41 protein-coding genes and 1 riboswitch (2 of these 42 running past the window's edge) are annotated in these 57,671 nt (G+C 29.4%); of the genes, 11 read left to right on the forward strand and 30 right to left on the reverse strand.

Translation table 11 applies throughout. The annotated features are described in order from the left end of the window. Both ACJDTP_RS02200 and ACJDTP_RS02205 read right to left on the reverse strand, forming a co-directional pair. A protein-coding gene (locus ACJDTP_RS02200; protein WP_406760368.1) for an N-acetylmuramoyl-L-alanine amidase family protein crosses the window boundary here: on the reverse strand, positions 1-894 show its 5' portion. 408 nt of this gene lie to the left of the window's left edge; only the first 894 of its 1,302 coding nucleotides appear in the window; it begins with the start codon at positions 892-894; its stop codon lies off the left edge, out of view. A gap of 448 nt (positions 895-1,342) precedes the next feature. Beyond that, positions 1,343-3,070, reverse strand: a complete 1,728-nt coding sequence (locus ACJDTP_RS02205) for an N-acetylmuramoyl-L-alanine amidase family protein (RefSeq protein ID WP_406760369.1) — start codon at positions 3,068-3,070, stop codon at positions 1,343-1,345. Positions 3,071-3,301: 231 nt separating this feature from the next. On the opposite strand from ACJDTP_RS02205, the gene ACJDTP_RS02210 reads away from it, so the two are divergent. From ACJDTP_RS02210 to ACJDTP_RS02230, 5 genes are all read left to right on the forward strand, one after another. After that, the gene (locus tag ACJDTP_RS02210) at positions 3,302-3,568 is read left to right on the forward strand and encodes a hypothetical protein (protein WP_406760370.1); all 267 of its coding nucleotides are present in this window, start codon (positions 3,302-3,304) and stop codon (positions 3,566-3,568) included. A gap of 12 nt (positions 3,569-3,580) precedes the next feature. Then, on the forward strand, positions 3,581-3,802 hold the full coding sequence (locus ACJDTP_RS02215) for a hypothetical protein (protein ID WP_406760371.1): 222 nt from the start codon (positions 3,581-3,583) through the stop codon (positions 3,800-3,802). Positions 3,803-3,900: 98 nt separating this feature from the next. Beyond that, positions 3,901-4,152 carry a hypothetical protein gene (locus tag ACJDTP_RS02220; RefSeq protein WP_077838296.1) on the forward strand — a complete coding sequence of 84 codons (252 nt, stop codon included), beginning with the start codon at positions 3,901-3,903 and terminating at the stop codon, positions 4,150-4,152. A gap of 45 nt (positions 4,153-4,197) precedes the next feature. After that, a complete protein-coding gene (locus ACJDTP_RS02225) occupies positions 4,198-4,341 on the forward strand; it encodes a hypothetical protein (protein ID WP_173715054.1) in 144 nt (47 codons plus the stop codon). A gap of 124 nt (positions 4,342-4,465) precedes the next feature. Then, positions 4,466-4,732 carry a hypothetical protein gene (locus tag ACJDTP_RS02230; RefSeq protein ID WP_077845128.1) on the forward strand — a complete coding sequence of 89 codons (267 nt, stop codon included), beginning with the start codon at positions 4,466-4,468 and terminating at the stop codon, positions 4,730-4,732. Positions 4,733-5,107: 375 nt separating this feature from the next. On the opposite strand, the gene ACJDTP_RS02235 is transcribed toward ACJDTP_RS02230, so the two are convergent. The 6 genes from ACJDTP_RS02235 to dapA all read right to left on the reverse strand — a co-directional run bounded on the left by ACJDTP_RS02235 (position 5,108) and on the right by dapA (position 22,767). Beyond that, positions 5,108-5,968: a YitT family protein gene (locus tag ACJDTP_RS02235; protein ID WP_012060924.1), complete on the reverse strand. Its 861-nt coding sequence runs from the start codon at positions 5,966-5,968 to the stop codon at positions 5,108-5,110. A 217-nt stretch (positions 5,969-6,185) separates the two neighbouring features. After that, positions 6,186-8,303, reverse strand: coding sequence for a methyl-accepting chemotaxis protein (locus ACJDTP_RS02240; protein ID WP_406760372.1), 2,118 nt, complete (start codon positions 8,301-8,303; stop codon positions 6,186-6,188). Between the two features lie 874 nt (positions 8,304-9,177). Beyond that, positions 9,178-18,423 (reverse strand): GH36-type glycosyl hydrolase domain-containing protein, encoded by a 9,246-nt coding sequence (locus ACJDTP_RS02245; protein ID WP_406760373.1) that lies wholly within the window; start codon positions 18,421-18,423, stop codon positions 9,178-9,180. Positions 18,424-18,846: 423 nt separating this feature from the next. Continuing rightward, positions 18,847-20,133: a M18 family aminopeptidase gene (locus tag ACJDTP_RS02250; protein ID WP_406760374.1), complete on the reverse strand. Its 1,287-nt coding sequence runs from the start codon at positions 20,131-20,133 to the stop codon at positions 18,847-18,849. Positions 20,134-20,281: 148 nt separating this feature from the next. Beyond that, the gene (locus ACJDTP_RS02255; protein WP_406760375.1) at positions 20,282-21,352 is read right to left on the reverse strand and encodes a phage replisome organizer N-terminal domain-containing protein; all 1,071 of its coding nucleotides are present in this window, start codon (positions 21,350-21,352) and stop codon (positions 20,282-20,284) included. Positions 21,353-21,882: 530 nt separating this feature from the next. Continuing rightward, entirely contained in the window at positions 21,883-22,767 is an 885-nt protein-coding gene (gene dapA / locus ACJDTP_RS02260) for a 4-hydroxy-tetrahydrodipicolinate synthase (protein WP_012060929.1), read from the reverse strand. Between the two features lie 206 nt (positions 22,768-22,973). Here dapA and ACJDTP_RS02265 point away from each other — a divergent pair, with 206 nt between their 5' ends. Further along, on the forward strand, positions 22,974-24,149 hold the full coding sequence (locus ACJDTP_RS02265) for a cation diffusion facilitator family transporter (RefSeq protein WP_023974359.1): 1,176 nt from the start codon (positions 22,974-22,976) through the stop codon (positions 24,147-24,149). A 256-nt stretch (positions 24,150-24,405) separates the two neighbouring features. Next, on the forward strand, positions 24,406-25,212 hold the full coding sequence (locus ACJDTP_RS02270; protein WP_078114270.1) for a DUF2628 domain-containing protein: 807 nt from the start codon (positions 24,406-24,408) through the stop codon (positions 25,210-25,212). A 499-nt stretch (positions 25,213-25,711) separates the two neighbouring features. Here ACJDTP_RS02270 and ACJDTP_RS02275 read toward each other — a convergent pair whose 3' ends face one another. The 10 genes from ACJDTP_RS02275 to ACJDTP_RS02320 all read right to left on the reverse strand — a co-directional run bounded on the left by ACJDTP_RS02275 (position 25,712) and on the right by ACJDTP_RS02320 (position 38,795). Further along, complete coding sequence (locus ACJDTP_RS02275) at positions 25,712-26,434, reverse strand: amino acid ABC transporter ATP-binding protein (protein ID WP_012060932.1); 723 nt, start codon at positions 26,432-26,434, stop codon at positions 25,712-25,714. Then, positions 26,421-27,080: an amino acid ABC transporter permease gene (locus tag ACJDTP_RS02280; RefSeq protein ID WP_077854575.1), complete on the reverse strand. Its 660-nt coding sequence runs from the start codon at positions 27,078-27,080 to the stop codon at positions 26,421-26,423. The genes ACJDTP_RS02275 and ACJDTP_RS02280 overlap by 14 nt, the downstream gene beginning before the upstream one ends. Positions 27,081-27,841: 761 nt before the next feature. Beyond that, the gene (locus tag ACJDTP_RS02285) at positions 27,842-28,678 is read right to left on the reverse strand and encodes an ABC transporter substrate-binding protein (RefSeq protein WP_406760376.1); all 837 of its coding nucleotides are present in this window, start codon (positions 28,676-28,678) and stop codon (positions 27,842-27,844) included. A 549-nt stretch (positions 28,679-29,227) separates the two neighbouring features. Next, the gene (gene helD, locus ACJDTP_RS02290) at positions 29,228-31,402 is read right to left on the reverse strand and encodes an RNA polymerase recycling motor HelD (protein WP_406760377.1); all 2,175 of its coding nucleotides are present in this window, start codon (positions 31,400-31,402) and stop codon (positions 29,228-29,230) included. 268 nt (positions 31,403-31,670) lie between these two features. After that, on the reverse strand, positions 31,671-33,803 hold the full coding sequence (gene ftsH / locus ACJDTP_RS02295) for an ATP-dependent zinc metalloprotease FtsH (RefSeq protein WP_406760378.1): 2,133 nt from the start codon (positions 33,801-33,803) through the stop codon (positions 31,671-31,673). A gap of 210 nt (positions 33,804-34,013) precedes the next feature. Continuing rightward, positions 34,014-34,238, reverse strand: coding sequence for a DUF3006 domain-containing protein (locus ACJDTP_RS02300; protein ID WP_406760379.1), 225 nt, complete (start codon positions 34,236-34,238; stop codon positions 34,014-34,016). A gap of 207 nt (positions 34,239-34,445) precedes the next feature. Next, the gene (gene lepB / locus ACJDTP_RS02305) at positions 34,446-34,988 is read right to left on the reverse strand and encodes a signal peptidase I (protein WP_406760477.1); all 543 of its coding nucleotides are present in this window, start codon (positions 34,986-34,988) and stop codon (positions 34,446-34,448) included. A gap of 207 nt (positions 34,989-35,195) precedes the next feature. Continuing rightward, positions 35,196-35,780 carry a signal peptidase I gene (lepB, locus tag ACJDTP_RS02310; protein WP_406760380.1) on the reverse strand — a complete coding sequence of 195 codons (585 nt, stop codon included), beginning with the start codon at positions 35,778-35,780 and terminating at the stop codon, positions 35,196-35,198. Between the two features lie 380 nt (positions 35,781-36,160). After that, complete coding sequence (gene lysA / locus ACJDTP_RS02315) at positions 36,161-37,456, reverse strand: diaminopimelate decarboxylase (RefSeq protein WP_406760381.1); 1,296 nt, start codon at positions 37,454-37,456, stop codon at positions 36,161-36,163. A 315-nt stretch (positions 37,457-37,771) separates the two neighbouring features. Further along, a riboswitch (Lysine riboswitch) is annotated at positions 37,772-37,942 on the reverse strand. A 178-nt stretch (positions 37,943-38,120) separates the two neighbouring features. Beyond that, positions 38,121-38,795: a beta/alpha barrel domain-containing protein gene (locus tag ACJDTP_RS02320; protein ID WP_017212147.1), complete on the reverse strand. Its 675-nt coding sequence runs from the start codon at positions 38,793-38,795 to the stop codon at positions 38,121-38,123. Between the two features lie 847 nt (positions 38,796-39,642). Between ACJDTP_RS02320 and ACJDTP_RS02325 the strand changes: the two genes are divergently transcribed. Together ACJDTP_RS02325 and ACJDTP_RS02330 are read left to right on the forward strand one after the other, a co-directional pair. After that, the gene (locus tag ACJDTP_RS02325; protein ID WP_023974374.1) at positions 39,643-40,638 is read left to right on the forward strand and encodes a DUF1700 domain-containing protein; all 996 of its coding nucleotides are present in this window, start codon (positions 39,643-39,645) and stop codon (positions 40,636-40,638) included. Further along, positions 40,635-41,561 (forward strand): DUF4097 family beta strand repeat-containing protein, encoded by a 927-nt coding sequence (locus ACJDTP_RS02330; protein ID WP_406760382.1) that lies wholly within the window; start codon positions 40,635-40,637, stop codon positions 41,559-41,561. The genes ACJDTP_RS02325 and ACJDTP_RS02330 overlap by 4 nt, the downstream gene beginning before the upstream one ends. A gap of 60 nt (positions 41,562-41,621) precedes the next feature. Here the strand turns inward: ACJDTP_RS02330 and ACJDTP_RS02335 are convergent, their stop codons facing one another. Then, complete coding sequence (locus ACJDTP_RS02335) at positions 41,622-42,884, reverse strand: methyl-accepting chemotaxis protein (protein ID WP_406760383.1); 1,263 nt, start codon at positions 42,882-42,884, stop codon at positions 41,622-41,624. Positions 42,885-43,552: 668 nt separating this feature from the next. On the opposite strand from ACJDTP_RS02335, the gene ACJDTP_RS02340 reads away from it, so the two are divergent. Continuing rightward, positions 43,553-44,743, forward strand: coding sequence for a pyridoxal phosphate-dependent aminotransferase (locus tag ACJDTP_RS02340; protein WP_406760384.1), 1,191 nt, complete (start codon positions 43,553-43,555; stop codon positions 44,741-44,743). 95 nt (positions 44,744-44,838) lie between these two features. Here the strand turns inward: ACJDTP_RS02340 and ACJDTP_RS02345 are convergent, their stop codons facing one another. Further along, the gene (locus ACJDTP_RS02345) at positions 44,839-45,363 is read right to left on the reverse strand and encodes a putative ABC transporter permease (protein WP_077867715.1); all 525 of its coding nucleotides are present in this window, start codon (positions 45,361-45,363) and stop codon (positions 44,839-44,841) included. Positions 45,364-45,663: 300 nt separating this feature from the next. Here ACJDTP_RS02345 and ACJDTP_RS02350 point away from each other — a divergent pair, with 300 nt between their 5' ends. After that, a complete protein-coding gene (locus tag ACJDTP_RS02350; RefSeq protein ID WP_406760385.1) occupies positions 45,664-46,875 on the forward strand; it encodes an alanyl-tRNA editing protein in 1,212 nt (403 codons plus the stop codon). Between the two features lie 461 nt (positions 46,876-47,336). Here ACJDTP_RS02350 and ACJDTP_RS02355 read toward each other — a convergent pair whose 3' ends face one another. The 10 genes from ACJDTP_RS02355 to ACJDTP_RS02400 form a co-directional block, all read right to left on the reverse strand. Beyond that, positions 47,337-48,068, reverse strand: a complete 732-nt coding sequence (locus ACJDTP_RS02355) for a GntR family transcriptional regulator (protein WP_023974380.1) — start codon at positions 48,066-48,068, stop codon at positions 47,337-47,339. Positions 48,069-48,246: 178 nt separating this feature from the next. After that, a complete protein-coding gene (locus ACJDTP_RS02360; RefSeq protein ID WP_406760386.1) occupies positions 48,247-49,089 on the reverse strand; it encodes a fructoselysine 6-kinase in 843 nt (280 codons plus the stop codon). A 26-nt stretch (positions 49,090-49,115) separates the two neighbouring features. After that, a complete protein-coding gene (locus tag ACJDTP_RS02365; RefSeq protein ID WP_103698788.1) occupies positions 49,116-50,084 on the reverse strand; it encodes an SIS domain-containing protein in 969 nt (322 codons plus the stop codon). Between the two features lie 498 nt (positions 50,085-50,582). Next, positions 50,583-51,416 (reverse strand): transporter substrate-binding domain-containing protein, encoded by an 834-nt coding sequence (locus tag ACJDTP_RS02370; protein WP_077838608.1) that lies wholly within the window; start codon positions 51,414-51,416, stop codon positions 50,583-50,585. A gap of 320 nt (positions 51,417-51,736) precedes the next feature. Beyond that, a complete protein-coding gene (locus ACJDTP_RS02375; protein ID WP_406760387.1) occupies positions 51,737-51,943 on the reverse strand; it encodes a heavy-metal-associated domain-containing protein in 207 nt (68 codons plus the stop codon). Positions 51,944-52,092: 149 nt separating this feature from the next. Then, a complete protein-coding gene (locus tag ACJDTP_RS02380; protein ID WP_406760388.1) occupies positions 52,093-54,522 on the reverse strand; it encodes a heavy metal translocating P-type ATPase in 2,430 nt (809 codons plus the stop codon). 153 nt (positions 54,523-54,675) lie between these two features. Then, the gene (locus tag ACJDTP_RS02385; RefSeq protein WP_012060955.1) at positions 54,676-54,942 is read right to left on the reverse strand and encodes a metal-sensing transcriptional repressor; all 267 of its coding nucleotides are present in this window, start codon (positions 54,940-54,942) and stop codon (positions 54,676-54,678) included. A gap of 268 nt (positions 54,943-55,210) precedes the next feature. Next, positions 55,211-55,696, reverse strand: a complete 486-nt coding sequence (locus tag ACJDTP_RS02390) for a PTS sugar transporter subunit IIA (protein WP_406760389.1) — start codon at positions 55,694-55,696, stop codon at positions 55,211-55,213. Positions 55,697-55,704: 8 nt separating this feature from the next. Further along, positions 55,705-57,033, reverse strand: coding sequence for a 6-phospho-alpha-glucosidase (locus ACJDTP_RS02395; protein WP_077842027.1), 1,329 nt, complete (start codon positions 57,031-57,033; stop codon positions 55,705-55,707). 21 nt (positions 57,034-57,054) lie between these two features. After that, positions 57,055-57,671: the 3' portion of a PTS transporter subunit EIIC gene (locus ACJDTP_RS02400; protein WP_406760390.1), read on the reverse strand. 979 nt of this gene lie beyond the right edge of the window; only the last 617 of its 1,596 coding nucleotides appear in the window; its start codon lies off the right edge, out of view; it ends in the stop codon at positions 57,055-57,057.

Raw genomic sequence — 57,671 nt, forward strand, 5'->3', positions numbered from 1 at the left:
ATCTACTCTTTGCCATGCATTAAGGCTGCCTTCTTGAGTTTGAATTGCAAAGTTTTGGCCGTTTGAAGAATCAGTTTTATTTGCTGATTTACCTCTATATACATTCAAAGTATAAGTTGTATCTTCATCCTCATGCTCAACATATATTGTTATAGTATTATTTCCTTTATCTAAATTAACTGTCTTTTCGAAATTATCATCTTTATATACTGAGTTTCCGTTAATTTCTATATAATCATCATCATCGTCTGGGTTAGCTCTAACAGTTAATTTATCAACATCTTCACCAACATTCACATCATAAGAAGTTTTATTTTTTGAAAAATCAACACTTCCATCACTTATGTTAATTCCATCTAAATAAGCATATTCTCTATCTTCTTCTGTTTCTGATGTACTACTTTCTTTTCTTGCATGAATAATGTAAGTCTTTTCACAATCACTTACATCTCCGTCATTATAAGCTTCCTTATATGCTTCCTCACTTTTATATGTTCTTAGATAGATATCTTTATAGCCTGAGCCAATGTTAACATCTTGTCCAACATCTTCACCTTTTTCAGATCTGCTTGATGAAGTGAACATCTTAACTACATATCCGCTTCCTTTTACTTCTGCAGCTATATTAAAGTCACTTATACCTTTAAGCTGTACATAATAGTCAGTATCGCTTGATAAATCTACTTCATCTCCAGAATAACTATCAAGTAATTTAATCTTGCTTCCGCTTCCCCAAGTCAAATCTAACGATTTTAATTCTCCATTACTAGCATCATTATATGTTGATGCATAAGCTTCAACGCTTCCTAATACAAAATTGTTACTTGGTGCAAAACCTGAGACAGCTGCAACCACAAGAGTCGCTGCAATTATATATTTAATTTTTTTATGCATAAACTTCCTCCTTACTTTTATTTATAAAATTAATCTATTTACCTTTACATAACTTACTTATTATATAAATAAACATTATGTAGTTATAATAACATAACTTAATTTAATTATAAATATAGAACTATAATCCTATACTATTCCAAGTATACTACATAGTTCTAAAAATTCTATTATATAAATATTAATTTTTTATAAATAATTAACTTATATATGTTGCAATTCAAAATGCACATTTCATAATTCCAGCTAGAATTATTGCAATATTTTTAGATTTCTAATGAAGAATTATTTTTGCAATATATATTAGTAATTGAAAACTTAATTTTATCTTTAGGTTAGATAATCATTTAATTCATAAAACAAGAACTCACTTATGAAAACAAAGCGAGTTCTTGTTTTATTATTAGTAACTTAATCTAAAAATTAAATTAATGTTTATACTATTTTTCTAAAGTATTAAAGCTCCACTATTATTGAATTTATACTCTTTTCCATTAATAGTTCTTGTTCCAGTTGCCATGCTACCATCTTCAGCTAAATAGTATTTTGAATTATAGTCAATCAACCATCCTTTTTGCATTGTTCCATCTGCATTAAAGAAGTACCAGGTATCACCATACAACAGCCAGCCTGTCCTCATTGAGCCATCTGGATTTAAATAATACCAATTATCAACTTTTTTAGTATCATTATCTCCTGACTTTGTTGATGCGTTAGTATTATTATTTTGATTATCTACTGTTTCTTTATACCAGCCTGTAATCATTGCTCCATCAGTCCCTAATAAATACCACTTTTCATTATCTTTTTGCCAGCCTGTAAGCATTGCTCCTTTACTATCTAGCAAGTACCATTTTTCATTATCTTTATGCCATCCTGTAACTCTTAGACCATCTTTATCTAAATAACAGTATACTTTTTGATCTTTATCATAAAGCCATGAGCTTTTTAATACTTTTCCATTTTCATCATAATACTTCCAACCATCATTGGTTTGAACCCATTGTGATTTTTTATCTGATGTATCCCCAGTATTATTGTCCTTGCTGTCGTCTGTTTCCTTCCCTCTATTTATAGTCAAAGTATAAGTTCTCTTTTTATCATTTAACTCATCTTCAACATTTACCTTTATGACATTTTTCCCTTTATCTAATGCTACTTTTTTTTCATAGTCATCACTTGATCTCACTTCATCTCCATCAATTGTAACTGAATAATCGCTATCTTCTGGCTCTGCACCTATAGTTATTTTACTTACAGACTCATCTAAATCAACGTTGTATGAGTTATCATCTTTAGAAAAGTCAATATCGCCTTCACTTAAAGTTATATGATCTAAATATATATCATCTTCGTTATCAGAATCGTCTCCTCTAGTAACATTTAATGTATATGTTCTTTGATTATCCTTACTATCTGTAACTTTTATTTTGATCTCATTTTTACCTTTATCTAAAGATACAGTTTCTTTATAATTATCGCTAGAATCTACTAAAGATCCATTTATTCTAACTCTGTCGCTATTACTCTCAGGGATTGCTTTAATCCACATACTATCAACATTTTCATCAACTTTTATATCATAGCTTGTTTTCCCTTTTAAGAAATCTATATTTCCTTTACTTAAATCAATCTTATCTAAATATATCGAATCTTGAGAATCATCCTCATAAGAGCTTTCCGTAGTTTTTCTTACATTTAGCGTATATTCTTCTTCACAATTTGATACATTATTCTTTACTTTATTAAATGCTGACTTAGACTTATAAGTTCTTATATATAAAGTTGTATCACCTTTTCCAAGTAAGATTTCATCTCCAGGATCATAAGCTGTAGCATTTTCTGCATCAGATGTAAAAATCTTAACTACATAATCATTATCTTTAGCCTCAGCCGTTATTTTGATTCCATCACTATCACCGGTAAGCTTTGTATAGTATTCTGTTTCATCACTTAATTTTACTGTATCCCCATTATATCCATCACGTAAATCAAGAGTTTCTCCATCTAAAGATTTTACCTTTAATGTTTTTAATTGTTCATCATCTGGAGAATATGAAGATGCATAAACAGGTTTTGCTCCTACAAAATATGTATTTAATGTCGTAGGTGAAATTGTTGAAATTGTATTGACAGCAACTGTAATCGCAATTATTCTTTTTATATTTTTATTCATAAAATTCCTCCCCATCCATTATAAAGTGAATTTTTTAAAAATAACAAAAAAAATCACTCAACATAATTTTACCATGTTTTTTATATAAAATCTAAATATTTCTAGCATTAATACGACTCTTTTTTCAGATAATAAGATATAACTAAGTTTTATTTACTTTAGTTATCGCAAAATTTTAGACATTATGTACTATAAATATATCTCAAAATTAATATGTGAGGAGTGATTACAATGAGCAAAGAAAGAACACCATATAGTCCTACTCCAGGAGATTATGACGTTGAGAAGTTATCTGGTACAAGGCCTGAATCTTCTAATAGGCAAGAAGGACGAGATAACATTGCACCAACTAGAAGTTTAGATGCCCTTTCAACTGACGGTCCTAATAAAAACATAACGAGTTCAACATCTTCTAAACCGCATCCAGTAACAGGACCTATTGCTATGAATCACGAAGATGCTTTTGAATATAAAAACCATAATATTTTGAGAAGTTAGGAGTGATTATTAATGAGTAAAGAAAAAGTGCCATCTAATGAGAATGAAAAATATTATTCTGGAGAAGAATTAACTGATTCACATCCATCAGACCCAAATGATTCTGAACTAAAAAAAATAAAAAGTATGTATCTTCCAGATTCGAAAGCTGACCATGCTCCAAGTGAAAAAAGCATTGAAGATGCTAATGGATTGGCGCATCCTGAACCAGTCGAACCCAAATCACTAATTTAAATAGCATGAATATAACTTTATCTATAGCAAGTTAACGTCTGTTCCAAATCTATATTTATATTGTAAATAATATTAAACAAAAGATAGGAGTGATTTTTATGAGTCAATCAAAAATTCCATTTAGTATAAACCCTGGCGATGATTATCCAATGGAAGAGTATAGTAAGGAAAGTTCACCAAAATCAAAGGCTTCTGATTCTGAAAATGTAGGAAAGACTACTGATTCAGGTGAAAGAAATGCTAAAAGTTTAAATAATGCAAATATATCTAGAACTAATCTAGATACAGAGCTTATTGATTTAAATGCTGATGGCGATTCTGATGAATCTAAATATAGCGATTTAATATAAATAATTTAAGATGAGATAGTTTAATGAGATTAGGAGTGATTCTATATGAGTAAAGGTAAATATCCATATGTTCCAACTCCAGAAGATGTTCCTGCTCCAGATTTAAGTTATATTTTTTCACCAGAATCAAAAAATTCTAGTAATAAAAATGATAACAAAAATGCTGATTCACATAAAAGAAATTCTTAAGCTTAAACAAAGATATTACACCATGAACTCAAATGTAAAATTTATTTAGTTTAAGATAAATTCCGATGAATTGGAGCTTTTAGAACATATATAATAAAAATAATTAAGTTAGGAGTGATTTTATATGAGTAAAGAAAAGAAAGTATCTCATACTTCTGATGTAAGAGATGATAGTAAAAAAGACTTTACTAATTCCTACTTGCCAAAAATGAGAACTAATTATCATCCAAGTAGAGATGATGTTGAAAGTGCAACTGGTGTGGATTTCCCTGTAAATATGCCTAATCCAGCGGTTGATCCTATTGTTGTAAATAATATAGCCAATCAAGAATTTGATTATACACAAGATATGCTTTCTCCTGATAACTATGAAATCGATGGAGATGATTAGTTTTAAATACTTATAACAAATCCAACAATAAGTACTGCAAAAAATTTAATATATTTTTGAATAAATTTCCCGCTGTTGGTAAGAATAATATTCGTACCCCATAATACTCAGGCACTAAAGTTTATCATTTTAATTTAGTGCTTATTTCCAAAAAGTCCACCATAAATTAAATTTTTATGGTGGACTTTCATGTTATATATATTGCAATTCACAATGCACATTTCACAATTACGGCTAATATTCTTGCAATGTTTTAAAAATTATGATGAAGAATTATTTTTCAAATATATATACCACTTAAAAAGTGAACGTATTTTAAAATGTTTAGACATTAAATAAAAATTTATTTTAAATCCTATGACCATTTAAACTATTTTAAATTGTCAAAAAGCCCTTACCTCTAACTTCAGATATATCAATAATTGTTATAAAAGCTCCTGGATCTATCTGATGCACAATGCTCTTTAGTTCAACCATTTGGTGTGAGCTTACAATACAGTAAAGCATTTTCTTTTTATCATGAGTATACTCACCTTCAGCAAACAAAGATGTAACTCCACGGTTAAGATCTTTTATTACATAATCAATAATTTCCTTTTCTTTTCTTGTTAGAATAAGAAGAAGTTTTTTACTGCTAAATCCTTTTAATACTCTGTCAAGAACTGTACTTTGAATGAACAAAGAAATAAGAGTATACAATGCTTGTGGAATACCAAATATTAATGCTCCTATAATAACTATTATCAAGTTTAGAGAAAATCCCAAACTTCCTATATTAAAATTCGAATATTTTTTTCTAATAAGCATGGTTATAATATCTGTTCCTCCTGTGGAACCATGTCTTAAAAATACCATTCCATAGCCAATACCACATAAAACCCCACCATATATACAAAAGATAAGTAAATCACCATTCATATCAATTAGGCGTGAAAGTGGTTTTGTTATAAGCAGAGAAGCTGAAAGACTAAGCATCCCTATTGTTGTATAAATCGTAAATGATCTATCGAGTTTTTTATAACTCAATACAAGTAGTGGTAAATTAATTATTAAGATTACTACTCCAGATGGAACTTTAAGAGTGTACTCTAAAATCAGTGCAATACCAGTGGCACCACCACTTAAAAGTTTTGCATGTACTAAAAATAGATTTACCCCTAACGATGCAATCATGCAGCCTAAAAATATGAAAAACACATCAACTATATTATGCTTCAACTTATAATATAAACTCATTTGTATACTCCTTGCAAAATGGTTATTTGGGTTTCATTTCATTTTTCAGATATTATTCTATATTCAATCTTTAGTATTTTCAACAGATTTTTTACAGTTTCTACAAAAAGTTTTTACTATTTATCAAGTAATTATTAATAATTTATGTGATATAGCAAATAAATATCAATATTACTACCAAAATAGTAACATGATATCTATTTACATTGAGAATTTATTAAATTTTAAACTTATCAACTTCCATTTCTAAACGCTCAGCTTTTTCTTTCAATTTTTCCACTTCCTGTGATACTTCTAAAATAGCTTCCGTTTGAGTTTGAATTGATGCCGTTACTTCCTCTGAGCATGCTGCTGTTTCTTCTGATATTGCTGCAATATTATTAATTGAATTAACCACTTGTTCATTTTTGTCATGCATTTCTTCAACAAAGCTTCCCATATAGTCTATTGCAGTTGTTATTGTGTCAGTCGCCTGTGTAATATTATTAAAGGCTTCATTCACTTCATTTACTGAAACGAATTGATCCATAGATACTTCTTTTACTTTTTTCATATCACTTACACTGCTTAATATATCTTGCTTTATATTTAAAATTATCTCTGCTATATTTTTAGTTGATACTGCTGAATTTTGTGATAATTTTTGAATCTCTGTTGCAACTACTGCAAAACCTTTGCCAGCTTCCCCTGCTCTTGCCGCTTCTATAGATGCATTTAGTGCAAGTAACTGAGTCTGCTCTGCAATCCCCTTTAAAACTCCAAGTATATTTTCTATATTCTTAGATTTATCACTTAAGCTTTCTATATTTCCTTGAGTTTTTTCTACAATGGAAATTGTTGTTTGTGCCTTTTCTTTTAAATCTTGAACCTTGTTAATTCCATTTGCAATTGCTTTAGATGAATTGATTGATTCATTAATCATTAGATTAGTCTTTTCCTCTAACTGATTAAATTCTCCCCTCATGTCTTCTCCAAGTCTTGCACTCTCTTCTGCTCCACTAGCTTGATTAGATGCTCCTTGCGCTATTTCTTGTGATGTAATATTTATATCCCTTGCCACATTAGTTGTTTCCTGAGACTTTTCAGCCAAAATTGCAGAACTCTCTTTCATATCATGAGTCAAATCTTTTGTTTTGATTAATAAAGCAGAAACCTTACTCATCATCTCATTGAAGCTTTCACCTAATAATTTAATTTCATTTTTCGCTCTAGTAGAAGATTTTACTGTAAAATCACCAGTTGATGCTATAGATAATAAGTTTGATATTTCTATTATAGGCATTGAAATTCTTTTCGATACATACATGATTACTGCAGCTGCTGCAAGTAATATTATTAAGCCTGCAATTAATGAAATTTTTGTTATTTTATTTATAATAGCTTTTGCACTGGATTCCTTTTGAACTGTTATGACTGACCAATTAAATGAATTCCCATCTAATTTTATGTTCGTATAAGATGCATAGTAATTTTGACCATTTTCTTTATACTTAAGGCTACCATCATTCCCAGCCATCAACTGAGCTATAATTTCTTTTAACCCATCCGACACTTCTATCGGTTCTTCCTTAGGATTTCCCTCTTTGACTCCAGTTGTTCTAGTTTGGTTTTTATAATTATATAATTCTTCAATCACTTCGGTATTAGGATGTGCAACAACAACACCCTCTCCATCTATTATGAAAGAATATCTTCCTGATGCTTCATCTGAATATTCACTTACTACTTCCTGCAATTTTTCTAAATTAATATCAGATCCCATTACTCCAACAAACTTGTTATCTTCAACCAAAGGAACAAATATTGAAGTTACTGGATTCTTAGAAGAAACTGAGTAATATGATTTTGATACAAACGATGATAAAGAACTTTTTGCTTGCGCAAACCACCATCTGTCTGATCTGTCAGCAAGATCCCCTGATGATCTCCCAGTCTGCATTCCTTTTTCATCCTGCATATACAATAATTCAAAATATGGATTTCTGTCTTTAGTTTCTTTAAGTACTTTTTCCTTTGTATCTTTACTTCCTTCTCTTACTTCTGAATTATATGCCAGATCTTCTGTCACTTTATATGCCGTATCCATAAAAGAAGAAACATTTTTTGATATAAGCTTAGATAACATTTCATTCTTACTATTTATTTCATTATCATAATATTTCGATAAAATAGTGCTTACACATAAAATAATTCCAAGAGTCAGTACAACGGATATTGATAACATTGTGATTAGGAGTTCGCTTTTTATGCTCTTTATTTTCACAGAGCTATTTTTATCTTTATTATTTGTTTGCTTGTCCATTGTCTTTTCATATTGTTTTCTAATCAATCCCATTTATTTTCTCCCCTTATCAATATTTCTTATAAAATAAGTAGTAGTTTTAGAATTATTTTTTACACTATAAAAATTATGTTTATTACAATAAATATACTTATTCTTTTACAAGTTATGCTTATTTTTCATGCATTATTGATAAATTATAACATATTACTAGCTATTATCAACATTTATAATGTTTTTTATATAATAAACTACATATTTAATAAAATTCTAAAGAAAAGTTAGTCTTAGACTTAATTTTATGAATAGATTTACTTAGACTAAGTAATATCAATTTCATGGTGGCACTCTTAACTTTTCATACTGCTTAGATCATTAAAATCGCTAGTTATATATATTGCAAAAATAATCCTTCATCATAATTCTAAAAATATTACAAGAACTTTAGCCGTAACTGTGAATTATGAAATATGTATTGTGAATTGCAACATATATGAATGGAAATCTCTATACTTTTATAAAAAAACAAAAAGCCGTATAAGATAATTATAAAATCATCTTATACAGCTTAAATTAATTTACTCTAAGTTTCTAACAATATTATATATACGACTTTTAAATTAAGTTTATATGATCATCAACTGAAAACTTAGCTTTAGTGGAAAACTAATTTCATGTGGTAGCTTACCGAAATCATAAATATTTTGTTCCGAAAAGCTATGAAAATATCGCTAAAGATTCTAAGTTGCAGGTTTCACCACTTTAGCGTGCTCCCACTTTCAGTGTGACAAGCTAAATCGGAACAACCTACAACTAATAGTCTTAGTAGCTCATTTTCAAATGTTTTCTTCACAAATATATTTATGATTTCTAGTGAAGATATGAACTTGATTTTTTATCAACTTTGTAAATATGTTCATCTATATACTCATTTTAAGTATACAAAAACTTCTAGCTTGCCACGGTTTCTTGGAATAAGTTTATCTTTCATTACTTTTCCATTTACAACTACCTTTGTAACAACTTGATTATCACTATTTTCTGAGCTATAAGGTATGGATGTTACATCACTTTGATAATTATTATTTTGCTCATTATTCTTAGTATTTACGTTTAATCCATTTTCATCATTTGATCTAGATACTTTTATAGTGTAATCTTCTCTTTCATTTGTAATCTTTATTTCAAATTCGTTCCAAGATTTTGGTATACAAGGATTTATAGCATATCCCTTGTCTTGAACCTTTCTAAGTCCCAAGATATTTTCAACGCCAACTCTGTACATCCATCCTGAAGCTCCTGTATACCAACTCCAGCCTCCTCTTCCTGCATGAGGCTCTTTTATATACACGTCCGCTGCCATTACATAAGGTTCTACTTTATATGTCATACACTCTAACTCTGTCTTTGCATGATTTATAGGATTTATCATATTAAAGTAGCTTACTGCTTTATCACCTAGCCCAAGTTTAGTTAAAGCAAGTATAACCCAAACCGCAGCATGAGTATATTGGCCTCCATTTTCTCTTACACCTGGCACATATCCTTTTATATAACCTGGTTCTAACTTAGAATTACTAAATGGTGGTGCAAGCAATAGGATCATTCCCTTATCTTTCTTTACAAGGTTATTATCCACGGCTTCCATTGCTTCAATGCTACGTTCCTTCTGTCCTGCGCCTGATATAATTGCCCAACTCTGAGCTAATGAGTCAATTCTACATTCTGGATTTTCTCTTGAGCCAAGAGGTGTACCATCATCAAAGTATGCTCTTCTATACCAGCCGCCATCCCAAGCGTTCTTCTCTAGGTTTTCTCGTATAAACTCTCTTCTTTCTTCAAAATGTTCTTTTGTTTTCTTATCGTTTTGTTTATCTGCAATTTGAATAAAGCTTTCTAATATTGAATATAGGAACCAGCCAAGCCATACGCTTTCTCCTTTTCCTTCGTTTCCAACAGTACTCATTCCATCGTTCCAGTCTCCACTACCCATTAAAGGAATATTATGAATACCAAAGTTCAAACTCTTTTCTATAGTTTTTAAACAATGCTCATATATAGTTCCTTCTTTTGATGATTGATTTACTATCGTATATCTTTCATCTTCACCTTCTCTTAAAGGTTCATCTTCTAAGTACGGAGCAGTAGCATTTAAAATATCGTAATCTCCTGTAGAGTTAATATATTCGGCAGTTACATAAGGAAGCCATAATAAATCATCGCTAAATCTAGTTCTTATTCCCGAATTAACAACAGGATGCCACCAATGTTGAACATCACCTTCTACATACTGTCTTGAAGCACTTCTTAGTATTTGCGCCTTTGTTATTTCTGGATTTACAAAGCCAAGTGACATAGAATCTTGAAGCTGATCTCTGAATCCATAAGCACCACCACTTTGATAAAATGCACTTCTGCTTAAATATCTACAACTTAAAGTTTGATATAAAAGCCATCCATTCAAAAGATAATCTAATGACTTATCTGGTGTCTTAACTTGTATATTTCCTAGGAAATTGCTCCAATATTGTTTTACTTTATCTAATTCATTTTCCGCATTTCCAAAAATCTTGTATTTACTTATTAATTCATCTATTTTTTCTTTTTCATCTTGACCAAATAGGATTAGCAGTTCCTTTTTCTCACCTTTTCTTAAAATAATACTTGTTTGTGCGGCTAAACAAGGGTCATAGATGCCACCAGACTTATTGCTTAATCTATTATGTTTTAGAGCCTCAGGACTAAAGGTTTCTCCTCCAATACCTAAAAACTCTTTATTATCTCCAGTGAAACTCAATTCTTTCCCACCTATAATGGTTAAGTAAGCATTTAACTTTCCAAAATATTCACTGTATGGATTATGAGCACCTATAAATTTATTTTTGAATTCAAAATCTTCATTACTATTTTCAATGCTGCTTCCATTTACTACATCCATTGTTTCTTTATAGTTTGATTCATCTCCACCTATATATGTTGAGATATATCTTGAGCTATCATACTCATAAACACCTAAAACAAGTTTTGCATAGTAGAATAGTGAAATACTTCTATCCTCATTACTCAAGTTTTCTAGCGTAACCCTCTGAATTTTTAATCTTTCATTTTTAGGAGCAAAAATTTCTAGCTTTCCTTTTATATTGTATGCTGTATGCCTATATTCAGAGTATCCAAAGCTATGTTTTATTAAATAATCACCTGAATCTCTTACAGGTTTTGGTGTTATTGAAAAATACTCACCTGAGTCATTATCTTTAATATATAATGCTTCTCCTATAGGATCTCTAATATAGTCATTACTCCAAGGTGTTATTTTATTTTCTCTAGAATTTCCACACCAAGTATATCCTGATCCTACTTCTGATATATGAAATCCGAAGTCATCATTTGAAATAACATTAATCCACGGTGCTGGCGTATTTCTGTAATTAGATAGTTTTATTATATAACTATTATCTTTCTTGCAAAATCCACCATAACCATTAAAGAAATCTAAATCTCTTACGTCAGGATCTTCATCCGCATCTTTACTATAATTATTAGAATCTTTTGATACATCCAAATCTAAATCAACTAAACTAGAAATTTCCGAGTTATAAACTAACTCTCTTTCCTTCTTACTTTGATTAGATTTCTTATCTATTTCTAATTCATCAATATCATCTTGATCTTCTGGCTCATTAATATTCTTTATTAAATCATGAATATTAATTACTTCTTCATCATTATCATATACTTCATAAGGTATGTTTTCGCCATCTGTATCTTCATTAATATTTTCATTCTTATATTTATCCTTGAACCTTGAATTATTTCTTAAAGCTATACGTGAATCTAATCCCTCATCATCTAAGTCCATATATCTATTAAAATTCTTTTCATTATATGCATATGAACTTAACGGATTATTATTATCTACATATATTCTAGAAATTCCTATTAGTAAATTCTTAATTTCAACATCCATGGTTGCTTTATTGTGAATAAATATTCCACCCGCTTTATTAAGGTAATTACCTACATTGGATGACCTTATTACTTCCATTATATTTTTTTGAAGTGGTTCATCATAAGAAACTTCTTCATTATTATATATAATTAGATCTAACTTAACTCCTTTAATTCTTAAGTAATTGTGAAATTTTACCATGGTATATACTAAATTTATGTCTTCTTCATTTTCTATAGATAGCATTATAATAGGTAAATCTCCTGAGATTCCATATGCCCATAAATCCTTTTGATGTCTTGAAATATTCCTAATATATTCTTCTCTATTTTTTCTAGTATTAGTTAGAAAGAAAATTGAGCTTGCAGCGCTTTGGAATATATTAGCTATAGCACTTCTTATTCCTAAAGTCTTTAGTTCAAGCTGTGCACTTATGCTATAATTTTTAAATACTCTCTCTAGCTTACTGTTGTCATTGTTATTTCTGCATATTTCAAGTATTTGTTCTTTGGATTCACATATCCCAGTTATATAATAAATTTCCTTCTTAGAGTTAGGCTCTAATCTAATTCTTGTTCTTATACTCATTATAGGATCTAAAACTGTTCCCACAGTATTATCTAAAGCTTTATCATTATCCATAGCTTTTGGATTCTTCAATTCTCTATTTCTTCCTATAAAGTTTATTCTTGAAGTTTCATATGAAATGCTTCCTTCTAATTCTCCATTAACAACCGCCTTATGGAAAATATATGGAATCTTTGCATTCTTAACTCTACCTCTTCTGCTTCCTATAAGAACACTTTCCTTTTCATCATATTCTGTTTGAACAAATAAATTAGAGAATGTTGGATGAACTACGTCAGCACTGAATGTAGCTAGAGTCACTTCCATGTAACTTGTTATTTCAATACTTCTTCCATTATCTCCTTTGTTATTTAAAGTTAATTTTCTAACTTCAAAGTTTTCTTCTGATGATATTGAAACTTCCATCGAAGTCTCAATGTTGCCATCTTTTCTACTAAATTTAGCTTTATCTAAATTAAACTCAACTGAATACTTATCCCCAAGATCTTTACAAGGTTCAAAGGTTGAGCTCCAATATTCATTTGAATTTAAGTTCTTTATATAGAAGAACATTCCACTATCATCACTTGTAGAGTTTCCCTTCCATCTATAAAGCATGGTATCATTCTTTTTTGAATATCCATTTCCGTTTACTGTTAACATAGATGAATATTCACCATTGCTTAACAGTAATACTTGTGGACTATCCTGATTTACTTTTTCAAATACTCTTGGAATCAAAATCTCTCCCTCAAAATATCTGTTCTTAACAGAAAAATCCTCATTTCTTTCAAAGACAACATTTTGTGGAATTTTTTCTTTTAATAAAAGTTCTGTAGATTTTATCTCAGGAAGATCATGAAATCTATTTATCAAAATATCATTGCATAGAATATTATCCAAAGCCATAAGTGACATTCCTAAATGGTGTACCATATAAGTTGCAACTTTATTAACCTTCTGTGGATAACTTGAGCTATCATAGCTGCTCTCATCGCCATTATTCATGTGAATCCTACTACTTTCATCATTTTTATTCACATTATTCACATTATCAACATGCTTATCATTCATATAACTTGTATTTTTATCCTGTGTATTATCCACTATTTTTTCGTAGTTATCCACATAATCCTCATACTTATCCACATTTTGTGTATAATTTTTTCCATTTGTTGAAATATTCTGCTCAAGAAGATCACTTTTAGAAAGTGTCATTATGTACTTATCTTTCCTAGCTTTAGTATAATCTAAAGCCTCTATGAAACCATATCTTCCTAGTGCGCCTAACTTTTCAAGTTCTTTAAGATTTTTAATTCCAGAATCTTTATCAAAAGAAATAGCCATTAATGTTGAATATGGAGATATTACAAGATCATCTTCAAGTCCTCGCTTAAGACCAAGTCCAGGTACTCCAAATGCCTTGTATTGATAATTTTCCGCTGCATCAAATTCATAAAATGCAGATTCTGATATTCCCCAAGGAGCTTTCTTTTGCTTAGCAAAGCTTTTTTGTGCCTTTATGACAGACTTATAAGTTTGACTTAGTAAAGTCTTAGGATAATTCCTCATTATTAATGATGGCATAAAATACTCAAACATAGTTCCACTCCAAGATACTAGTGAATGAGTATGGAATGCATTAGTCATGGAACGTCCTAGCTTAAACCAATGAGAAGAAGGCACATCATTTTTAGCTATCGCGACAAAAGATGCTATTCTTGACTCAGATGCAAGCAAATCATAATAGGAGTTTCCAAGAGAATTTTCCTCTACATTATATCCAATGGAGAATAGTCCTCTAGTTTTATCATACAGAAAAGTAAAATCCATTTCTTCTGTTATTTTATCAATATCTTGTATTATATTATCTATTTTATCTATGTAATTTTTTAAATTATTTATCTTTTCTCTAAATTTGCCTCTGAAACTATCCCCATTTTTTCTTCTATAATTCTCGCATCTGTGGATTAATTCAACAATATCTGGTACTCCTTCGAAAAACTCCTTACTATATAACTTTTCTATACCTTCAAAAATAAAGCTATAATAGTTAATCTTTTTTCTAACCTCACCTATAAGCTTATCAATCCAGTATCTTGCTTCTTCACTCTCAATTTTTAATTCACCTATACTATTTTGTTCTTCATCACTTAAGTTGTTTTCATTATTCATATTATCTTTTTCTGACTTAAGTTTCTGCTTTAAGCTAATTATCTGATCTGTTTCCTTTAAATCTTGAATTTTAAATAAAATTTCATTTAATACCTTTATATATTCTCCAATGTTGATATGGGAAGAAAATTTAAGTTTCAGATTAGGAGCTTCATCTTCAATTATTTTATAAATATCATTTAAAGATGTAACTTCCTTTACCCTTATAACTTTATTATGCTTAAGCTCCTCCATAGACCTCTTTAGTACCCACAAATTCCCTAGAAGATTTCCACTATCAACTGTTGATACATATCTAGGCCATAAAGGCTCTTTTGTTTTGGTATCATACCAATTTAGATAATGCCCATTTACCTTTTGAAGAGTTTTCATGCTATTTAATATAAGTTCTATTCTGTCAACAAACTCTGCCATGGTTATATACCCTAGGTCATATGCAGCAATACTTGAAGTAATTCCCATACCTATATTAGTTGGAGAGGTTCTATGTGCAACTCCCTTAAATGGCTTTTCCTGATAGTTATCTGGAGCTAGGTAGTTGTTTTCTTCATTAACAAAATCCTCATAATAAGCATATATTCTTCTAGAAATTTTTCTTAAGTAAGTTTTTTCTTCATTCTTTAAAGTATTCTTCTTGTGTTCTGGACGTTTAATACTTATGGTATAAGCCATATAAGGGCTAACTATCCATAATGCCGCAACCACTACACTATAAGTAACTACTCCTAATGAACTATAAAACGATAAGTATAATACAAGCAGACCCATTATAGGAGCAATCCACATTCTCTTTAAATAATTAATAAAATTATTCCTTGAGTTTTTTTCTACAAGTTCTGCTGACTGCCATTCTAAAAGATTTTTCTTAGAGATCACTACTCTATATAGTGTTACTATTATAGCGTCAAGCATCAAAAAAGCTTGATAAGGAATGAAACTTACTATCAGCACTATCTGCTCTAGCGTTTTAAATGCTCCCATTAATTTATTTTTAGGTGTTACAACAAAATCTGTTACGACAAATACTAATGGAGTTATTAAAGCTAAGAAGGCAAGAAGTGCAACTTGACTTCTTCCAAATAGCACAGTGAGAGATAATATAAGCGCAAGAAGTAAATTAGGTGCTAATAAACTTCTTCTTAGGTTATCAAATATCTTCCACTTATATAATAAATTTATTTTATTTGAAAATAACCATCCTATTAGCTGCCAATCACCTCTAACCCATCTATGCAATCTTTTGCAGCTAGATTCATAAAATGCTGGATATCCATCAATAAATTCCACATCACTTAATAATCCACATCTTGCAATGCCACCCTCAAGCAAATCATGACTTAAGACTGTATCGTCTTTTATTGAGTTACTTAACACTTTATAAAATTCATCTATACATATTATCCCTTTACCAGTAAAAGACCCTTCTCCAAATAAATCTTGATAAGTATCAGAATAAGCAACAGAATACCCATCAACTCCTTCTTCTCCTCCAAATACTTTTGAAAAATAAGTTTGATTCTTAGCTTCTAGACTAATGCTCACCTTAGGCTGCATTATTCCATATCCTCTTACGACTCTATTGTCTTTTATATGAGGAATATTAAGAATATGACTCATAGCCCCTACAAGTTTAAAAGCACTTTCCCTAGGCATGAAAGTATCTTCATCTAATGTAATTAGATACTTAACTTGTTTTAGTTCTTCAATATCCGAGCTAAAAACATTATAAGTATGATTCTTACCACCTCTAATAAGAGTCATAAATTCCATTAACTTTCCACGTTTTCTTTCTCTGCCCATGAATACATTTTGTTTCTTATTATAGATTCTCTTTCTACTAAAGAAAAAGAATCTATTTTCACTAACTCCTTGGTCGTTTTTAAAGTCATCGGAATATTTCTCATTTAAATCTCTAGCATATTGAACTCCAGATTTAATTATCTCCACATCTTCTGGAGAAGTCTCATGCTCAGAATCATGAAAATCACTTAGCAAAGCAAAATAAATATTCTTATCCTTATTTCCGCAATATGCTACTTCTAATTTTTTCATAAGTTCTTTAACTTTCTCTTTAGAATTTACTATAGCCGGTATTACAACCACAGTTTTATTTCCTTTAGGAATTCCTGAACTAAAATTTAATTTTGGAATTAATCTAATATCAACAACTTTACCCACAGTATAATTCGTAAGTCCAATTATTATTTCGTTAACTGGAATTAATATTATAAGGAACGAAATTACGTATTGTACTAAAGTGTATCTAACACCTAATAAACTGCTTATTAATAAAATAATAAAACTTATTAAAAGTGTTCCAAAAATATTGCATGCTACATAAGTATTTGCAGATATAGTTGTTTTTATATTATTTCCATATTTCTTTAGCTCGTTTATTCCCTCATCAATTAAGTAATATCCAATATGGCGTTTATAATTTTCTTCTTTATTATTTTTACTATTTCTTGCAAGCTCTAAAATATTACTAGCTAAAGTAATTTCGTCTGCGTTTGATATTCTAGCCATCTTTTCGAGCTTATGCCTATAATAATCCTTAGATTCAAAATCCATGCTATTATAAATATCTGCCGGATCATTTTTAAGTATTTTTTCAACAAAAGAAGTTTCTTCAAAGAATCTTCTCCAGCTTATTCCTTCAATTTTTCTAATAAAGGTTATGTATTCTCCAATATTTCTTTCTAAAACTTCTTCTCTTAAATCACTTCTAATATTATTTTTATCTAAATCAGAATTCACTTTCCATTTAGATTCTACAAGATCATTTATTCTTGGATCTTCTATAGAATTATCTCTTAATACACTAAAAAATTCTCTCAAAAATAAAGGTCCAATATTTTTTCCAACATTAATATTTCCTATTTTTTCTTCAAACTTATTGTTGTTAATTGCATCTATTATCTTTTCAGCTATATCTCTTACTCTTATGATTTCTTTTTGGATATCAACAAGTTCATTAGTATATTTAGATAAATTTATTATTATAGCTATTTTAAGCATTAATGGGAATGCCCACAATTCTCCTGTAGTGAAAATTTTCTCTTTATTATTAAAATTTCCATTCTCAGTATCGCCTTGAAGTCCGTTTATATATGATATAAGTTTATCACAATCAATCTCATTTCCATTATTTATATAGTCCTTTGCCACTACAAAAATACGTGGAATAAGTTCCTTATTTTCATTATCTTCATCTGTATGGTTATCTTTATTTCTATTGTAATTAACATTACCTATAGAAGATAGTCCCTTAAAATAATCTATAGGCATCTCAATCTTTATCGCTTTGTACTCTTTTTCTATTAAGTATATATTATCAAGAAGCCATTCAGATGCCCCAAGCACTTTATATCCGTTCTTAGATAATTTGCTAAAGTACCTAAAATTTTCATGGATGCAAGAAAATCCATCAGCTAACTCTTTTAAAACATTCTTTCTTACTCCATAAGAATTATTTCTCCTCAAGTAAAAAACTCCCTTCTTACTATTGGTATATTCAAAAAAATAATAAGTTAATATGATAGTCTATTTATCTTTATACTTTATAAACATAACTTCCCAAAAGTACCTCGCTATAAGAAAATCATACTTTTTATCTAAATATAAACACATAACTTTCATTATTGATTTACTATTTTCTTTCATACACCTAACATTAATAACAATTACCCAACGGAGATATTTTTACCAAAATTATAAAAAGTATTCTTATATTCATAATCTATAAAAAAATAGCCATCTAAAGTTGCCATATAGACAACCTTAAAATGGCTATTTATTAACGTTCATTAAATATTAGCTGATGCTTTAAAATTAACAGGTTATTAAGAAATCTGCACTTTAATAGATGCTTAGACATTTCCCATTATTAATTACTATTAAGATCTACTATTTGAAAAACTCAGTAAATGCTTTAATTGTATATTCATTATCCTTTACAGTAGCTAGTTCTCTTATTGAATGCATACTTAGTAGTGGTGCGCCCATATCTATTACTGGTATATTTAATTTTGATGCAGTAATAGGTCCAATGGTTGTTCCCCCTCTTAAATCCGATCTATTTACAAATACTTGGCATGGAACTTCAGCTTTTTCACAGATTCCTTTGAAGACAGCACTTGCATAACTATCAGTTGAATAACTTCCACCTGCTGCAATTTTAAGTACAGGCCCTTTTCCAAGCATAGGCTTATTTGTAGGATCACATTTTTCAACATAGTTTGGATGTATTGCATGAGCTAAGTCTGCTGAAATCATTATTGAATTGCTTAATGCTCTCTTGAAACTTTCTCTATCTTTTTCAAGACCTAAAGTTATTCTCTCTAAAATATTTTCTAAAATTGATGAATTTGCACCTTGGGATGTTAAGCTTCCTATTTCCTCATTATCTAAAGCTACTAATACCTTCGTTGCTTTAATTTCATTACTGCTTATTAAAGCTTTTAATCCTGCAAATACCATCCATAAATCATCTAGTCTTCCGCATGATATAAATTCATCATTTAAGCCAATTAGCATACCTTCTGCATACTCATATAAAAACAAATCGAAATCTAATATATCGCTAGAATCTACCTTTAAAGTTTCTGCTATTAAATTAATTAAATAATTATCCTTTTCTAGCTTATCTTCAACTATTGTAAGCATTGGTAAAGTATCTTTTTGCTTATTATATTCATAGCCCTCATTCACGCTTCTATTCATATGTATTGCTAAGTTAGGAATAATTAAGATTGGCTTATTTACATCCAATAATTCAACTCTTGGACTGAATGGATTTTCTCCTTTTAAAGTTACTCTTCCTGCTATGCTTAAAGGTCTATCAAACCAAGTACTTAGTATTGGCCCTCCATATACTTCAGTATTTAATTTCACATAATGTCCTTCAACTTTCATTTCTGGATTTGGCTTTATTCTAAATCCTGGTGAATCAGTATGTGCGCCTATTAATCTGAACCCATCTTTTTCAATATCACCATTCCCTATTTCAAAGGCAATTAATGCAGAGTTATTTTTTATAATATAGTGTTTACTACCTTTTTTTAATTCCCATTTATCTTCTTCTTTAATTTCTGTATAACCTTGCTTATCTAAAATATTTTTAATTTCATAAGTACTTTGAAAAGCCGTCTTACCCTTATTTATAAAATCTAATAATTCTTGCGCATTATTCATATAGTTATTATCTCTCCCTACATAAATTAAATTTTTCTCATAAAACATTAAACAATATTAAATTCACTTTTAATATTATATACCTTTTTAGAAAATAATGCATATTTTATATGTGTGATTATCTAGAAAATTTTATATTAGATAATACCTACATAGTAAAAGCCATAACTACTTTTTCATCTTTTCCTAACGGCACATCTCCTGAACAAAGTTCAAATATTTCTTCATCATCGTCATTTAAATTTATCTCGTTAATATCATTTTTATTTCTAGACTTTCTTTTGCTCTTATTGTTCTTCTTCTGCACAGAAATTGGTATACTTGACTTTGCATTAGTTACATTACTTTCACAGGAACCTTTTTGAGTTTCTAAGCTGATATTCATATTAGCATTGTTGTTGGTGTAAATATTATTACTAGCTATCACATCTGCATTTCTAGTATTATCTATACATTCTATGTTTTCATTGTTATCTTTATTATTAGTAGAATCTATACTAGCATTTATAGTATCATTATTCTGAGTTCTTTCAGCACTTATAGTATTACTATTACTATTATTTTTATTACTATTTGCAAAGCTTTCATTTTCTGTATTACCTTTATTCACAAATTCAGAATCCATCCTAGTAGAATTTTCATTATATTTATTATAATTGTTAATATTATTATCATCATTATTTTTTTCATTTATCTCTTTATTAGCAATCATAATACTCTTATCTTCGATTTTAGCAGTTTTATTTCTAACAATATGATCAATACTTTTATATCCACTACTTTTTAAATCAACACCTATTAGATTTTCTCTATCTTTAATTTTAGACTCATCTCTTTTGTGACTAGAATCATTTTCTTTTACTACATTATTCTTGATTTCAGTATTCTTATTTATTTTAATATTTTGATGCTTAGCAAAGTTTTTTACTTTATAGATTTTATCTTCACTAAACTCAATCATTTCTAAATCAATTAAAACTTTCATAGCTAATTTTACTCGTTCAATATCTCTATTAAATTCTATAGCAAGGGTTTCCATTGTGTATGGAATATTTCTAGACAAAAATAATTTCCCTTCTAAGTTTACCTTCCCAGCTAAAACAATAAGTCTAATCCAAATATACTGAACAAGGTCCCTTTCATCCATTGTATCTATTATTTTAGATTTAGTATCATCATACATATCAACTCGTAATTTAACAGATTTTCTTTCTTTCATTTTTAACACACTCCCATTTAAATTAGTCTTCTATATGGAATATATGTATAAAAATGAACAATTACATAATTTCTCTAAAATTTTTTATATTTTTCTAGAAATAATTTTATTCCATGGGTAAAATACATCTAAATTTTAATTTGGATCTAATTCATATAGATAACCCAACTAAGACCTTAACTTATGCATATAACTCGCCGAAATGAATAATATACTTTTGTTCCAGTTTCTAGTGGGATATATCTCATAATATAAATCCAGCTTATAATTGGCTTATCTATAAAATAGTTTGATGCAGTACAATGGTAGACAAAAAAATTCTTACGCATCTGCCTCGTAAAATATATATTTCTGACATTTCCAATAATTATCTATAAATTTAACTTTTTATAATTTCTTTGTAAAGAACGAAAATAAACGCCCGAATTTATAATATCCAAGCGTTCATTAATATATTGCTTATTTATATGAATTATTTTATAAATCTAAATTAAATATTATTTATCTATACTTAAAATACACACTAAAACTTATATAAGATTATTTTTAGCAAGTTCTTCACGTAATTTTTCTAGATTCTTGCCTTCCATTGGGAATAATGGCATTCTAAGTGGTCCTACGTTATATCCCATAATTCCTAATGCAGTCTTTACTGGAATTGGGTTTACTTCTATAAATAACGTATTTATAAGATCTAAATATTTTGTTTGAAGGTTACAGCTTTCTTCTACTTTTCCTTCAAAATATAAACTACAAATTTCATGCGACTCTTTTGGCATAATATTCGAAAAGACTGAAATAACGCCTTTTCCCCCAAGTGATAATATCGGAACTATTTGATCATCATTTCCAGAATATATATTAAGTTCATCTTTGCATATCGCTTTTATCTTTGCAATCGCTGAAAGATCCCCACTAGCTTCTTTTGTTGCAACTATACGTGGATGCTTAGCTAATTCTGCATATGTTTCAGGTGCTATATTAACTCCTGTTCTTGATGGTACATTATATAGAATTATTGGGATATTAACTCTATCCGCAATATAATTGTAATGTTTTATTAAACCAGTTTGAGTAGTTTTATTGTAATATGGTGTTACTAATAAAAGTGCATCTGCACCAACGCTTTCAGCGTATTTTGATAATTCAACAGCATAAACTGTATCATTAGACCCTGTGCCCGCAATAACTGGTACTCTTTTATTTACATATTCTACTGTAAATCTAATAACTTCCCTGTGTTCTTCATCAGTCATAGTTGAAGACTCACCCGTAGTTCCTGCAATTACAATTGCATCTGTACCATTCTCTATATTAAAATCAATTAGTTTTTTTAATTCAGAGAAATTAATTCCATCTTCTGTAAAAGGTGTAACAATTGCAACTGCTGCACCAGTAAATATAATATCCTTCATAAAAATTGCCCCCTCGAATATTTTCTATATAAATTATAACACAGTAAAGTGCTACTATAAACTTAGAATATATTTAAAATATGAAATATATATTTATTAGTGTTAGATTGCTTAACTTCTGGTAAAAAAATACTTGCTTAACTAAAAATATTTAATATAATAGATGTAATGCTTATTGGTAATTTCTTATGATTGGAGTGTATTTCATGTTTTTTGAACTTATAGTTAATAAATTTGTTAAGGATAATTCTAATGTTAAAGATGACACAGTTAGAAATTCTTACGGTGTTCTTGGCGGTATCATAGGTATTGTAGTAAATATTATTTTATTTATAATAAAACTTTCTGTTGGAGTAATAGTTTCGAGTATAGCTATAATGGCTGATGCTTTTAATAACCTTTCTGATGCAGCCTCCTCTTTAATTACTATTTTAGGTTTTAAACTTTCAAATAAACCAGCTGATAGAGAACATCCCTTTGGTCATGGGCGGATAGAATATCTTTCAGCACTTATTGTTGCCTTCATGGTAATGTTAGTTGGTCTGCAATTTATAAAATCTTCATTTGAAAGAATAGTTAATCCATCACCAGTTGCTTTCGAGTTAGTTTCATTTATTCTGCTTATAGTATCAATATTTTTTAAGATTTGGCTTTCTAAATTTAATAAATTTATTGGTGAAAAGATTAATTCCTCTGCTCTAAAAGCTGCTTCTACAGATGCTCTAGGGGATGTATTTACCACTACTTGTGTGGCTATTTCATTTTTAGCTTCAAAATTCACTTCTTTCCCTATAGACGGATATATAGGAATGTTTGTTGCATTATTCATTGTTTATGCCGGTTTCAATTTAGTTAAAGATACTATAAATCCACTTTTAGGAGAAGCGCCAGATCCAGAACTTGTTGAATCCATAGAAAGAATGGTTTTGTCTTATGATAACATCCTCGGCTCACATGATTTAATAGTTCACAATTATGGTCCGGGTAAATGTATGGCATCTATTCATGCTGAAATTCCTGGAAATATTAACGTTGTAGATATTCACGAAGTGATTGATAAAGCTGAAAGAGAAATTTCAAAAGCACTTAAGATTTACTTAGTTATTCACATCGATCCTATCTGCATTATTGAAGGCGAAGTCAAAGAAGCTTATGATGAAATTCTATCCATAATTGAAAAATATGATTATATAGAGTCAATACATGATTTTAGAGTAGTCGGTGAAGGTGATATCAAGAACTTAATTTTTGACGTTGTTATTGAACCATCAAAAAAACTTTCTATAACTGATACTGAACTTATAAATATAATATCTGAAGGAGTAAAGAAATATCATCCTTCTTATAACTGTGTCATTACTATAGACAAACACTACACATAAAAATACAGCCGTTATTTCAAACCAAGAAACTTCTAGTTTGAAATAGCGGCTGTACTTTTTCTATATCGCTGCATCCCATTTAATGCATATACTTATCCTTAAAACTATAAGTATAAATAAAGCTGAACCCTCACCTAAATTTTTTCAATTCATTATTCCTTTTTGCCTTATCCTATTTGCTGTCCTTCTCATTGTTAATTGGATAAATTTGTAATATTCTTTTAGTATTAAGTGCTATTAAAAGGAGGATATAATTTTGAAATGTCCACATTGTTCAGAAGAACTAGGAATAAATGATGTGTGTATAAATCCTATGTGTTCTTATTTCGGTAATACGATTAAAAATACTGAAAAAACTAATATAGATTATACTGAAGAAAACTTAAATAGTAGAGTTAATGCTGATATTAAAGTAGATCATGTTGAAAACAACTCCAAATCTAATGATAACTTTAATCAAAAAAAAGTCTATCATAATAGAAATGACTATTATAATAATCAGAATACAAACAAATTTAAAAATATATATTCTATTCCTTACAATAAAAGCAACAATATTTCTCGAGACGAACTAGCTATCTTTATTGGTAATAATAGCGGTTTCTATATTAAGCACCTCAACAAATATAACGATAAACATAAATTTTTATCTTGGAACTGGCCATGTTTTTTCTTCGGTTACTATTGGTTATTATACAGAAAACTTTATATTCCAGGAGCTGCTTTGATACTCTTAACCTTAGTATCTTCAGCGATTTTTCCAAAGGGAATACACTTATCTTTGCTACTACTCATAAGAATTATATTAACTTTATATGCAAATTTTATTTATCTTAACAATTGCGAACGTAAGATTAAAGACTTCAAAATGAATGTTATCAATATACAAAATCTCAGCAATACTGAATATATAAATAAATTACGTAAAAAAGGCGGAGTTAATTTAGCCGCACCATTAATTGTATTAGCTCTCCATATTATGTTTATAGTAATTTCACTTGGCATGTGGCTTTCAACTAGGATTACACCACATAAATTTTCTTCTCCTTCGTACTACTTTTAGCTTGTTAAACTAAAAGTTCGAATACGTTAAGGCTAATACAGCCTTATGCTTAAAACCTTTAGCGAAATTTTCATAAGTTTCCCAAATAATAATTCTTATAATTTCGGTAAATTCCTACTCTTAGTTAGGGTATCTATAGATAGCGCAATCATAAACTATACTTAGACTATGAAATATTCTCCACCTAGAAATGAGTAATATACTTTTGTGGAATGTTTCATTGGTAATTTTGATGGATGTGATTCTTTGGCTATAAGTTGTTCCAAATGTGCTAGTTCAAAGCTTGTTCTTTGAGGCTAGCACTTTGGGTGCAACTTTATAGCCTTAGAATCACCCATCAGAATTACCTAGAAACTGGAACAAAAGTATATTATTCATTTCGGTGAGCTATACGCATAAGTATGGATTATAATTAGTTTATCTATATTAAAATTTTAGGCGTTCACCATAATAACTAATAAAAAATAGTTATTTGGTGAACGCCTTGTTGTATAGTTAATTATAAAACTTTAGATAAAAAGTCTATTGTACGTGGGTTTTTAGGATTCTTAAATACTTCCTCTGGAGTCCCAGATTCTAATATTTTTCCTTCATCCATAAATAATATTCTATCTCCAACTTCTCTTGCAAATCCCATTTCGTGTGTAACAACTACCATTGTCATACCTTCCTTTGCAAGATCTTTCATAACATTTAGAACTTCTCCAACCATTTCAGGATCTAAAGCAGATGTTGGTTCATCGAATAACATAACATCTGGCTGCATAGCTAAAGCTCTAGCTATTGCAATTCTTTGCTTTTGTCCACCTGATAATGATGATGGGTAAGCATTTATTTTATCTATCAAACCAACCTTATTTAATAAATTTTCTGCTATATTTTTAGCTTCATCTTTAGAAATTCCTTTTACTTTAATAGGAGCTAGGCATATATTTTCACAGACTGTTTTATGAGGAAATAAATTAAATTGTTGGAATACCATCCCCATTTTTTCTCTCATCTTATCTATATTAGTTGCCTTTGATGTTATATCCTTATCTTCAAAAGTAATTTGCCCAGATGTAGGAGTTTCCAATAAGTTAAGACATCTTAAAAATGTACTTTTTCCTGATCCAGAAGGCCCAATTACAACTACAACTTCACCTTTGCTGATATGCTCATCTATTCCTTTTAACACCTTATTTTTTCCAAAGCTTTTATGTAAATCTTTAACGTATATCACTTGCTTTCATCCTCCTTTCAACATAACCTAAACATCTTGTCAAAGTGAAAGTTAAAACAAAGTAAACTACTGCTGCTACAATTATTGGTTCTAATCCTAAAGCTGTATTTCCTCTTACAATACTTGCATTGTACATAAGTTCTGCAACACCTATAACAGAAACCATTGATGATTCTTTTATTACAGAAATAAATTCATTTCCAAGAGCAGGTAATATATTCTTAAATGCTTGTGGAATTATAACATGAACCATTGCTAATCCTTGATTCATTCCTAAACTTCTAGCTGCTTCCATTTGACCTTTGTCCACTGCTTCGATTCCAGCTCTTATTATTTCAGATATATATGCTGCTGAGTTTAATGCTAAAGCTATTGATCCAACAGTCATATCAGGCATATCTATTCCTATAAGCTTAGGTAATCCTATATAGATTATATAGATTTGAACTAGAAGTGGAGTACCTCTTACAAATTCTACATAAGCTGTTGCTATATAGCTTATTAGTTTAAATTTTGAACGCCTTAAAAGAGTTAATGCGAGACCCAAGATTGTACCACATAGCACTGCAAAAAATGCTAGTACAATAGTGATTTCTGCACCTTTTAAATAATATTCAGAGTATTTTCCTAAAAATGTAAAATTCAATATTTTCCCTCCTAGTTCTTTATCTGATGTCTAGTCACTGTAATACTCTCACAATATATGAAACTCCTCTTCCTAAAGTCAGATGAGTAACCGATTCACACTAAATCATATATTTAGGTTCCCTGCTTAAGTGAGAGATAATAGTGACACGACCCTATATAAGTTCAACTAATATCCAGCTAAGGACTCCCCCCATCTGAATCAAGCTTCACTTAATAATACACATATAATAAAATAGTCACTAATTTTTAATTATAAGACATTATCCGATAATTTTCAACTGTTGTTAATTTCCAATATAAAAATAATTTTAAATATATATATTTAAAAAATAATCCTTCATCATAATTCTAAAAATATTACAAGAATTTTAGCCACAATTGTGAATTGTGAAACGTGCATTGTGAATTTACAACATATATCTAATACTCAAAAAAATAACAAGCTATGATGTCAGTATATTTTGCATTCTACTATACTGGTATGTATTACCTTATAGTTTCTATATGCTAAAAACTTTCATTACTTAGTACAAGGTAAAACTTCTCAGGTGAAGCTCTCTTTATCACCTGGTTTCAGTCAAACTTATACCCACAATGGGTACAAAGTGATTTTAAATAATTCCAATATAACTTCTGAAATTTTAAATAACTTTCATGAAGGAATAAATAGTATTATCTAAATTCACCTTGTCAATAACAAAATATATACTACATCTCTAACTCGTTATTTTCTATCGTACTTCTTAGCCTCAAATAACATCAATCAACTAATTTATTTATATCTACCACAAATTGGTTTATCTTATCTTCATCTTTTAATCTCTTTATTGTCTTGTTAACTTGTTCTAATAGATCTGCCGAGCCTTTTTTCATAGCTACAGCAGATCCTCCATTTGGATCTGTAATCTCCAATTTATCTGCAATTGCAATACCTTCGTTTTTTTCAACATTTATTTTGGCAACTGGTTGTTCAGCTAAAACCGCATCAACTTTATTGTTCTTTAAATCTAATATTAAATCAGTAACCTTGTCTAATGACTTAATATTTGCTGCATCAAAGTTATCTTTTGCTATACCTTCTTGTATTGAACCTTTTTGCACTCCAATTTTCTTTCCTTTTAGATCTTCCATTTTAGTTATTCCAGCTTCATCACCTGATCTAAGTACAAATCTATGTGTCGCATTATAATATATATCTGAGAAATCTGCATTTTGTTTTCTTTCATCTGTTGGAGTCATACCTGCAAATACCATATCTATTTTATCTGATTGAAGTGCTACTAACAATCCATCAAACGCCATATCTTTTACTTCAAGTTCTACTCCTAAATCTTTTGCCATTTCTTTTGCAATATCAATATCAAATCCAACTATCTTATCTTTTCCATCTATTTCTTTATGGAATTCATATGGTGGATAATCGGCGCTTGTTCCTATTACAAGCTTACCTTTTGATTTTATTGCCTGTAATGCAGAAGCATTACTGCTTGTGTTTTCTTTGTTTCCTTTAGTGCTGTTTCCACAGCCTACCATACCTATTGCAATAGCTGATGCTGCTGCAATAGCAACTAATTTTTTTACTATACCAACTTTCATTATTAATACCTCCAAAACTTTACTCTACTAACGATAGCATAATTATACACACTTTTTTATATTTACTCAATAGAAATATGATAAAAAGTTTAATTATTATTCATTAAAATTAAATTTATCCTCATTACTTATTATATATTTAAATATATATTTTATGTATTGGAAATAGTTATATATATTAGTATTATAAGGCTTACAAGCTTGCTTTAAGCGTTTTTTAATCATTTTAAAATTATAAAAAAATTTTATTTAGTATTTCTATAATTTAAAATTCACAAAAAATTATGAAATTTTATTCTCATTAAATTTATATTATAATTTTTCACTTTGCATACTTTATGAAAAATTATTCACATAATAAAAAATAAAAGCGGCACATCATAAATATCATGTTATCGGTGCCGCCTACTTATTATTTAAAATTGATTATCTAGTTTAGTATATATAAATTTCAGATAGCATAGCTCATTCTATATAAAATTCTTTATTTTATATAGCCTTATGGCTTTTAAGATAATAAGGCCTGAGAGTTAGGTTTTTATAATGTAACTATATTAAATACTTAACTGCAGACAACCTGTGCAACGCCCTGGTACACATTATATATTTAACTAACGGTTCGATCTCTTCACTTTCTACTATTATAACTCCATCAAATTCTAATCCTTTTGCTAAATAAGCTGGTAGAAGTACTTTTCCACCCTTATACATAATATCATCATTATCTAAACTTTGAACATTGATCTTTTCTTTAATAACATGAGAGAATTTATTCAATTCATTTTTATCCTTAAAGATTACTGCAATATTCTCGTATCCATCTTCTTCATAATCTTCAATTAATGATATTATTGTATCAACAAATTCCTCATTATTATAAACTTCTTCTTCAATAACAGGTTCTCCTTTTCTAACCAACGGAACAATCTTGTCTTTATCCAAGAATTTATTTGAATATTCCATTATCTCTTGAGTTGACCTATAACTCTTATTTAACTCATACTTTGTAATTTCCACATTAAGATCGTTAAATACATCATCAAGGTGAAGCATTGCAGGTTCTTCACTAGTTGTTATTAATCTCTGATTTGAATCACCAACAATTGTATAGCTCTTACAACCTGTTATTTCTTTAATTATTTCAAATTGAATGAAACTATAATCCTGTGCTTCATCAATTACAATATGCTTTATCTCATTTTTTACCTTTATACCTTTTAGCTTAATCATTAAATAAAGTATGCCAGATAAATCCATATAGCTTAGTCTTTCTTTATTCTCATTTAAAGCTTCATTATTAAGATTATCTAATTCATTAATATAGTCTTTATCAGTATCTAAATTAATAATTCTCTTATAAATATCTATTACTGGTTCGTACTTAATCCAAGTATCTAATTCATCACGAGATTTCATAACCGCTCTTATAATTTCTCTTATCTTAATTCTTTTTAAATATTCTAGATTATTTTTTTCTATTTCAAGTTCCTTCTCTGATAAACTGCTAATCTTTTCTTTAAACTCAGCATTTATCTTATAAACTTCTTCATCTCTCTTATCTTTTATTTTAGATATTAGTATTCTTTTTATTTTTTCACTTCTTCTAAACAAAGGCATATCTTTATAATATTTTGTAAATAGTTCTTCTATTTCTTTAGTTGTAACAATCTCTTCTTTCATAAATCTAATTGGTTGTATCTTAAAATATTCCTTATTTAAAATCTCTAAATTAGAATTTAATAAATCAACAAATGCCTTGGAGCTCTTATATCTATATTCTTCTAAAGTATCTTCTTTTCCATTCATAGCATCTTCAATATAGCTACCGAAGCTCTTTATATTTTCATATTTTAAATTAATTTCTTTCTTCGCAAAATTTTCAAAGGTTGTTTGCTTAATATTACTTTCCCCAAGTGAAGGCAATACTTGAGCTATATAATCCATAAAAATATCATTAGGTCCAAAGATTAATACCTTATCTCCAAATTGTTTTCTAAAATTGTATAGTAAGTATGATATTCTATGAAGTGCGATAGTTGTCTTTCCAGAACCAGCAACCCCATTTACAACGACTATTTTATTTCTATCTTCTCTTATGATCTCATCTTGTTCCTTTTGAATAGTCATTACTATATCTTTCAATTTATCTGATGAATTATCTGTTAGAACCATTTGTAGTATTTCATCTTTAACATCTATTGCTGAATCAAATACTCCTTTTAACTGGCCTTTCTTAATTACAAGTTGTTTTCTCGATAATATATCTACTTCTACTTCTCCTGAAGGTGGATTATAACTTGATTTACCGAGAGTTCCTTTATAAAAAAGTGATGCAATAGGTGCTCTCCAATCAACAATTAATGGTTCAAAACTATTTTCTAGCGTCAATCCATATCTACCCACATACATATCTTCTGGAATGTCTTCTCCCTCTTTAAACGAAACCTTTCCAAAATAAGGTATTTCCTTAAGTTTTGTAAATTCCATAAGCCTTTTGTCAATTGTTCTATAGGCTTCTTCCTTCACATAATTTTCATGATCAAAATAATCTATAATCTGGTCTTCATCATCTTTATATTCCTCAACGTATTTTTTTCTAGCCTCAAGGATATAGTTTGTGACATTCTTTCTTTTTTCCAAATACTTTAAGATTTCTTTATTTAGAATTTCTAAGATTTCACTTAACTTTTCCTCTTCTCTTATAAAATCTACTTGTTTGCTCAATATTGTGACCCCCTTAGATCAATAGGCAATTAATTCATCACCTTGAATTATTCTATAAGGCGATTAATTACCAATAACTAATCTTTTATTTCTTCCTGTGAAATATTATTATACCCTTATGCCAATATTTTCACACAAATTCCATGAATTTTGTATTGTTAATTATACATTTAAACTATAAAATGCACAATGTATGGCTAAAAACTCTTTTTAGGTTTCATTCCTCCACTGTGCATTAAATACTATATTTACATTTCAACTTGTTTCTTTAAATATTATCAGTTTCAGAATCCTTTTTATCAGATTCCTCTTCTTTAGATATAAATTTATCATCATTAATATTTTCAGCTGCGCCCTCTGACTTAGCATCACTTTCCATAATAACAGATGTTTGATTACTTGTTATTAATTCTGATTTTCCTAAATCTCGAAAATCTCTTTGTGAATTTTCAGACTTATCATCTATAACAATATCTAAAGCATGCTTTTTAGCTCTTCTTTCTGCTAACTCTTTTACTCTCTTTTCGTTCTCTGATTTTTCCTTTTCTTTTTCTTCCTTCATTTCAGGATATTTTTCATAGACTAAATCAAAGAATTCTTCTCCAAATATTGTTTCTTTCTCTAAAAGTACTTCTGAAATTTTATCTAATAAATCTCTATTATCTCTAAGAATTTGTCTAGCATTTGCATGAGCATGCTTTATTATTCTTAGTGTTTCTTCATCTAAAATAGTCGAAGTCTCTTCGCTACAGTTTCTAACAGCTCTACCATCTAAATATCTATTTTGCACTGATTCTAGAGCCATCATATCAAATCTATCACTCATTCCATAAATAGAAACCATGCTTCTAGCTTGTTGAGTTGCTCTTTCTATATCATTTGAAGCTCCTGTAGAAACTAAATCAAATACTTCCTCTTCAGCAGATCTACCACCAAGCATTACTGTAATTTGATTTATCAATTCTTCTCTAGATGTTAAATATTTTTCTTCTTCTGGTAATTGCATAGTATAACCTAATGCTCCCATAGTTCTAGGTACTATTGTTATTTTATGTACAGGGTCTGCTCCTTTAAGCAACGCTGCAACAAGTGCATGCCCAACTTCATGGAATGCAACAACTTCTCTTTCCTTAGGTGATAGAATTCTATCTTTCTTTTCTTTACCTGCAATTATAACCTCAACTGCTTCTCTTAAGTCCTCTTGAAGAACTGTTTTTCTTCTTCTTCTTACAGCTCTTAAAGCACCTTCATTAATGATATTAGCAAGATCGGCTCCTACAGCACCTGGAGTACTCTTAGCTATTTCAGCTAAATCCACATCAGGTCCTAGCATTACATTCTTTGCATGAACATGAAGTATAGCTTCTCTTCCTTTAAAATCTGGTCTATCAACTATAACTCTTCTATCAAATCTACCTGGTCTTAAAAGAGCCTTATCAAGTATTTCTGGTCTATTTGTAGCTCCAAGTAAAACTACACCTTTAGATGAATCAAATCCATCCATTTCAGAAAGTAATTGATTTAAAGTTTGTTCTCTTTCATCGTTACTTTGCATTTGATTATCTCTGCTCTTACCAATTGCATCAATTTCATCTATGAAAATAATACATGGAGCTTTAGCTACTGCATCTTTGAATAATTCTCTTACTCTTGATGCTCCAACTCCAACGAACATTTCAACAAAACTTGAACCTGAAAGCGAGAAAAACGGAACTCTTGCTTCTCCTGCAACTGCTTTTGCAATAAGAGTTTTTCCTGTTCCCGGAGGTCCTACAAGTAAAACACCTTTAGGTAATTTAGCTCCAATTTCAGTATATTTAGCTGGCGCATTTAAGAAGTCTATTACTTCTTTTAAGGATTCTTTAGCTTCTTCCTGACCTGCCACATCATCAAAAGTTACTTTTATTTCACTTTCCATGTAGACCTTAGCGTTATTTTTACCGATGCCCATGACACCGCCTCCGCCTCCGCCCATCTTAGAGAATAAAAATCTCCACATGAAGAATATGAGAACCATAGGCAATATCCAAGTAAGAAGGATATTCATCATTGGTGATTCTTTAGGATTTTTACCTGTAAAATCAATACCAGCCGCATTAAGCTTAGTTATTAATGTTTCATCCTTTACATTTGCTGTATACAAAGTTTTTCCTTTGTACTCTTCATTATCTTCACTTGGCGTTATTAATAAGTTTTCTGTAGTTATAGTAACTTTAGAAATCTCTTTATTATCAAGCAATCTTAGAAATTCGTTATAAGTAATCTCTTTAGTTGTAGCTTCTTCTCTTGCATAATTAAACGCCATCAAAAATGCAAAAGCTATTAAAAAATAAGTAATTGCTATAGTAAAAGAATTCTTATTTTTGTTATTCTTTTTATTACCATTATTATTATTCTGCATCTAATCACCTTCCCATTATATTTATTAATCATTATGTCCAATACTGTAACACTTTTATATTCATAAATTTCCTATAATAAGTAACACAATTTCAGACAATATAACATTTCATTTACCTTTTGCTCTTTGTTACAAGTTAGGCTAAAACTCAAACTTAATTATATCTGAATTGATTTTAACTTTATATTTTATTAATATTCATAGATTAAATCATTCTTCCCACATATCTTTCATCTTATTATCTATTTGTTTTCTGCGAATTTCTGTGGACTTTTTATCTACTTTAAAATATTTATTATCTATATTAATTAAAATATCTCCTTCTTTAAAATCCCCTGTAACATTGTTAATAGATATTTTATCTATATTCCCATTTTCCTTTTCAATTATAACATAATTTCCTTCTACTCTATCTATTATATACTTTTCACTCACTTAACATCCTCTTTTCATAGTATAAATTAATTCCAAGAATAGTGAATAGCTTACTTAGAGAGTGAACGCAAGTAAGTTTTCCTCTAATCTCCTAAATTATACAGTATATCTATGAAAATATCACCACTAACTCTTAAGGACTATCAAAAAATAACACGTCAGCATGCTAGCCTATTATGTACCATATTATATTCCTAAGTCTTACTATTAATTTAAGCTTCCAAAATCTTTAAATGGATAGAATTTTAATACAGCTCTTCCTTGTATATTTGAGGCATCTATATATGGATTAATCCATCTTCTCGCATCATTCGATCGGCTCCTATTATCTCCCAAAAAGAAAAATTTATTTTCAGGTACATCAAAAACACCATCAAAATTTTCGTTATTTTTTACATAATCCTCTTTAATATCTGATCCATTTACGGTAACAGTACCTCCGTGTATTTCGATGTGATCTCCCGGAAGTCCTATAACTCTTTTTATAAGAACCTCATCAAGTTCCTTTGAATAGAATACCGCTATATCTCCTCTATTAATTCTATTAGTGTCATAGATTCTAGTTACTATTAATTTATCACCAATATTTAAAGTAGGAACCATTGATTCACTAGGTATATATACGGTATAAATCAGAAATTTATTTATTAAAAAAGCCATTACTATAGCAGCTATTATAGGAATTATCCACTCTCTTAAGAAAGTGCTTTCAAACGAAAAACTTCCTATAATACTTTTATTAGATAGCAATTCCTTATTCTCTTTTTTATCTAATTTTTTCTTTAGAAAATCGTTATCTGACTTATTAGTGATGTTATCAGAACAATTTAAATCTATGTCCTTTGATTCCATTACATAATCATTTTCATTCATTAAATGTTCTCCCTTTTGCAAGATTCGTTTATCTTATACCACATACTAAGTATTATTCACACTTTGTAAAAAATTTAACTCATATTATTTTAATATTTCAAAATCTTTTATAGGATAATACTTTACTTGAGCCTTTCCTTCTATATATGATTCATCAACGTAAGGATCTTTCCAATACCTAGAATCATCTGAGTTAGCTCTATTATCACCTAAGAAGAAATACTTATTATCTGGTACTTTAAAACTTCCATTGTATACCTCATTATTTTTCACATAGTCTTCCTTGAGCTCCTGACCGTTTCTATAAACAACACCATTTTTAATTTCTATTGTATCTCCCGGAAGTCCTATTAATCTTTTTATTAAAATCTCACCCTTAAATTCGTCATTTTTAAATAATACAATATCTCCTTCTTTTAAATTTTTAGGATTATGCACCCTAGTTACTAGCAATCTATCTTTAACTTCTAATGTTGGAATCATAGATCCACTTGTAATCCAAACACCGTATCCCACAAAATTCCATACGAGAAGCGCTATACAAAGAACAACTGCAATATCAATTATCCATTCATTTAATATGGACTTCTTTTTTTCTTTTTTATCTGCTACAATTTCATCTTCGTTATTTTCTGCCACAATATTACCTCCATGTCCCATATTACACATAATTTTTCATTAATACCCCATTTTTTCATAATCCTTAATTATATAAATCATTTCACTTAAAAAGTTCTTAGTTGCGCTTCGCGCTTTTTTCTAAATTAAAATGATCTTGGTTGCGCTTCGCGCTTTTTTCTAATCAAAATGATCTTGGTTGCGCTTCGCGCTTTTTTCTAATCAAAATGATCTTGGTTGCGCTTCGCGCTTTTTTCTAATGTGCATATTTTAATATGCTATATTAGTATAACATATTTTACTATCTAAAATATTTATAAGATGTTAATTTTATAACAAAAATATGCACCAATCTTAAAAATTAGTGCATAATCCTTTTAGGAAATCTATATAATTTAAATTCTTACTTAAACATATTCAAATACTTATATCTATTCAACATCATTCTTTAATAGATCATCATAAGATTCTCTTTTGCAAATAAGTCTTGTTTCATTATCTTTAACCATTACAACCGCTGGCTTTGGTATTCTATTATAATTGCTTGACATAGAATAACCATATGCTCCTGTAGTCATTATTGCTAGAATATCTCCGCTTTTAACTTCTGGAATTTTAATATTTTCTAATAATATATCTCCCGATTCACAACATTTTCCTGATATTGTAACTGTTTCTTCTCTATCTCCTTCAACTCCACTTGCAAGAATACATTCATATTCTGCATTATAAAGAGCCGGTCTTATATTATCAGTCATTCCACCGTCTACTGATACATATTTTCTAACACTCGGAATTTCCTTGACTGATCCTACAGTATATAAAGTTGTTCCTGCATTAGCTACAATACTTCTTCCTGGCTCTATTGTAAGAATTGGCCTTTCTTGACCTGTTCTCCCACACACTTCATCAACTTTATTAATTATTGTGCTGCAATATTCTTCAGTACTTCTTGGCTCGTCTCCCTCAGTATAGTATATACCAAAGCCTCCGCCAAAATCTACTTCATTTATTAGGTAACCTAGGTTTTCCTTTGTATTTCTCACAAGTTCTAACATTATTTCAACAGCATCTTCATATGGCTCTAAGTCAAATATTTGCGAACCTATATGACAATGTATTCCTGCAAGATTTATATTCTCTAAACTTATAGCTTTTTTAATAGCATCTTCTATTACAGTACCAACTGGAGCAAAGCCAAATTTTGAATCTATTTGTCCAGTCTTTATATAATCATGAGTATGCGCTTCAATACCTGGTGTTATTCTTAAATAAACATTTTGTACCTTATTATATTCTTTAGCTATATCATTTAATGCGTCTATTTCGTAATAATTATCTACTACAAAATTACCTACACCTAGTCTTACGCCAAGTTCAATCTCAGATAGAGTCTTATTATTTCCATGGAACATAACTTTTTCAAGTGGAAATTCAGACTTATATGCAGTGTATAATTCCCCCCCAGATACAACATCAAGACACATATTCTCTTCCTTCAATAATTTACACATTTGAAGTGTCAAAAATGCTTTTCCTGCAAAAGCTACTCTATTATTATTCTCTTCGCACTTGAAATATTTTCTATAATCCCTACAGTATTCTCTTATTAAATCTTCATCAAATACATATAACGGACTCCCATATTCTCTCACTAAATTTTTAGCACTGATGCCTCCAATCATTAATTGATTGTCTTCTACTTTCATTGTTCCAAACAACTTCATTTGATTAACCCCCAAATTATATTTTATTAGCTATTGCTTCATTGATTAAAATAAATCACAACACCAATTTCAATAAAAAATATCCGTTTTTTGCATTAACTCCGGATTATTGCTGTTGTATTAACTAATAATTATAATAAAAAACAAACGCCACAGAGTGTATCTGTGACGAGTGGTAGATATTTACGCTAAATTTATGCACAATATTTTCATTAATTATCAATTCTTCGCAAAAGATTAATAAATGAATTTGAACGTCTATACTAACAAAATCATTATTATTCTTTTCAAACTGTTAATTTATAACTGAAAAAAGTACCTTGTAGCTCAACACTCTTCGTGACAGTTATTCACATATTCTATGAATACCCAGAAAAAGATTATCGCATAATAATCTATTTTCTTCGGCTGTAATACCTTTTAGTATAAATCAACGTTTGCCAACTCCTCATACCTACTATTTATTGCAGCACCTCTACCCCAGGTCATGTTATATATTATATTATTAGAATTCATTAATATTTTAATATTAATGACATTATAAATCATTATCTGCACAATATCATTTTATTAAACTGTTACAAATATGATACCATAAATTAAACTTAAAGCAATACTTTTTTAACTTTAAATTAATGGTATAAAACCCAAGCTTATTAAGTTCTTATTCTTTCCTATACTCATCCATAAGATCTCCCATAATACTTGCTGATGTTGGTGGCGTAAAAGTTATAGCATTTGCTCCAGCTTGAATTGTCTCTTTAATTGACTCTTCAGTTGGTCCTCCAGTTGCTATTATAGGAAACTCTGGAAATCTCTTTCTGATATTTCTGACTATATTAGCGGTATTTCTTCCACCTGAAACATTAAGTATTGTAGCTCCAGCTTCAATCCTTTTAGCAATATCTTCATCTTCAGAAATGACCGTTACTATTACTGGTATATCTATTGTTGACCTAATCTTATTAACAATTTCATTACTCGTAGGTGCATTTACAACAACTCCCATAGCACCTTTAAATTCTGCATCCATAGCTAAATTCACAACTCTTTTTCCTTGTGTTATTCCTCCACCTACGCCACAAAAAACCGGAACATCAGCTGCCATAACAAGTGCCTGTGTTATTACAGGCTGTGGTGTAAATGGATATACCGCAATAATTGCATCAGCATTGCTATTTCTTATTAATGCTACATCTGTACTAAATAGCAATGATTTTATTCTCTTCCCAAAAATTTTAATTCCACCACAATTTCTTATAACTGCTGGAACCTCAATTACATGATTCCTAAGCGTACCCTTTATTTGAGGAATATATTTAACATCTTTATTGGTCATAATTTTTATCCCCTCCCCATTAACTATCGGTTAGATTTTTATAATAAATTTCTCTAGTTATACATTTTTCTTTTATTGTCTTTATAGTTATACTTTCCTATAAATTAAACCTCTATTAAAAATTTTCTAAATTAAAATTATCTTTCGCATATATACTTATAATTATAATATTTTTAAAATAAATCACTTATCTTCATACAATATGTTAAATTCCATTAATTACTATTTATATTATACTACTTTCTCGTATTTCTTAAAGTTAAATTTTATTTATCCACAATATCCACAGTTTTTATCCACAAATATGTGCATATTGTTTATAAATACATATCATTAAATTTCTCAACGAAAAATTGTTAGGAAAGACTTTCTACAAATTTCTCTCTCTATAATCAATTATCTCCATATTTATTGAAATCAAGTCCATAATTAATTCTAAAACATTCATAAAGAACTAATTGAATATCATATTTGACAATTAAGTTATCCACAGATTTTATACTATTATCCACAGTATAAACAAGCCTTATATTTACAAGGCTAAGCCTTAGTTTTATTTTATATCATTTAAGTTTGTCCACAAGTTTATTCACAAAACTTCTTGTTGACGCGTATAATTACAAAATTCGATTTTATAATTAATCATATTTATGTGGATAATAATAGCACTACCAATAAAATACTATGGGCATACTTAAGAATTTCTTAATACTTTGTTAATTTCTAAGTTACAACACCTTAATAAAACATTAAAGTATAAAGTAATATCTTGTGATCTTTTCATTCCTATCATATACTTTTAATCAGGAAATATATTCTGAAGTTAGGTAAAAGGAGATTTATTGTAATGACCCAAAATGAATTTTTCAACATTTTAATGGATGGTTTAAAAGACTTTCCTGAAATAAAGCTGCAAGATATTATTTCTTATTATGAAAATTACTTTAAAACTAGATTAACTGTTGGAAGAACAGAAGACGATATAGCAAAGGAATTAGGTGATCCTAATTTAATAGTTAATAAACTTAGAAATGAACATTTGCATATTACCATTACCTTAGATAATTTAACTAATAATGCTAGCACTGAAACTAGCGACGAGATTTCTAACATAGATGCCACTGATGTGAGCACTGATAATAAACATATCAATGCATGTCACAATTTTAAAACTGATAAAAAGTTCAGTAATATCTATTCAGAAAACAAGAACGATTTAAAAACTGATTCCAACTTTAATGATTTTAAGTCTAATAATTCTTATGCTTCAAATGATTGTTTTTATGACCTTCATAATGAAAATATATCACTTGATATTCAAAAAAGCAATTATAAATGTGCTGAATTAAAAGAATCAAAATATAATATCAATAATGAGAATAACTTTAAACGCAGTAATCATATTTCCTTCATCTCAGAATTTAATTTTAATATGCGTCAAATAATGAGTATTTTTAATAATAAATCTAAAAATAAGATTTCTAACTTCAATATAAATATTATCTTAAAATTTTTTATTGTAATCTTATCTTTAGTAATATTCTTTCCAGTTATAACTGGTGTTATTGGCTGCTTTATCGGACTCTTGGGAATAGCAATAAGTATTTTTATCGCTAGTATTGGAGTATTAATTGGTGGAACTTTTACAAACTTTTTTACGCTACCTAATATTCCGGCATTTGTCTCGAATTTTCCATACCCGGTAATAGTACTATTTTCTTTCGGTTCAATCTCATTATCACTGCTTTTAATGATTATATTTTTCTATCTCTGCAAATTTCTCATATTAATTTTGGCTAAAACATATAAGTTCTTAAAGTTTAAAGGTGGGGCGTCGCTATGAAAAAGAAATTCATTTCTTCTAATATGAAGATATTTATGTTAATACTATTACTTCTATCCATTACATTTTATACTTCTGGATGCATTGCTCTAGTTCAAAGTGGCTACAAACTTTCTAACTACGCCGATGAACTTCATCTAAGCCCCAGTGCCTTTGAACATAATTTGAATTTTAACAATTTCAACTTGGATTTTAATACTTCATATCTGTCTAAAGATTATGTCCTAAATGACAATGTCAACGAGATCGACTTCAGCTTAAACTCGCAAGATATTAAAGTCGTTGATTATGATGGTGATGATTTAAAAGTTCAAATCAAAAGCAACAATAATATTTCTAATGACTTGTATGAAATTGAAAGTGGTAATAGATTAGCTTTTAACGCTAGATATGATACTCCAAGTGACGCAAGTATTTCAGTAAGTATACCTTATAATTTTAAAGATAAGAGCACTTTAAAAATAACCACAAGCAGCGGCGATATAAATATTTCTAGCTTATCATTAAATACACTTAATCTTTCATCTACTAGTGGATCTATAGCTCTTTCAGATTCATTTTTAAATTATTTAGACTTAAATAGTTCCAACGGAAATATAACCTTTGATAACATAGAAACATCAACTGAAACCAAACTATCTTCTTCTTCTGGTGATATTATTGGAAATGGTAACTTAGGAAGTATAAATGGAAATACTTTATCTGGAGATATCAATTTGAGAATAATTAATTCCTTGAACAATATGTCTTTAAGCTCTCATTCTGGATCCATACACTTATCTATACCAGAAGGCTCAGGCTATAAAATAAACTACGAAACGAAATCTGGAAGCTTAAATTCTCCTAACGATAAATTATCTTCCGGCGATGAAAGTTCTCTTATAAATATTACTACTGAAAGTGGAAATCTTAATATAAAGTAAAATTTTAATGCACAATGACAATCTTATACTAATTGTTCATTGTGCATTATATTATATATCCTATAGTTTGAACTTTGAAATAATACTGCTTAGTTCTTCTGCCTTAATAGCTTCCTTACTTATTGTTTCAACTACTTGTTTCATAGCAGTTGATGTATCGTCTATTCCCTGTTGTATGCTATATGTACTACCGGAAACCTCCTCAGAATTTTTTGCAGTATTTGATATAGCTGCACTAACCTGTTCAATTGATGCATTTACATGTTCAGACATCTCGGCTATCTTTTTAGACATTGCACTTACAAACTCACCATCTTTAGTATATTGTAAAGCGATACTTCCGTATCCTTCTAAATCTTCTTTTACATTAGTTTTAATAAAGCCAATTATTTCTTTACTATTCTCTGAAAGATTATTAAATGCTTTTTCTACTCTTTCTATAGTATTTTGTATAGTAATTACAGATGATGCTGACTCCTCTGCAAGCTTTCTCACTTCCTCCGCAACAACTGCAAACCCCTTACCTGATTCACCCGCTCTAGCAGCCTCGATTGCTGCATTCAATGCTAACAAATTAGTTTGCTCTGCTATACTAGCTATTGAGTCCGCCATTACTTTTATCTCTTCTACTACCTTTGATTCTTCTATTGCTTTCTTTATATGTTCTTCCTTTTGGTTATATACAAGTGCTGTATTTTCAATTGCTCTTCTGCTATTTTTTTCTACAGCCTTAGCTCTTTCCTTTATACCATTTGAATTATCATTACCTTTTTCCGCTTGTGCTTCTAATTCTTCCATATTGGCATTTACTTGTTGAATTGATGCATATACTTCTTCAACATTGCTACTATTATCTTGTGTTTTTGAATCGATTTTTTCAAACTCTAGATTTATATTTTCCAAACTAGTTGATATTTCTTGAACAACCGCAGATGCTTCTTCACTTAAAGCGGACACATTTGTTGCGTTATCTGCACACACTTCTATCATATGCCTTAAATTATCCTGAGCTTTATTTAAAGCTTGTCCTATAAATCCAAATTCATCTTTTCTTGTAATTGTAATATTAGTTGAAATATCATATTCGCTCATTCTTTCTGCTAACTTCTTTATTTCATGTAGTGGTGTAATTATTTTACCTAATGTTGTAACTACAAATGCGCCCCCTAATATAACGGCAATTCCTACAGCTATAGCCGTAAGTGTCGTACTAGTTTTTATCCCTATTCCTATCCCAATTCCAACTAATGCCATTATGAAATATCCAGAGAAAATTTTCACTCCAACAGACTGTAATAAACTAATTTTTTTGTCTTCGTTCATTTAAAACACCCCTTCTTTCTACTTTGTCATCTAATTAATACTTATACTTAATTTTATTAAAATCATTTATACTTTGATTTTTAACGACTATAATTACCTAATATCTAAAAGCTTCTCTGACATTATTAGATAATTAATATAGTGTTATATTAATCTATAATAACTATTATCCACTGAAACCGTTCTACCATATCTCAATACCTAATGTAAAATTTCTACTTTTTTGTACACATATTAGCATATCATGCGATTTTTTTATTTTCAACCACATTAATTAAAGTTTCACGTTATTTTAAGTTTCACTAAACTTAAGTTAATATTTCCACACATAATATAATTTCTAAGCGCTCACTAAGATACGTGTTATATTTTAGGAATAAATTTATATATATTATAATTCACAATGCACAATTCACAATTTCGGGTAAAACCTTTTTAATATTTTTAGAATTATGATGAAGGTTTATTTTTGTAATATATACATAAATCTTACAAGTTGAGTTCCAAATTAAAACTAAAATTATGTAAATTTAATTGTAATATATTTCTAAATAAATCACTGTGTTATTAATTATTATTACAAAATGTGATAAACTATATATATCAATCAAATTGAATGCACTTTCAAAAATTAGAATAAAATTTAAATATAAATCGGGGGGCTAGAAATGATATCAAATAAAATGAAATCTCTTGTTGCAAATAATTCCATTATAAGAGCTATGTTTGAAGAAGGAAAAAGATTATCAGAAATATATGGGGAAGAAAATGTTTTTGATTATAGTATAGGGAATCCAAATGTTGAACCTCCAAGTAAAGTAAAGGAAGTTATCTTTGAAATTTTGAATGAAGAAAAGCCAAATTTAGTACATGGTTATATGAATAATTCTGGCTATGATGATGTTAGAACGAATATAAGTGATTTTATAAACAGAAAACACAACTTAGAACTTTCTAAAGATAATATTGTTATGACTTGTGGGGCTGCAGGTGGATTAAATATAATCCTAAAATCTATATTAAATCCAGATGACGAAGTTATTACTTTTTCTCCTTACTTTGGGGAATATGGAAACTATGTAAGAAACTTTGATGGCAAACTAGTAACTTGTCCTACAAATACTGAAACTTTTGAGCCTGACTTAAAGGCTTTAAGTGAAGTTATTACTTCTAGAACAAAAGCTTTAATAATAAACAATCCAAACAATCCTACTGGTGTTATTTACTCAGAAAAAGTAATAAAAGACTTAGCAACGTTACTTAATAATAAGCAAGAAGAATTTAATACATCAATATATTTAATCTCTGATGAACCATACAGAGAAATTGTTTATGATGATATTGAAGTCCCTTGCATCTTAAAATATTATAATAATACTTTCATTGGGTACTCTTATAGCAAGTCTTTATCTTTACCTGGTGAACGTATTGGTTATGTAGTTGCTAATTCATCTATGGCTGATTTTACAAATATGATGGCTTCACTAAATATTGCAACTAGAATTTTAGGCTTTGTAAATGCTCCGTCTTTATTCCAAAGAGTAATTGCAAAATCCTTAGATGCTGAAGTGGATGTAAATATTTATAAGAAAAATCGTGATCTTTTATATAATCACTTAATTTCTCTTGGTTTCACTTGCGTTAAACCACAAGGTGCATTTTACTTATTTCCAAAATCACCAATTGCTGATGATAAAAAGTTCTGCGAAGATGCAAAACAATTTAATTTATTGCTTGTTCCAGGATCATCGTTTGGATGTCCAGGGCATGTAAGATTAGCTTACTGCACTTCATATGAGAAAATAAAAAAATCTTTGCCTGCTTTTGATAAGTTAGCTTCTCTATATAATTTAAAATAATAAATTATATAATTTAGGTAGATATAAATATTACTCAAATAATATTTATATCTATTTTTTATAAAAATATGATTTCTATTATTTTTTCAATAAAATTACTGTATCATTCTAAGCTTCTCATATTCTAATTTCTTTACAGTTATATATAGGTCTATTAATAATATAGAGCCTCCTAAAACTACAAAGATATTAATAATTTTCATATTCTCCATATATAACTCATATAAACTGGGTTGCAAATAATAAAGGCCAATAAGGCTAAGCACCATCCAATATATAGAGAATCTAAGAGTGACAAATCCATGAATATTATACCTAAATTCAGAATAATCCCAGTATACTTTGTTAAAAGAGTGCTTAAGTATATACCCACTTATATATTCTACTGTCGTTGGTATTAAGAAACATAATAATATTAATGGAATTCCAGAAATCTCTAACAGTTCATTGCATATTATAAGAAACATAACTGCCATTCCGTACATCGGCTTAAATGGTCCTACTAAGAAACCATCCTCTTGAAACTTTTTTGTAGTTGAAAAACTATAACCTTCCTCTAATATCCACCCTATAAATGAATAAAATATAAAATTAAATATCAGATAAAACACTACATTCATATTAATCACCTCTTCTAAATATCAAGACATAAAAGATATATATCTTTTTGTACACCTAAAGTCACTAATATTATTTGTAGGGCTTAACTCTTTTATCCCGTAAAAAACTTCTACTATAGGATAATAATAATTTTTAAGGAAATTTTGTACCTATTTCTTGATTCTTAAAAATGCAATATTAATGAACTATCTGCTATAATGATATTATTGAACTTTTCTTAGACTCAGGTTAAACAAACTATAAAAATTATTTATAGCTGAGCCTTAGATATTATTATATTTTAGGAGGCTAATTTACATATGGAAAAATTATATTATGATAATCGATACCTTAAAGAATTTACTGCTGAAATTATTGATATAAAAGAAATTGATAATAAATTTCATGTTATATTGGATAAAACAGCATTTTTCCCAGGAGGTGGCGGACAAAGCTGTGATATTGGAACTCTAGAAGATCAAAAAGTTATTGATGTATACGAAAAAGAGGAAATTGTTTATCATGTGGTTGAAAAGAAACCACTCAAAATACATAAGGTTAAATGTTCAATTGATTGGGATAGAAGACAAGATGGCATGCATCAACATTTAGGTCAACATGTCTTATCAGGATCTTTCTTCAACCTTTTTAACGCTAATACTTTTGCTATTCACCTAGGTTCTGATATAAGCACAGTAGATATTTATGGTGTCTTAACTGAAGAACAAGTTAGAGAAGCAGAAAGACTTGCTAATAAAGTTATAGGGGATGCCTTACCTGTAGAATCTTTTGTTCCAACTAAAGCCGAACTTAAAAAGTTATCTCTTAGACGTGCTCTTCCAAATACTGAAGAGGATATTAGAATCGTAAAAATAGGAGATTTTGATATTAATGCTTGCTGCGGACTCCACACTACATCTACTCTTGACTTAAGACTTATTAAAATAAAAAAATTCGAGAAACATAAAGAAGGAACAAGAATAGAATTTCTAGCTGGCGAACGTGCTATTTCCGATTCTTTTAAGAAAGATGAATTTCAAACTTCTATATGCAGATATTTAAGTTGTAATGAAAATGAAGCTATAAATGGTATAAAGAACTTAAATCAAAGTCTTCGTGAAGCCAATGAAACAAATAAAAATCTTAACATTCTACTAGCTAAATATCAAGTTAAGGAAATTCTTGAAAATGCAGCTAAAATAAATAATGTTAAAGTAATTAAACAAATATTTGATGGTGAAAACCTAAAGTATGTGAATAACCTTACTTCTAAGCTTATCGAAAATGAGAACACAATAGCTCTAATGGCAGTAAAATCTGATGAAAAAGTAAATCTATTATTTGCTTGTTCTAAAGACATTAAAGATATCAAAATGAATGAACTTTTAAAAGATGCTATATCTCTTATCGATGGAAAAGGCGGCGGAAGTCCTTTCCAAGCTCAAGGAGCAGGAAAAAATAATTCAAATTTAGAAAGTGCAATGGACTATGCATTTAATAAAGTATCTCAAATTATAGGTGTTGCGAACTAGGTGAAATATAAAAATACTTACAATATGAAGAAATTTTAAGTTTACTGCTAAACCTTCGAAAGGGAATATGCGTTTGTTTCGGTCCTTTGAAGATTTTGCTTAAGTGTTCTAAGAGCACAATCCACCATATTTATTTCTAATTATTTCGCGCCTAGATATCTAACCCAAACCCAAACATATAATTTTAATTGTAGTATATACCAGAAAGAAAGGTCATACTTTTGTGGAAGTGTTGCATTGAGCATTTAGCTGTAGATATTTCCCTTAGTAGAAGTTGTTCCATTTTTGCTTGTCACGAGCTTGCCTCGGGAGCATGCAGGAATGGTGCAATTTTTGCTATTGGAAATTCACAGCTAAATACTCCAGCAACCTGGAACAAATGCATGACCTTTCTTTCGGTTTTTATCTATAACTTTAGGTATCTAGTACTTCTCAATATTTTACATTTAAGAATTTATATACTATGATATTACGAATTTATATCTTTCGCCTATAACGTACTGTTTTCCTATATGTACCGGTCTATTCTTATCATCATAAATAACAGTCTTTATATAAAACAAAGGTTCACCCTTTTGCACCATCAATAGCGCAGCCTCTTCATCCATAGCTTTTGCAATTTCTATTGTGGTATGATCATTTCCTGAGTTAGGCGAATCAGATGGATTTATATCATATTTATCTCTTAATAATTCATATAGTGAACCACTTAAATCTTCTGTTAGTAAAAAATTAAACCTTTTAAAAGAAAAATAATTATTTTCTAGCATTAATGGATCTCCACCTGCAAATCTAACTCTTTGAATATATATTAACTTATCATCATCATCTAGTTCTAGAGCTTTCTTGTCTTCTATTTTGGGCTCCATTACCTCTCTTTTAATGATTTCATTAGTTACTTTTAAGCCACTGGCCTCACAGGCAGCAGTAAAACTAGATAAATATTCAATTTTCCTCTGAACTTTTGGCTTACTTACAAATGTTCCTTTTCCTTGTTTTTTTATAATAAAACCTGACTCAACTAATTCATTTATAGCTGCACGTACTGTTATCCTACTAACATTATATTTTTCACTTAACTCAACTTCTGTTGGAATCTTATCTCCATATTTTAATTCTCCGCTCGTTATTGAATTACGTATAATATCCGCTAATTGTTGATATAAAGGAATAATATTATCTTGTATTAGCATATAAAGACTCCTTTTAAACATCTATAATATTAACTATATACTATCACAACATTTTTGAAACTTCAATTAATCTATTGTTGTGATAATATCAATTATTTGATTTATTACAGTAATCTTAAAATAGCTGTTGGATACTAGTCATTAAATAATAACTATTCAACAGCCACTATACTTTTAATTAATATTTTTTACCATATCCAAATGAGCCTTCTACTAGACATATTTTAGCTGAAAATATAGCACCTTCATTTAGACTTTCTTTAATTATATTTTCCCTCTCCAATTCATTTTCTTTCATTTTGCTTATGTAATTTATCAAGAATGCTGTTATGAATGAATCTCCTGCTCCCATTGTATCTACAGCTTCAACAAGCTCTGGCTCTTGTGCATAGAAATTAGTTCCATCATATAGCAATGCTCCCTTTTCTCCCATAGTAACTACTACTATTTTACTTCCAAGCTTATGAGCTTTCATTATTAGATTAAGCATTTCATCAGTCTTTAAATGACTACATGAGAAGAAACTAAAATCTACTTTAGGAGCAATTCTTTCAACTTCTTCAATTGTAAAATCATCAGAGAAATCAAAAGATATTGGTATGCTTAATGCTCTTATTTTATCAAGTTCTGGTTCTGTATATCCGTACAAACCTGCATGTAATAAGTCAAAAGTTTTAATATAATTTAAATCATCTTGTGTAAGATTCAAACCATTTTCTCTTAAAACTCCACCTTCGTTGCTTCCTAGAAAAACTCTATCACCATCTTCTAATGTTACTCTTGCACATCCATTTTCTCCATTAAAATGTCTGCACTTTGAAATATCTAAATCAAGCTCATGAATTGTATGTTGAACATGTTCTGCTTCAGCATCTGATCCAAATGCTCCTAAAAATGCTGAATTTGCTCCTAATTTTTTTGCATAGGCTGCAAAGTTTAAAGCATTTCCGCCTGGATACATAGTTCTAATATGTTCATATTTATCTACAACGTTATCTCCTAACCCAATTACTTTTACCATATCATCTTCTCCTATGCTAAAATATTTTAATATTCAACTTTTCCCATATATCTTCTAGTATCTAAATCATGGTTTCTTATTTTTGCTAATTCTCCTCTATACACGCATAAAATGCTATAGAATACTATAGGATTAAAGAATTCAACTACTGAACTATCAATTACACTGATTCCAAGTTCCTTACAATCCACAACTTCAACTTTTGCACCATATTTATTTAAGAATTTAAGTGCTCTTTCATCTAATTCTCTAGTTCTACCTTCATTCATTAATAATAAATATAATGTTTCTTTATCAGTTACTTCAAATGGTCCGTGGAAGTATTCCCCTGAGTGAACTGCTGATGCATTCATCCATTGCATTTCCATTAGTGAACATATTGAGAATCCATAAGCATGACCATATGATGCCCCGCTTCCTAATACATATGTTATTGGCTCATCTTTATATTTTTCTGCATATCTCTTTGCTCTTTCTGCAACTAAGCCTTGACCCCTTTTTACAACATCATTTACGATCTTTAAACCTTCCATAAATTTATTATATCCTTCATAAATTTCTGTTTGATTTAATATTTCAACTGCTATATTTAGAATTATTGCCATTGGATTATCTTCTACGCTTGTATCATTTCCCCATTCGTAAAGGATATTATAATCCGCATACTTAATTAAATCTGCATTCTTATTATGCGTTAATGTTATAGTTGCTGCACCTTTCTCTTTAGCTACTTTAGCTGCTTCAACCGTTTCAGGCGTATTTCCACCATGTGAGCATACTATTACTACCGAACTTTTTCCTAATGATTTTGGTGTCGCATGTACAAATTCATTGCTTGTATATGATAAAGCCCTTAATTCTCTTGCTTCACTTTGTAAAAAATATTGTGATGCATACATATCTACTAAAGACCCACCACATGCTACTAAGAACACTTCCTTTATTCCGTCTTCCTTACTTGATCTAATTTTCCCTACGATTTCTCTAATATTCATTATTATTCCTCCTATATATTTATAATCTCATTCTACGAATTTATATTTTTTACATTGGCAAATGCTTACGATCATTAACCCAAATAGTAATGTATAAGCATATAGCATTTTTACTTTTTTAATAAGTACATTACTTACTGCAACTAATAAGCGATTTATCTCTTTTTACCTTGCGTAACTGTATCATAATAACGTTGCTAGTAATCTTGAAATAAATATTTTTTTAATCAAACTTATAGATACGTATTATAACGTATTATATAATGTTATGCAACTTATTTTGAACTTAAATAGTAAGTATATATTTTCTGCTTAAACAGTGTAATTTGCTAGAAATATTATTCGTCAATTATTTGAGCCTATTATATAGATACTTTTTCTCGAACCTGATTGACCTATTACAAAAGCTTCTCCCTTTAAAATATAAAATTATTGATGTAAGGTATCAATAATTTCCTTACACCAATAATTATGTAAATAATCAAACTTTATTCGGACCTAATCCATTAACTTATTTGCCTCTACAACAAATTCATCAATTTTTCCTTCATCTTTTAACCTTTTTATTGTTTTGTTGATTTCTGTTTGCAATTCAGTCGAACCTTTTCTCATTGCTATCGCTGCTCCATCTTCCTGTGCCTCAATAGTTACAGAAGTCAATTCTATATCATTGTTTTTATCACAATTAAATTTAGCCACTGGTGAATCAAGTAATATTGCATCAACCTTTTTGTTCTTTAAATCAAGTACTAAATCAGTAGCTTTTCCTAATCCTTTCACTTCCGCACTTGGTAGGTTATCTTTTACTAAACCTTCTTGAACTGATCCCTTTTGAACCCCAATTTTCTTATTTTTCAAATCATCCATTGATTTTATTGAATCCGCTTCACCTTTTCTTACTATAAATATATTTTTCTCTTTATTGTATATATCTGAAAAATCAGCATTTTCTCTTCTTTCATCAGTTGGATTCATTGCAGCAAATACTAAATCAGATTTTCCTGCCTGAAGCGATACAAGAAGTCCATCGAAATCCATATCCTTAATTTCAAGCTCTACACCTAAATCTTTAGCAACTTCTTTTGCTATACTTACATCAATACCCACAATTTGATCCTTACCATCTATTTCTTTATGAAATTCATATGGTGGGTAATCAGCACTTGTTCCAACTACAATTTTGCCTTTTGATTTTATATCACTTAATGATGATGACTTAACATCTGAATTTTTGCTAGAACTATTAGTGTTACTACTACATCCTATAATTCCAACTGCTATACTGCTAATTGCCACAACTACTATTAATTTTTTTAATAAAAATTTTTTCATATATTGTCCCCCTTTAAATTTTATCGAAGTATTATTCTTTAGTATTTTGCTACTAATTGAATAATATTGCTATAAAGCAAAAATGTCAATACATTATAATGATGTTTTAATACGTATTAATAAGTAATAGTATTTTTTATCCCTATTACTTTTTCTACAATCATTAAACAGATACTCAAATCAATAAAAAATAGTTAACAACATGAAAAATAAATCATTATTGTTAACTATTTATAAGAACTGTTTAATTTATTCTTTTAATTCCTTAAATCCAGAAACTTTGCATTTACCCAAATTTATTAAAGGAATATTGTATACTTTTATTCTTCTATTTTAACTACATCATAGCCTTCTTCTTCAATAGCTTCTTTTATTTCTTCATTACTATTTTCAGTTTCAACTATTGCACAATTGTCCTTAAGACTAACTTCAACTGAAGTTACCTTATCCAAATTTTCTAGTGCTTCCTTTACATGAGCAGCACAATGTTCACAACTCATTCCTTCAATTAATATTTTCTTTTTCATATTTATTACCTCCCGTTTATTAATGATTAAAATTTAGAAATCAAAATATAGATATTTGAAATAAATTTCTTCAAGCATCTAGATACAATTATCTACTACCTAAGAAATGTCCTAATATGCTAATTTTGCTTGTCATCATATCTTATTGATCAGGCTTTAAAATTTTTAAGCCTTAATGCATTTGTAAGTACTGAGACGGAACTTAAGCTCATTGCTGCAGCTGCTATCATAGGATTTAATAATGGGCCTCCAAAAACATGAAGTATTCCCATAGCAACTGGTATTCCTAGTACATTATATCCAAATGCCCAGAATAAATTTTGTTTTATATTTTTAATGGTTGCTTTACTTAGTTTTATTGCTGTTATAACATCCATCAAATCACTTTTCATAAGAACTATATCTGCTGATTCTATTGCGACATCAGTACCTGATCCTATCGCAATTCCAACATCAGATTGTGCTAATGCTGGTGCGTCATTTATTCCATCTCCAACCATAGCCACCTTCATATTCTCCCCTTGAAGCTTCTTAACCTCATTAGCTTTGTCTTCAGGTAATACTTCAGCTAGCACTATATCAATTCCAACTTGTTTTGCTATTGCATCTGCAGTTTTTTTGTTATCGCCAGTAATCATAGCTACCTTTATTCCCATGTTATGAAGAGCTTCTATCGCTTTTTTGCTACTTGGCTTAACAGTATCTGCAACAGCTACTATTCCACTTAAAGTATTATCAACTGCTACATACATAGGAGTCTTACCTTCAGCTGCTAATCTATCACTTTCATCTGAAAGCATAGCAATATCAATATTTTTTTCTATCATTAACTTTTTATTTCCAAGCAAAATATTTTTTTCTTCTATCTTAACTTCTATTCCATGTCCTGGAATTGCATTGAACTGTTGAATTTCTTTAAGTTCCAAGTTCTTGTCATTTGCTTCTTTAACAATTGCTTCTCCTAACGGATGCTCTGAACCTTTCTCGCTACTTGCAGCTAAAATTAATATCTCATCTTCTAAAATTCCATTTGTTATTATATCTGTGACTACTGGTTTTCCTTCTGTTATAGTCCCAGTTTTATCAAATACAATAGTTTTTATACTATGAGTAGTTTCTAATGCTTCTCCACCTTTAATTAACACACCATTCTCTGCACCTTTACCTGTTCCAACCATTATTGCAGTTGGAGTTGCAAGACCTAATGCGCATGGACAAGCTATAACTAGCACTGCAATAAATATTGTTAAAGAGAATATTGTCGTTTCTCCTGAAATTAACCATCCTATTGAGGCTATTATTGCTAGCATTATAACTATTGGCACAAAATATGCTGATATAACATCTGCAAGTTTAGCTATTGGAGCTTTAGATCCTTGTGCTTCTTCAACTAACCTAACTATTTGAGCAAGTGCAGTATCTTTTCCAACCTTAGTTGCTTTATACTTTATAAATCCAGTTTTATTGATACTTGCTCCAATTACGCTGCTTCCTACTATCTTTTCTACTGGAATACTTTCTCCTGTAAGCATTGATTCATCAATAGATGTGCTACCATCAATAATTTCCCCATCTACAGGTACCTTTTCACCTGGTTTAACTAAGACTATATCACCAACAATTACTTCTTCTATAGGTATTGTAATTTCAGAATTATTTCTTATTATTGTTGCAGTTTTAGGTGCTAACCCCATTAGTGCTTTAATAGCTTGTGATGTTCTTCCTTTTGAAACTGCCTCCAGATATTTTCCAAGCGTTATTAAAGTTAAAATGACTGCTGCTGACTCAAAATATAAGTGCATAGCATATTCAGTTTCACCTATTTGTATTTTATAAATTCCAAATATTCCATATAAAACTGCTGCTAAAGTACTTATAGCTATCAACGAATCCATATTAGGACTTAGTTTAAATAAATTCTTTATTCCAATTAGATAAAACTTATATCCAGCTATCATAACAGGTATTGTTAATACTAATTGAATCACAGCAAAATTTAATGGATTCATCATAGAATCAATAATATATGGAAGAGGCATACCTAACATATGTCCCATAGTTATTACTAAAAGCGGAATTGCAAATATTAGAGATGCAATAAATCTCCTTAATAACAATTGACTTGCCTCTAGTTTTTTCTTTTCTTCAACTTGCTCTTCTTCCTTAATTAGCTTATACCCTGCTTTATCTACAGCAGCTTTAATTTCACTATATCCAATTTCATCTTCATCTATATTTATAGTCAACTTCTCTGTTGCTAAATTAACAACAGAACCTTGAACTCCCTTAAGCTTTTTAGTAACTCTCTCGACTCTACTTGCACACGCTGAACATGTCATTCCTTCAACTTTAAAAGTATAAGTCTTCATATTCTTCTTAACACCGTAGCCAGCTTTAACTACGGTTGCTTCTATATTTTCATTATTAAGTTTGTTTTCATCAAACTCTACGTTCAGCGTTTCTGTTGCAAAGTTAACATTTGCGCTATTTACGCCTTCTAACTTTTTAACAAATCTTTCAACTCTATTTGCACATGCTGAGCATGTCATTCCTTCAATTTTAAATGCTTTTTTATTCATACTTCACCTCTTTACTTATTTAGCCTATACTTTAAAACTTACATTAAGTTCATTTTAACTTTACTAATCAATTTGCAACTTTTTCTCTATATTTAACTAATTAAATAATGCTTTTATATTTTATTTAATATTATCAGCTCTTAATAATCAGTTTTATTTTGAAAGTAACTTCTCTAGAACTTTATTAAATTCTTCTATTTTTTCATCTGGATTGTTGTTATAGCAAGCTTCTTTTACGCAATGACGTAAATGACCTTGCAAAATCATTAAATCTGCTTTTTTTATTAAAGATTGAACTGCCATTAATTGATTTGCAACATCTATGCAATATCTATCGTCTTCAATCATTTTTATTATTCCTTCTATTTGTCCCTTTGCTGTTTTTAGAGATTGTAATGCTTTTTTTCTTTCTTCGCTCATTTCTTCCTCCCCCTCCCCCTGTGTAGGGGGGGCTTATTAATTTCATTATATATTAATAAATTATTTTGTCAATATTATTTCTAATATATTCTTACGGTTATCTTGCTCTTCTATCTATTCTTATACTCACCTTGAATACTCATTTTTTTATTCTTCACACTTAACTCCACGTTCCCCTAATGCCGTGATAAGATAAAATGCTGGCTTTAACGTAGAATTTGCTAAAAAAATAAGCTCCATATAAAATGAAGCTTATTTCTGTAAATATCTATTTATATTCAATTATAGGGCTTTCTTTAACTTTCATAATTTCTCCTATATGAAAATTTAGAATTTCATGATCATTTAAATTTGGAATAATAAGCATTGTTATATCTTCTATTCCTTTTTCTTTTAGGAGTTCTTTATCGAATTCTAAAAGTAACTCGCCTTTTTTCACGTATTTTTCTTCTTCACAATGCAAGTTAAAGCCTTCACCTTTCAAATTTACAGTGTCAAGTCCCACGTGAATTAGAATTTCTACTCCATCCTCTGTTCTTATTCCTATTGCATGTTTACTTTCCTTCATTATTGTAACAATAGTCCCATCACATGGTGAAAATATTTTGTTAATACTTGGTTTAATAGCAATACCTTCCCCCATCATTTTCTGAGAAAACACTTCATCTTTAACTTCACTTATATCTACACTAACTCCATCTGTAAAAGCATATAATAATTTATTTTTGTTTCTTTTTAATATATTTTTAAACATTCTCTATCCTACTTCAATTCTGGCCAATATTCTTTATTAGCTTCAATCATATCATCTAAAATCTGTTTTGCTACAAATGCAGATGGAATTGTTTTGTTCATGGTAAATGCCATAAGTGCTTTTTCATATGAGCCTTCAATAGCAGCTTCAACTACAAGTTTTTCTGATGCTTCTTGTTGTTCAATTATTCCTTTATAGAAAGTTGGGATTTCTCCTACACGTACTGGTTCTGGCCCATCTTTAGTTATATATGCAGGTACTTCTACCATGGCATCGTCAGGTAAGTTTTTTATTGCCCCATTATTTTCTACCATAACTAAGTGCCTCTTTCTTAAATCAAAAGCTAAGCTCATAGCAACTTCAACAATAAATTCTCCATGCACTCCAGTAAAGAATTGTGTAAGATCAATTTGCCCTGTAGCATTATATTGATCTACAGCATCAAATATCTTCTTCTCTCTTCCTTCCATTACTTCATTAGCTCTAGTATGATTTTTATCTGCTTCTTTTACAATTCTATCTCCTAAAAGATAATATTGCATATAAGTATTTGGAAGATATTTAGGGAACATTTGCATTATGTGTTTAGCATTATCAAATGTATGAAGCCATGATGCATCATTATGTCTTACTTCACTTCTTGAATCTGGAGGAATATAACCATGTTCCTTTACATATGCTTTTAACTCCTCAGTTTTATCTTCACCACTAACTCTAATTTTTGTAAACCACCCAAAGTGATTTAATCCAAAATAATCTGCTTCTATATCATGTCTATCACAATCTAAGATATTAGCCATATTTCTCATAATTGCAACTGGCATATCACATATATTTAAAATCCTTGCATTTGGTCTTAGCTTATACATAGCTTTTGCTACAATAGCTGCTGGATTAGAATAATTAACAATCCAATAATTTTTATTTGCATATTTTTCACAAAAATCTATCATTTCAACCATAGGATATATTGTTCTTAATCCATATGCTAATCCTCCAGGACCACATGTTTCTTGACCAACCACATCATATTTTAGTGGAATTTTTTCATCTTGTTCTCTCATCTTATATAACCCAACACGCATTTGAGCGAAAACAAAATCTGCATCCTTAAATCCTTCTTCTGGATCAGTTGTAAGAACAAGCTTTACATCTGGATCAAACATTTCTACTACTTTCTTTACTATCACTCCTACTTTATTTTGACGTTCCGCATTTATATCATATAATCTTAATTCTGATATTTTAAAATCCTCTTTCTTTGAAAGTAAACTCTTTACGATCCCTGGTGTATATGTGCTTCCTCCGCCTACTATTACTAATTTAAACTTTTTCATTTTAATAATTCCTCCTTCATTTTATTCTGCTCTGTCTAATGCTTCATCTACTATTGTTCTAATTTTATTAATTGAAAGGCCATATACAACTTGTATATTATTTCCCTTTTTCACAACACCTGCTGCGCCTGTTCCTTTTAAAGCTTCTTCATCAATTAAGGTGTTATCTATAACATCCACTCTAAGTCTTGAAAAACAATTTTCTACTGTTACTATATTTGCTTTTCCACCTAATGCTCTAATTATTGTTAATGCTTTTTCATCATCGTTATTAGCTTTACTATTATTTTTATTTTCTGATTTCATATCTTGCTTAACTTTTGCTGCATTCTCATTTAAATCAATTACAGCATCTGTATCATTTTCTTCTCTTCCAGGTGTTCTTAAATTCATCTTCTCAATCATAAATTTGAATACTAAGAAAATCACAGCTATTTCAACTAATCCTACTAGTATATACACAGGCCAATGAGTTTTACCTATACCTGCTGGCAAGTTTATTACTAAAAAATCTAATATTCCATTGGTTGCACATACTCTTACATTTAATAGGTATACAAACATTTGGAATAATCCATCAATTACTGAATAAACAAACCATAGTAATGGTGCAGCAAAAATAAATGTAAATTCTAATG

This window comes from Candidatus Clostridium helianthi, assembly GCF_045310795.1.
In the GTDB taxonomy this organism is placed as follows: domain Bacteria; phylum Bacillota; class Clostridia; order Clostridiales; family Clostridiaceae; genus Clostridium; species Clostridium helianthi.

Excerpts from the sequence above, each read along its gene's own strand:
- ACJDTP_RS02205 (WP_406760369.1), bottom strand. The coding sequence starts at position 3,070 with ATGAATAAAAATATAAAAAGAATAATTGCGATTACAGTTGCTGTCAAT.
- ACJDTP_RS02210 (WP_406760370.1), top strand. The coding sequence starts at position 3,302 with ATGAGCAAAGAAAGAACACCATATAGTCCTACTCCAGGAGATTATGAC.
- ACJDTP_RS02215 (WP_406760371.1), top strand. The coding sequence starts at position 3,581 with ATGAGTAAAGAAAAAGTGCCATCTAATGAGAATGAAAAATATTATTCT.
- ACJDTP_RS02220 (WP_077838296.1), top strand. The coding sequence starts at position 3,901 with ATGAGTCAATCAAAAATTCCATTTAGTATAAACCCTGGCGATGATTAT.
- ACJDTP_RS02225 (WP_173715054.1), top strand. The coding sequence starts at position 4,198 with ATGAGTAAAGGTAAATATCCATATGTTCCAACTCCAGAAGATGTTCCT.
- ACJDTP_RS02230 (WP_077845128.1), top strand. The coding sequence starts at position 4,466 with ATGAGTAAAGAAAAGAAAGTATCTCATACTTCTGATGTAAGAGATGAT.
- ACJDTP_RS02235 (WP_012060924.1), bottom strand. The coding sequence starts at position 5,968 with ATGAGTTTATATTATAAGTTGAAGCATAATATAGTTGATGTGTTTTTC.
- ACJDTP_RS02240 (WP_406760372.1), bottom strand. The coding sequence starts at position 8,303 with ATGGGATTGATTAGAAAACAATATGAAAAGACAATGGACAAGCAAACA.
- ACJDTP_RS02250 (WP_406760374.1), bottom strand. The coding sequence starts at position 20,133 with ATGAATAATGCGCAAGAATTATTAGATTTTATAAATAAGGGTAAGACG.
- ACJDTP_RS02255 (WP_406760375.1), bottom strand. The coding sequence starts at position 21,352 with ATGAAAGAAAGAAAATCTGTTAAATTACGAGTTGATATGTATGATGAT.
- dapA (WP_012060929.1), bottom strand. The coding sequence starts at position 22,767 with ATGAAGGATATTATATTTACTGGTGCAGCAGTTGCAATTGTTACACCT.
- ACJDTP_RS02265 (WP_023974359.1), top strand. The coding sequence starts at position 22,974 with ATGTTTTTTGAACTTATAGTTAATAAATTTGTTAAGGATAATTCTAAT.
- ACJDTP_RS02285 (WP_406760376.1), bottom strand. The coding sequence starts at position 28,678 with ATGAAAGTTGGTATAGTAAAAAAATTAGTTGCTATTGCAGCAGCATCA.
- ftsH (WP_406760378.1), bottom strand. The coding sequence starts at position 33,803 with ATGCAGAATAATAATAATGGTAATAAAAAGAATAACAAAAATAAGAAT.
- lepB (WP_406760380.1), bottom strand. The coding sequence starts at position 35,780 with ATGTGTAATATGGGACATGGAGGTAATATTGTGGCAGAAAATAACGAA.
- lysA (WP_406760381.1), bottom strand. The coding sequence starts at position 37,456 with ATGAAGTTGTTTGGAACAATGAAAGTAGAAGACAATCAATTAATGATT.
- ACJDTP_RS02320 (WP_017212147.1), bottom strand. The coding sequence starts at position 38,795 with ATGACCAATAAAGATGTTAAATATATTCCTCAAATAAAGGGTACGCTT.
- ACJDTP_RS02325 (WP_023974374.1), top strand. The coding sequence starts at position 39,643 with ATGACCCAAAATGAATTTTTCAACATTTTAATGGATGGTTTAAAAGAC.
- ACJDTP_RS02330 (WP_406760382.1), top strand. The coding sequence starts at position 40,635 with ATGAAAAAGAAATTCATTTCTTCTAATATGAAGATATTTATGTTAATA.
- ACJDTP_RS02335 (WP_406760383.1), bottom strand. The coding sequence starts at position 42,884 with ATGAACGAAGACAAAAAAATTAGTTTATTACAGTCTGTTGGAGTGAAA.
- ACJDTP_RS02340 (WP_406760384.1), top strand. The coding sequence starts at position 43,553 with ATGATATCAAATAAAATGAAATCTCTTGTTGCAAATAATTCCATTATA.
- ACJDTP_RS02345 (WP_077867715.1), bottom strand. The coding sequence starts at position 45,363 with ATGAATGTAGTGTTTTATCTGATATTTAATTTTATATTTTATTCATTT.
- ACJDTP_RS02350 (WP_406760385.1), top strand. The coding sequence starts at position 45,664 with ATGGAAAAATTATATTATGATAATCGATACCTTAAAGAATTTACTGCT.
- ACJDTP_RS02355 (WP_023974380.1), bottom strand. The coding sequence starts at position 48,068 with ATGCTAATACAAGATAATATTATTCCTTTATATCAACAATTAGCGGAT.
- ACJDTP_RS02360 (WP_406760386.1), bottom strand. The coding sequence starts at position 49,089 with ATGGTAAAAGTAATTGGGTTAGGAGATAACGTTGTAGATAAATATGAA.
- ACJDTP_RS02365 (WP_103698788.1), bottom strand. The coding sequence starts at position 50,084 with ATGAATATTAGAGAAATCGTAGGGAAAATTAGATCAAGTAAGGAAGAC.
- ACJDTP_RS02370 (WP_077838608.1), bottom strand. The coding sequence starts at position 51,416 with ATGAAAAAATTTTTATTAAAAAAATTAATAGTAGTTGTGGCAATTAGC.
- ACJDTP_RS02375 (WP_406760387.1), bottom strand. The coding sequence starts at position 51,943 with ATGAAAAAGAAAATATTAATTGAAGGAATGAGTTGTGAACATTGTGCT.
- ACJDTP_RS02380 (WP_406760388.1), bottom strand. The coding sequence starts at position 54,522 with ATGAATAAAAAAGCATTTAAAATTGAAGGAATGACATGCTCAGCATGT.
- ACJDTP_RS02385 (WP_012060955.1), bottom strand. The coding sequence starts at position 54,942 with ATGAGCGAAGAAAGAAAAAAAGCATTACAATCTCTAAAAACAGCAAAG.
- ACJDTP_RS02390 (WP_406760389.1), bottom strand. The coding sequence starts at position 55,696 with ATGTTTAAAAATATATTAAAAAGAAACAAAAATAAATTATTATATGCT.
- ACJDTP_RS02395 (WP_077842027.1), bottom strand. The coding sequence starts at position 57,033 with ATGAAAAAGTTTAAATTAGTAATAGTAGGCGGAGGAAGCACATATACA.